The organism is Streptomyces sp. CNX435 (genome assembly GCF_059570575.1).
The window spans coordinates 1-56922 of the sequence record NZ_JCANTA010000030.1; the positions used below are offsets into that span (position 1 = coordinate 1).

The 56922-nt window shown below is 71.8% G+C and carries 53 protein-coding genes (1 of these 53 only partly in view); 23 read left to right on the top strand and 30 right to left on the bottom strand.

What is annotated here, in order from left to right; genetic code table 11:
• Positions 1–199: 199 nt before the first annotated feature.
• The gene (locus tag T328_RS32125; RefSeq protein ID WP_496499761.1) at positions 200–1522 is read right to left on the bottom strand and encodes a hypothetical protein; all 1323 of its coding nucleotides are present in this window, start codon (positions 1520–1522) and stop codon (positions 200–202) included.
• Between the two features lie 1136 nt (positions 1523–2658).
• Here T328_RS32125 and T328_RS32130 point away from each other — a divergent pair.
• Both T328_RS32130 and T328_RS32135 read left to right on the top strand, forming a co-directional pair.
• Positions 2659–2943, top strand: a complete 285-nt coding sequence (locus T328_RS32130; RefSeq protein ID WP_496499762.1) for a hypothetical protein — start codon at positions 2659–2661, stop codon at positions 2941–2943.
• A gap of 88 nt (positions 2944–3031) precedes the next feature.
• Complete coding sequence (locus tag T328_RS32135; RefSeq protein WP_496499763.1) at positions 3032–3613, top strand: hypothetical protein; 582 nt, start codon at positions 3032–3034, stop codon at positions 3611–3613.
• Here T328_RS32135 and T328_RS32140 read toward each other — a convergent pair.
• The gene (locus T328_RS32140) at positions 3576–4439 is read right to left on the bottom strand and encodes an IS5 family transposase (RefSeq protein ID WP_496499828.1); all 864 of its coding nucleotides are present in this window, start codon (positions 4437–4439) and stop codon (positions 3576–3578) included. The genes T328_RS32135 and T328_RS32140 overlap by 38 nt on opposite strands.
• Before the next feature lie 218 nt (positions 4440–4657).
• Here T328_RS32140 and pyk point away from each other — a divergent pair, with 218 nt between their 5' ends.
• On the top strand, positions 4658–6082 hold the full coding sequence (gene pyk / locus T328_RS32145) for a pyruvate kinase (protein WP_496499764.1): 1425 nt from the start codon (positions 4658–4660) through the stop codon (positions 6080–6082).
• A 15-nt stretch (positions 6083–6097) separates the two neighbouring features.
• Here pyk and T328_RS32150 read toward each other — a convergent pair whose 3' ends face one another.
• From T328_RS32150 to icmA, 5 genes are all read right to left on the bottom strand, one after another.
• Entirely contained in the window at positions 6098–7411 is a 1314-nt protein-coding gene (locus T328_RS32150; protein WP_496499765.1) for a hypothetical protein, read from the bottom strand.
• Positions 7398–7934, bottom strand: a complete 537-nt coding sequence (locus T328_RS32155) for a DUF6114 domain-containing protein (protein ID WP_496499766.1) — start codon at positions 7932–7934, stop codon at positions 7398–7400. Before T328_RS32155 ends, T328_RS32150 begins: the two co-directional genes overlap by 14 nt.
• An 89-nt stretch (positions 7935–8023) precedes the next feature.
• Entirely contained in the window at positions 8024–8653 is a 630-nt protein-coding gene (locus T328_RS32160) for a DUF6230 family protein (RefSeq protein WP_496499767.1), read from the bottom strand.
• 469 nt (positions 8654–9122) lie between these two features.
• On the bottom strand, positions 9123–10109 hold the full coding sequence (locus T328_RS32165; protein WP_496499768.1) for a tetratricopeptide repeat protein: 987 nt from the start codon (positions 10107–10109) through the stop codon (positions 9123–9125).
• Positions 10110–10290: 181 nt separating this feature from the next.
• The gene (gene icmA, locus T328_RS32170; RefSeq protein ID WP_496499769.1) at positions 10291–12000 is read right to left on the bottom strand and encodes a coenzyme B12-dependent isobutyryl-CoA mutase large subunit; all 1710 of its coding nucleotides are present in this window, start codon (positions 11998–12000) and stop codon (positions 10291–10293) included.
• Positions 12001–12149: 149 nt separating this feature from the next.
• Here icmA and T328_RS32175 point away from each other — a divergent pair, with 149 nt between their 5' ends.
• Entirely contained in the window at positions 12150–12497 is a 348-nt protein-coding gene (locus tag T328_RS32175; RefSeq protein ID WP_496499770.1) for a DUF3817 domain-containing protein, read from the top strand.
• A 30-nt stretch (positions 12498–12527) separates the two neighbouring features.
• Here T328_RS32175 and T328_RS32180 read toward each other — a convergent pair whose 3' ends face one another.
• Positions 12528–13034: a MarR family winged helix-turn-helix transcriptional regulator gene (locus T328_RS32180; RefSeq protein WP_496499771.1), complete on the bottom strand. Its 507-nt coding sequence runs from the start codon at positions 13032–13034 to the stop codon at positions 12528–12530.
• A 21-nt stretch (positions 13035–13055) separates the two neighbouring features.
• Complete coding sequence (locus T328_RS32185) at positions 13056–14387, bottom strand: MFS transporter (RefSeq protein WP_496499772.1); 1332 nt, start codon at positions 14385–14387, stop codon at positions 13056–13058.
• 90 nt (positions 14388–14477) lie between these two features.
• On the opposite strand from T328_RS32185, the gene T328_RS32190 reads away from it, so the two are divergent.
• Together T328_RS32190 and T328_RS32195 are read left to right on the top strand one after the other, a co-directional pair.
• Positions 14478–15476: an ArsR/SmtB family transcription factor gene (locus T328_RS32190; protein WP_496499773.1), complete on the top strand. Its 999-nt coding sequence runs from the start codon at positions 14478–14480 to the stop codon at positions 15474–15476.
• A gap of 121 nt (positions 15477–15597) precedes the next feature.
• Positions 15598–16602 carry a glycoside hydrolase family 6 protein gene (locus T328_RS32195; protein WP_496499774.1) on the top strand — a complete coding sequence of 335 codons (1005 nt, stop codon included), beginning with the start codon at positions 15598–15600 and terminating at the stop codon, positions 16600–16602.
• A gap of 99 nt (positions 16603–16701) precedes the next feature.
• On the opposite strand, the gene glxA is transcribed toward T328_RS32195, so the two are convergent.
• The 3 genes from glxA to T328_RS32210 form a co-directional block, all read right to left on the bottom strand.
• On the bottom strand, positions 16702–18642 hold the full coding sequence (gene glxA, locus T328_RS32200; protein WP_496499775.1) for a radical copper oxidase GlxA: 1941 nt from the start codon (positions 18640–18642) through the stop codon (positions 16702–16704).
• Positions 18643–18645: 3 nt separating this feature from the next.
• Positions 18646–20547: a glycosyltransferase family 2 protein gene (locus tag T328_RS32205; RefSeq protein WP_496499776.1), complete on the bottom strand. Its 1902-nt coding sequence runs from the start codon at positions 20545–20547 to the stop codon at positions 18646–18648.
• A gap of 129 nt (positions 20548–20676) precedes the next feature.
• Positions 20677–21021, bottom strand: coding sequence for a DUF3817 domain-containing protein (locus T328_RS32210; RefSeq protein WP_496499777.1), 345 nt, complete (start codon positions 21019–21021; stop codon positions 20677–20679).
• Positions 21022–21151: 130 nt separating this feature from the next.
• Between T328_RS32210 and T328_RS32215 the strand changes: the two genes are divergently transcribed.
• The 3 genes from T328_RS32215 to T328_RS32225 are packed head-to-tail and all read left to right on the top strand — an operon-like array spanning position 21152 to position 23165.
• The gene (locus T328_RS32215; RefSeq protein ID WP_496499778.1) at positions 21152–21790 is read left to right on the top strand and encodes an AIM24 family protein; all 639 of its coding nucleotides are present in this window, start codon (positions 21152–21154) and stop codon (positions 21788–21790) included.
• Positions 21790–22440, top strand: a complete 651-nt coding sequence (locus tag T328_RS32220; protein WP_496499779.1) for an AIM24 family protein — start codon at positions 21790–21792, stop codon at positions 22438–22440. The genes T328_RS32215 and T328_RS32220 overlap by 1 nt, the downstream gene beginning before the upstream one ends.
• On the top strand, positions 22437–23165 hold the full coding sequence (locus T328_RS32225) for an AIM24 family protein (protein WP_496499780.1): 729 nt from the start codon (positions 22437–22439) through the stop codon (positions 23163–23165). Before T328_RS32220 ends, T328_RS32225 begins: the two co-directional genes overlap by 4 nt.
• A gap of 59 nt (positions 23166–23224) precedes the next feature.
• Here the strand turns inward: T328_RS32225 and meaB are convergent, their stop codons facing one another.
• Together meaB and T328_RS32235 are read right to left on the bottom strand one after the other, a co-directional pair.
• On the bottom strand, positions 23225–24187 hold the full coding sequence (gene meaB, locus T328_RS32230) for a methylmalonyl Co-A mutase-associated GTPase MeaB (protein WP_496499781.1): 963 nt from the start codon (positions 24185–24187) through the stop codon (positions 23225–23227).
• Positions 24188–24484: 297 nt separating this feature from the next.
• Positions 24485–25693, bottom strand: coding sequence for an acetyl-CoA C-acetyltransferase (locus T328_RS32235; protein ID WP_496499782.1), 1209 nt, complete (start codon positions 25691–25693; stop codon positions 24485–24487).
• Positions 25694–25826: 133 nt separating this feature from the next.
• On the opposite strand from T328_RS32235, the gene mce reads away from it, so the two are divergent.
• The 7 genes from mce (at position 25827) to T328_RS32270 (ending at position 35098) form a co-directional block, all read left to right on the top strand.
• Positions 25827–26264, top strand: a complete 438-nt coding sequence (gene mce / locus T328_RS32240; RefSeq protein WP_496499783.1) for a methylmalonyl-CoA epimerase — start codon at positions 25827–25829, stop codon at positions 26262–26264.
• A gap of 162 nt (positions 26265–26426) precedes the next feature.
• On the top strand, positions 26427–29801 hold the full coding sequence (gene scy / locus T328_RS32245) for a polarized growth protein Scy (protein ID WP_496499784.1): 3375 nt from the start codon (positions 26427–26429) through the stop codon (positions 29799–29801).
• A gap of 102 nt (positions 29802–29903) precedes the next feature.
• Positions 29904–30842, top strand: coding sequence for a cellulose-binding protein (locus T328_RS32250; protein ID WP_496499785.1), 939 nt, complete (start codon positions 29904–29906; stop codon positions 30840–30842).
• Positions 30843–30999: 157 nt separating this feature from the next.
• Entirely contained in the window at positions 31000–32043 is a 1044-nt protein-coding gene (locus T328_RS32255) for an ABC transporter ATP-binding protein (protein WP_496499786.1), read from the top strand.
• A 5-nt stretch (positions 32044–32048) separates the two neighbouring features.
• Positions 32049–32828 (top strand): ABC transporter permease, encoded by a 780-nt coding sequence (locus tag T328_RS32260; protein WP_496499787.1) that lies wholly within the window; start codon positions 32049–32051, stop codon positions 32826–32828.
• A gap of 120 nt (positions 32829–32948) precedes the next feature.
• The gene (locus T328_RS32265) at positions 32949–34103 is read left to right on the top strand and encodes an ABC transporter ATP-binding protein (protein WP_496499788.1); all 1155 of its coding nucleotides are present in this window, start codon (positions 32949–32951) and stop codon (positions 34101–34103) included.
• Complete coding sequence (locus tag T328_RS32270; RefSeq protein WP_496499789.1) at positions 34100–35098, top strand: ABC transporter permease; 999 nt, start codon at positions 34100–34102, stop codon at positions 35096–35098. The genes T328_RS32265 and T328_RS32270 overlap by 4 nt, the downstream gene beginning before the upstream one ends.
• Before the next feature lie 5 nt (positions 35099–35103).
• On the opposite strand, the gene T328_RS32275 is transcribed toward T328_RS32270, so the two are convergent.
• From T328_RS32275 to T328_RS32285, 3 genes are all read right to left on the bottom strand, one after another.
• Positions 35104–36381, bottom strand: a complete 1278-nt coding sequence (locus tag T328_RS32275) for an RNA-guided endonuclease InsQ/TnpB family protein (protein ID WP_496499790.1) — start codon at positions 36379–36381, stop codon at positions 35104–35106.
• Between the two features lie 188 nt (positions 36382–36569).
• Positions 36570–37235 carry a response regulator gene (locus tag T328_RS32280; protein ID WP_496499791.1) on the bottom strand — a complete coding sequence of 222 codons (666 nt, stop codon included), beginning with the start codon at positions 37233–37235 and terminating at the stop codon, positions 36570–36572.
• Entirely contained in the window at positions 37228–38505 is a 1278-nt protein-coding gene (locus T328_RS32285) for a sensor histidine kinase (protein WP_496499792.1), read from the bottom strand. The genes T328_RS32280 and T328_RS32285 overlap by 8 nt, the downstream gene beginning before the upstream one ends.
• 166 nt (positions 38506–38671) lie before the next feature.
• Between T328_RS32285 and T328_RS32290 the strand changes: the two genes are divergently transcribed.
• The gene (locus T328_RS32290) at positions 38672–39304 is read left to right on the top strand and encodes a hypothetical protein (protein ID WP_496499793.1); all 633 of its coding nucleotides are present in this window, start codon (positions 38672–38674) and stop codon (positions 39302–39304) included.
• Here the strand turns inward: T328_RS32290 and T328_RS32295 are convergent.
• Positions 39221–39793: a cob(I)yrinic acid a,c-diamide adenosyltransferase gene (locus T328_RS32295; RefSeq protein WP_496499794.1), complete on the bottom strand. Its 573-nt coding sequence runs from the start codon at positions 39791–39793 to the stop codon at positions 39221–39223. The genes T328_RS32290 and T328_RS32295 overlap by 84 nt on opposite strands.
• A 227-nt stretch (positions 39794–40020) precedes the next feature.
• On the opposite strand from T328_RS32295, the gene T328_RS32300 reads away from it, so the two are divergent.
• The 3 genes from T328_RS32300 (at position 40021) to T328_RS32310 (ending at position 44310) form a co-directional block, all read left to right on the top strand.
• Entirely contained in the window at positions 40021–40875 is an 855-nt protein-coding gene (locus T328_RS32300) for a 3-hydroxyacyl-CoA dehydrogenase family protein (protein WP_496499795.1), read from the top strand.
• Positions 40876–41217: 342 nt separating this feature from the next.
• Complete coding sequence (locus tag T328_RS32305; RefSeq protein WP_496499829.1) at positions 41218–41502, top strand: STAS domain-containing protein; 285 nt, start codon at positions 41218–41220, stop codon at positions 41500–41502.
• Between the two features lie 111 nt (positions 41503–41613).
• Entirely contained in the window at positions 41614–44310 is a 2697-nt protein-coding gene (locus tag T328_RS32310) for an ATP-binding protein (RefSeq protein WP_496499796.1), read from the top strand.
• 153 nt (positions 44311–44463) lie between these two features.
• Here T328_RS32310 and nucS read toward each other — a convergent pair whose 3' ends face one another.
• Positions 44464–45135, bottom strand: a complete 672-nt coding sequence (gene nucS, locus T328_RS32315) for an endonuclease NucS (protein ID WP_407561233.1) — start codon at positions 45133–45135, stop codon at positions 44464–44466.
• 216 nt (positions 45136–45351) lie between these two features.
• Here nucS and T328_RS32320 point away from each other — a divergent pair, with 216 nt between their 5' ends.
• Complete coding sequence (locus T328_RS32320) at positions 45352–45744, top strand: SCO5389 family protein (RefSeq protein WP_496499797.1); 393 nt, start codon at positions 45352–45354, stop codon at positions 45742–45744.
• A 62-nt stretch (positions 45745–45806) separates the two neighbouring features.
• Here T328_RS32320 and T328_RS32325 read toward each other — a convergent pair whose 3' ends face one another.
• On the bottom strand, positions 45807–46838 hold the full coding sequence (locus T328_RS32325; protein WP_496499798.1) for an LLM class flavin-dependent oxidoreductase: 1032 nt from the start codon (positions 46836–46838) through the stop codon (positions 45807–45809).
• Between the two features lie 198 nt (positions 46839–47036).
• Here T328_RS32325 and T328_RS32330 point away from each other — a divergent pair, with 198 nt between their 5' ends.
• Together T328_RS32330 and T328_RS32335 are read left to right on the top strand one after the other, a co-directional pair.
• Positions 47037–47363 carry an Rv1322 family protein gene (locus T328_RS32330; protein ID WP_496499799.1) on the top strand — a complete coding sequence of 109 codons (327 nt, stop codon included), beginning with the start codon at positions 47037–47039 and terminating at the stop codon, positions 47361–47363.
• A 193-nt stretch (positions 47364–47556) separates the two neighbouring features.
• Positions 47557–48810, top strand: coding sequence for a glycoside hydrolase family 18 protein (locus T328_RS32335; protein WP_496499800.1), 1254 nt, complete (start codon positions 47557–47559; stop codon positions 48808–48810).
• Positions 48811–48906: 96 nt separating this feature from the next.
• Here T328_RS32335 and T328_RS32340 read toward each other — a convergent pair whose 3' ends face one another.
• From T328_RS32340 to T328_RS32385, 10 genes are all read right to left on the bottom strand, one after another.
• Positions 48907–49347 carry a DUF2550 domain-containing protein gene (locus T328_RS32340; protein WP_496499801.1) on the bottom strand — a complete coding sequence of 147 codons (441 nt, stop codon included), beginning with the start codon at positions 49345–49347 and terminating at the stop codon, positions 48907–48909.
• Positions 49348–49383: 36 nt separating this feature from the next.
• Positions 49384–49770: a F0F1 ATP synthase subunit epsilon gene (locus tag T328_RS32345; protein WP_496499830.1), complete on the bottom strand. Its 387-nt coding sequence runs from the start codon at positions 49768–49770 to the stop codon at positions 49384–49386.
• Between the two features lie 105 nt (positions 49771–49875).
• Entirely contained in the window at positions 49876–51327 is a 1452-nt protein-coding gene (atpD, locus tag T328_RS32350; protein WP_496499802.1) for a F0F1 ATP synthase subunit beta, read from the bottom strand.
• Between the two features lie 2 nt (positions 51328–51329).
• Complete coding sequence (locus T328_RS32355; protein WP_496499803.1) at positions 51330–52271, bottom strand: F0F1 ATP synthase subunit gamma; 942 nt, start codon at positions 52269–52271, stop codon at positions 51330–51332.
• 2 nt (positions 52272–52273) lie between these two features.
• The gene (atpA, locus tag T328_RS32360) at positions 52274–53845 is read right to left on the bottom strand and encodes a F0F1 ATP synthase subunit alpha (RefSeq protein ID WP_496499804.1); all 1572 of its coding nucleotides are present in this window, start codon (positions 53843–53845) and stop codon (positions 52274–52276) included.
• 104 nt (positions 53846–53949) lie between these two features.
• Positions 53950–54792 carry a F0F1 ATP synthase subunit delta gene (locus T328_RS32365; protein ID WP_496499805.1) on the bottom strand — a complete coding sequence of 281 codons (843 nt, stop codon included), beginning with the start codon at positions 54790–54792 and terminating at the stop codon, positions 53950–53952.
• Positions 54793–54850: 58 nt separating this feature from the next.
• Positions 54851–55417 (bottom strand): F0F1 ATP synthase subunit B, encoded by a 567-nt coding sequence (locus T328_RS32370; RefSeq protein ID WP_496499806.1) that lies wholly within the window; start codon positions 55415–55417, stop codon positions 54851–54853.
• 28 nt (positions 55418–55445) lie between these two features.
• Positions 55446–55676, bottom strand: coding sequence for an ATP synthase F0 subunit C (atpE, locus tag T328_RS32375; RefSeq protein WP_496499807.1), 231 nt, complete (start codon positions 55674–55676; stop codon positions 55446–55448).
• A gap of 80 nt (positions 55677–55756) precedes the next feature.
• Positions 55757–56575: a F0F1 ATP synthase subunit A gene (atpB, locus tag T328_RS32380; protein ID WP_496499808.1), complete on the bottom strand. Its 819-nt coding sequence runs from the start codon at positions 56573–56575 to the stop codon at positions 55757–55759.
• Positions 56576–56771: 196 nt separating this feature from the next.
• Positions 56772–56922: the end of a Cg1360 family ATP-synthase-associated protein gene (locus T328_RS32385; protein WP_496499809.1), read on the bottom strand. The gene runs 299 nt beyond the window's last position; only the last 151 of its 450 coding nucleotides appear in the window; its start codon lies off the right edge, out of view; its stop codon occupies positions 56772–56774.

Sequence of the window (56922 nt, forward strand, 5' to 3'; positions counted from 1 at the left end):
CCGCCAGCGGTAGGTTGGAATTTGCCCACGTGTGCAGAGCGCGCGCAATTTCGGCGTCGGACATTGATGCTTTTGGCATGTGTTCTCCTTGGAGTTGGGGTCGGGCTGTGAGGGGGTGTCCCGCTGCCCCTGTCGCCTTGTGGGGTGTCGTCTGTCACTGACGTTTTCTCGACGTTGTTTGCGTCCTTGTTCTGGTTGTTCACTTTGCTACGTTTCGCTGCCCCGCGGCGGAGGTGTGGCCCCCTGCGGGTCGAGTCGCGCTGGGTGCGCCTTGCTGCTGGTGGTGGCTGTGGTGGGGGTAGGGCCCGGGGAGGTGGGCGGTGGCTGCGCCGGTGGTGAGCAGGTTTCCCGTGCCCTGGGGCATGGTGGGGTATGCGGCCTGTGGCTGGGTGCTGGCGCCGGACCGGTCTGCGAAGGCTGAGGGATAGAGGGTGGGTGCCGTCGGCTGACCGCGGGGGTCAAGGCCGAATTTCGCGTGCCTGAAGTCGCGGTGCATGTACCAGGCTTCGGTGTACATGGCGTCGTTCACTCCTGCCCGGCTGAGGGCAGCGATGACGTGGGGGTCGTCGAGGTCGAGCCCCGGGTCGGCCAGGAACTCCGGCGGCTGCGATGTCCCGGGCCAGCCGTCCGTCTGGCCCGACGGGTTCAGGCGCACGACGATCGCACCGAGGTCGGGCGACTGGTCGGCGCCCTCCGGGCGGATGGCGATCCGCACCCCGCGAGGCAGCTCCGGCCAGTCCTGCCGGAGCTGCAAGTATTCCCCATAGATCTTCGCAGCGGCGATCTCCGGCAGATACGAACCCCCCTGCTGCGGCAGGTCCGACCCAGACCCACCAAGCGAAGCACGCACCTGAGCGGGCTGACCGAAGCGAGTATACGCTTTTTTCAGCCTTTCCAGGTCCACTCTGGGAAACAGGTTCGGGTTCTCCAGCACCTCCCTTACCCACTTACCCAGGCTCTCGGCGGTGTATGTCTTTTCCGGATTCCGGCCGACGAATTCCGCTTGATTAAATCCGGATGCAGCCCACGCATTTATTTCGTCCACCCTCTCTTGTGGAGTGCGTTTACGATCGCGTTCATGCGCTTCTTGCAGCTTCTCCCAGTCCGCTCGGGAAAACCAGCTCGGGTTCACCAGCGCCTTATTCACCCATGTACTCAGGCTCTTAGCTGTGTATGACCATTCCGGGTTTTCGCCGTTACGCTGCTTGACGAATTGCGCCTTATTTAAACCGGATGCAGCCCACGCATTTACTTCGCTCACCCATTCTTCCAAGCTGGGTTTACGAGAGCGAGCATGCGCCGCCCGAACCTCCTCCTCGTCCAGGCCGGGAAAACTATCCGGGTCCTTCAGTGCGGCCTCCATCCATTCGCGGAGGGAACTGCGGGGTATCTTGCCCTTTAGGTTCAGAGATTCGTGGAATTCTTCTTGGCGCGTCACGAACGCCGTCATCGGCAGTTTGGAATTTGCCCACGTGTTCAGAGCGCGCACAATTTCGTCTCTGAACCATTCCTCTCTTGGCATGTGTTCTCCTTGGAGTTGGGGTCGGGCTGTGAGGGGGTGCCCTGCCGCCCCTGTTGCCTTGTGGGGTGTCGTCTCTTCTGCTCTGGCGCCCCCTTGGTCAGCGTTGCGGCAGCGGCCACGCGCTCCACACCACGGATCCCGTCGTCGCCGGGTTCAACTCTGTACGTCGGCAGTGTGCGCGGCTTGACGTCCTCGATGTCGGTGACCGGGGAAGGGTGTGTCCATCGACCGGGTGGATCTCTTTCATCCTGAGTAGTTGCAGGTCAGCAGGGTGTGGACGGCTTGGGTGGTGCGGCTGATGCGTCGGGGGGCGGCGTGCTTGCCGCATGGTGTGCCGGGACGTGAGGCGGGTGAAGGCGCGTTCCCCGGGTGCCTGCAGGCAGGTGCGGTCGCGGTGGAGCTGCCGGCAGCGCCCGCCTTCATGGGGGGTGACCGACCGGCCTACGAACTTTCTGGCGCCGCGAAGCCTCAGGCCCGTACGGCACGAGCGGATACCGCACTGAACCGTCGAGCCCGGCCAGCACGGCAACCAGCGCACCGGCTGGGACATGGGGCTTCACCCCGGTTTCCCCAGCCCCGAGTACCGCTGACCGTGCCAGGCAGGCGGCCCGATCGCCAGCCGGCCCGATGAACCGAAGAGGCGGCGGACACGTGGTGCCTTAGCGCAGACTGCGCATCGGTCGGCAGTGCTGCCGTCCATGCCGGAGCACTCTCCCGTCGTGCGACCGGCTGCCCGCCGCGAAGAAAGGCTGATATGACCGTACCGCCGCCTCCTCGGCCAGTCCCGGCCCGTTCCGACACCGGGGAATCCTGGCACACCGCAAGATCCGGCACTTTTGTTTCGGTGAGGGTGGCGCACGGTCCTCAGGGCGTAACCATCGCGCCGTCGCACGCGCCGATCCCGGAGGACGTACCCGAGCCTCCTCCGGGCGCCGTCTCCAGCCTGCACGTCCCGCAAACCGGCCAGAGTTACTCGGCTGCTCGCGTCGACGACATGGGCGGGACCCTTGAAGAGCCCTCCCCGGACAGTAATTCGTGGCAGTTACGCATCCGAAGGTTCATGCTGGCGATTGCAGACCTTGGCCCCACCGCCCTGCAGGGCATCGCTCCCTTCACAGGGGGGGGCGAGCCAGCACGTGACCACTGCCGGCATCGCGGCACAATCCATCAAAGCTTGCTATGAGATCTACGAGCAGGTCATCAACCACAACACAGAAGAGGGCCTCGACAAGACGAAACTGGGGGCGAACGTCGTCAAGCTCGTTTCCGCCGCGCTCAATACGGCGGCTGCCGCGGTCGGGAATCAGAATCCAGCCCTCCAGAAAGCACTCAGCGGCGTCGCGACCGGGCTGGCGTTCGCCGCGTCAACCGCCGAGTTCGTGTACAACACGCTTAAGAGGCTGTTGTCTTTCCGTACTTGATCGCTGACTTTCTGCTGGTCAGGCATGGTGTCGTGGGTTCCGTGGCAGACAGGACACGTCGTGTCGTCGTGGTCGTGGAGGTTCGGGGATGCCGTCGGTGGTCGGGTTGCTGGAGGAGCGGGAACGGGGTGCCCGGCAGCGGGTTGAGGTGTTGCGTGAGGAAGCGGACCGGGTCCTTGCCGAGCTGCGCGACGCGGAGCTGCTCTGGGAACGGTGCGTGACTGCGCGGGAGGTTCTCGTCGAGGTTCTCGCTGGTCCGGGCGGTGATGCTGATGTCGGCAAGACGGCCGTGCCGGTTACGGTGAACACTGCCCCGACCCCGACCCCGACCCCGACCCCGGCGTCGGCGTCGGCGTCGGCGTCGGCGTCGGTGCCGGTGCCGGTGCCGAAGGGCGGGGCGATGCCGGGGTCGGTGGTGCCGGTCAGGGGTGAAGGCGTCGGGGTGTCGTCGTTGTCGCCGGACTACCAGCGGATCGTCCGGGTTCTGGCCGCCTCTCCGGCGGCGTTGGCCTGCGGGGAGATTGTTTCGGCGCTCGGCCTGGAGCGGGTACCGGCGAAGATCGAAGGTGTCCGGTCGAAGGCGGGCCGGATGGCGGAAAGGGGGTGGCTGGTCAAGGACCCGTCAGGGCGGTTCACCCTCGTGCCGGGGCTGCGAGGCGGCGGGTTATGAGCATGGTCATTGACCACAGGATCATCGCCTTGCTGGAGTCACACCGCCGCTCGTAGTCGCGGGCCAGCCGGCGCGAGCGGAGCAGCCGGCCAAAGGTGCGTTCCACTACCCATCGGCGCGGGAGTACGACGAAGCCGGAGGTGTCGTCGCTGCGTTTGATCACGGTGACGACCAGGTGCAGCACGGCCAGGGCCCAGGTGATCAGGGTTCCGGTGTAGCCGCCGTCGGCCCACAGTCTGGTGACCGTGGGGAAGCGCTCGCGCAGGGCGGGCAGCATGTCGGTGGCCGCCTGGCGGTCGGTGACGTCGCCCGCGGTCACGTTGATCATCAGCAGCAGGCCGATCGTGTCGCAGATCAGGTGCCGCCGCCTGCCGTTGATCTTCTTGCCTCCGTCGTAGCCCCGGCTGCCGGCGCCGACGACCGCGTCGGCCTTCACGGACTGCGAGTCGATGACCGCAGCCGTCGGCTCCCCCTCCCGCCCGGCCGCCTCGCGGACCTTCCCGCGCAGCCGGTCGTGGAACTCGGCGATCAGCCCGGTCTCCCGCCATCGGCGGAAGAAGGCGTAGACCCGGTCCCAGGCGGGGAAGTCCACCGGCATCGCCCGCCACTTGATCCCGTTGTCCAGGACGTAGAAGACGGCATCGAGCATCTGGCGGTGACAGTAGCCCTCTGGACGTCCGCCCCGGCCCTCCAGCCACGCCGGCACCGGTAGCAGAGGACGGATCTCCCGCCACTCGGCATCCGTCAGATCCGTGCTGTACGACGGCGCCCGGCCGGGCTGATCGGCTGCGTTCCCGAACCGGTGAGCGAGACAATCGCACGACACAACCGACGAGTTGATATCCCCGCCCTCGACCGCGTACAACATAGACAACAGGGCCTCCGGGTGCGATCGGCGTCTCAGCAACTCCGAACTGCACCAGAGGCCCTGTCCTCATGCACGGACACGACCAGACTCACCCGCCCCGGCAGCCACTTTCGATCACACCGCACTCAAGACCGATAGGACAACGACTTCTGAGAACAAACCGATAGGATGCCGCCATGCGCCGAGCAAAAATCGTCTGCACCCTGGGCCCCGCCGTCGACTCCTTCGAGCAGCTCAAAGCGCTGATCGAGGCCGGCATGTCCGTGGCCCGCTTCAACATGAGCCACGGCACCCAGGCCGAGCACCAGGAGCGCTACGACCGGCTGCGCAAGGCCGCCGAGGAGACCGGGCGGCCCATCGGCGTGCTGGCCGACCTGCAGGGCCCCAAGATCCGGCTGGGGACCTTCGCCGAGGGCCCCGTGGAGCTGCTGCGCGGCGACGAGTTCACCATCACCACCGAGGACGTGCCCGGCGACCGGTCCATCTGCGGCACCACGTACAAGGGCCTGCCCGCGGACGTCTCGCCGGGAGAGCGCATCCTCGTCAACGACGGCGCGGTGGCGCTGGAGGTCCTGGAGGTACGCGGCCCCGAGGTGCGCACGATGGTCATCGAGGGCGGCGTCGTCTCCGACCACAAGGGCATCAACCTGCCGGGGGTGGCGGTGAACGTGCCGGCGCTGTCCGAGAAGGACGTGGACGACCTGCGCTTCGCGCTGCGCATGGGCTGCGACATGGTCGCACTCTCCTTCGTCCGCGACGCCCGCGACGTCGGCGACGTGCACCGGGTGATGGACGAGGCCGGGCGGCGGGTGCCGGTGATCGCCAAGGTGGAGAAGCCGCAGGCGATCGACCACATGGAGGAGATCGTCCTCGCCTTCGACGGCGTGATGGTGGCCCGCGGCGACCTGGCGGTGGAGTACCCGCTGGAGAAGGTGCCGATGGTGCAGAAGCGGCTGATCGAGATGTGCCGCCGCAACGCCAAGCCGGTGATCGTGGCGACCCAGATGATGGAGTCGATGATCAGTTCGTCGCGGCCGACGCGCGCCGAGGCGTCCGACGTCGCGAACGCGATCCTGGACGGTACGGACGCGGTGATGCTGTCGGCGGAGTCGTCGGTCGGCAAGTACCCGATCGAGACGGTCAAGACGATGTCGCGGATCGTCACGGCGGCCGAGGACGAGTTGCTCTCGCGCGGGCTGCAGCCGCTGGTGCCGGGCAGGAAGCCGCGTACGCAGGGCGGTTCGGTGGCCCGGGCCGCGTGCGAGATCGCGGACTTCCTGGGCGCCGAGACGCTCGCGGCGTTCACCCAGTCCGGGGACACCGCGCGGCGGCTGTCGCGCTACCGCGCGTGCCAGCCGATCCTGGCCTTCACCACGCTGGAGAGCACGCGCAACCAGCTCTGTCTGAGCTGGGGCGTGGAGCCGGTGCTCGTGCCGCAGGTGGACAACACCGACGCGATGGTCGACCTGGTGGACGCCGAGCTGCTGAAGATGGGCCGCTTCCACGAGGGCGACACGATGGTCATGACCGCCGGGTCGCCGCCCGGGGTGGCGGGCACCACGAACATGGTGCGCGTGCACCACCTGGGCGGCGAGCGCTGAGCGGAGCCGCCGGCGTCATTCGATGGTGTTCCGCAGGCCCGGCACGGTGAGGGTGCCGCCGAACTGACCGGCCTGGACGACCTGGACGTCGGTGAAGAACGCGAACGGCAGGTCCAGCGGCGGCGGGCTCTCCGGGCTGAACGTCATCGGGATCAGCCCGAAGAGGTTGCCCTTCAGCTCCTCGGTGTACATGGTCACCGTGCCGTCGCGGATCGTGGAGGTGCTGCCCTTGTCGGACCGTACGTGCGAGGTGTTCCTGCCGGGTCCGACGACGGTCTGGTGCAGGTCGCGGATGTCCACCCCGTCGGCCGCGGTGTACTTCAGCACCTTCTTGACCGCACCGCTGTAGGTCCTCACCTCGACGATGCCGTGGTACTTCAGCCCCTTGAGCGTGAGCTTGGTGCTCTCCAGCCGCCAGGGGTCGTCGGGCAGCAGCGGCAGCCCGGGCTCCAGTTCGGCGTTCGCGAGGGCCTCGGGGTCGGCGGTCGGGCAGGGGAAGGGCTTCTTGCCGTCGGCGCCCGTGGCGTCGTCACCGGCACCGGTGTCCGGGGTCTCGTCGGCGGGGTCCTCGGCCGTGTCCCTGACCTTGTCGTCCAGCTCTTCTACGGTGGCGCCGGCCTCGTCGGCGGCGTCGCGGATGGCCTTCTCGGTCTCGTCCTGCGCGTCGCCCGGCGCGGCGCCGGAGCCGGCGTCGCCTTCGGAACCGGCCGCGCCGGAACCTGAGCCGGAGTCGGCGTCACCGGAGCCGTCGGACGGCTCGGGCTCCGGCGCGGGCTCGGCTTCGGGCTCGTCCGGGTCGACGAGGTCGCCCAGCTTGTCGCCGAGGCCCAGCGGGTCGTACCAGGGGTGGGACTCCGACGGCGAAGGACTCGGCTCCGCCTCCCCGGTATCCGCCGCCCCGCCCGCGTCGGACCCGCCGCCGCCGGACGCACCGCCCGACCCCGAACCGGAGCCCGAGCCGTCCGCGTCGCCGTCGTCCGGCCGCTCCGCCGCCGACCCGCCCGCCGTCGCCGACGGACTCGGTGACGGCTCGGCACCCGGCTCCGCCGACTCCCCGTCCCCGGCGGCGCCGGTGTCCGCGCCGTCCGCGGACTCCTCGTCCTTCGGCTCGTCCGACTGCTCCGCGCACGGCCCCGGCCGCCAGCGGTCGGCCGGGTCGTCCTCGGCGATCGCCGGCCGCGGGGTGAGCCCGAGGCCCAGAAAGACCGCGGTGGGCATGGCGGCCAGGGCCATCGCCTTGCCCGCCGGCACCCGGCCGAGCAGCGGCCTGCGCGGGGCCGCGTGCCGCGGCCCCCGGCGTATCGCGCCCGTGTGGTCATCCGGCCGCACGGTGCCTCCCGCCGCCCAGGTCCTCCAGTACGTCCACGCCGTCGTCACCGGCGTCCGCTCTCCTCCCGGACCCCGTCTCCTCCGACGCGTCGTCCGCGGCGTCGGACACGTCGGCGTCCTCCGCCGGCGGCTCTCCCGGAACCCACGAGACGGCCAGCGCGCCCCCGACCAGCGACAGCAGGAAACCCACCAGCAGGCCGCCGAAGTTGGACACCGGTATCGACACCAGCGCCAGCACGATGGAGGCGACGCCCGCGAACACCCGCACGACGCCGTGGAACCACATGGTCAGCCCGAGGGTCACCAACAGCACGCCGATGATCAGGCCGCCGGCCCCCGCCTGCGTGGCCATCTGCAGGCTGAGGTTGCCGAGCTTGATGTTGTAGTACGGCAGCGCGCCGATCGGCACGCCGCCCGCGATGGTCAGCAGGCCCGCCCAGAACGGACGGGAGCCGCGCCAGGCGCGGAATCGCAGCCGCCAGGTGTTCAGGCGGTGCAGCAGGTCCGGCAACTCGGCGCTCATGAATAAAGCTCCCCGGTACGGCGGTGCGGTTCAGTCAGAGGGGCGGCGGCGGGGAGCGGTGAACGCCTCCCCGCCGACCGAGTGCGTGGTCAGAAGCATTCCTTGACGCCCTTGTGCAGCTTCATGCTGAGCCCGCTCAGCTTGAAGGTGCCCGCGCTGGTGGCCCAGGCGGTCTGCTTCACATCGGTGAGGACGGCCTTGTCGGCCTCCTGCGCGAACCCGTTCGGGTTCGCCTTGTCGCCCTTGCCGATGCCCGGCCCCTTGGTGCTGGACCCGGCGGCCACACCGATGTTGATGTTCGTGAACGTCGCGTCGGCGTCGAGCTGCGCAATGTCGATGTAGAGGTTCTTGGCCTCCACCGGCTTGTCGTCGCCCGCCTTCAGCACCAGGCTGATCGAGCCGAGCAGCGGGACGTCGGGCGTGACGACGGACTGGCACATGCCGTTGATCTTCGCGTCCCTGAACGCGGATATCGCGACCGGCCGGGTGGCCTCGTCGCCGTTCAGGTCGTGACCGCTGTCGACGCCCCCGTACTGGACGAAGCCGGTGCCCTCCAGGCGGTCGGCCGTGACCTTGAACTCCTGGCCCGACACGCTGAACGACGCCGCCAGCGCGCCCTGGCTCAGCGCCACGCCGATCGCGGCGGTCGCCGCCAGGCTCGGCACCATGACCACGGCGAACCGCTTCCACCTGGTCCCGCCACGTGCCTGGGACTCCATGCCTTTCCTCCTTCTGGGACGTACGTCCTGAACCCGTGGGCCGGACCTCGGGAGCGAGGGGGATCCGCACGCGCACACGGGCGCGGCTCTGCGGTCCGGGAATGCGGGGCGGACGCGCTACGTCGGACGGGGCGATCACCCCCGGGCGACTGGTTGTCCGGACAGGCTCCGTTCCGCGCACACGCTCCGCGGGAACGGGGAACCCCCCTGTCCGGATGGCGATCGTGGTCCATCGGAAGGGGGGCGCACAAGGGGGTTCGCTACCAACGGGTAACGCGAGGGGGGCGCAGATCCGGCCGTGTTGGCCGGATCCGGCACCCTGGGTTGCCGCTTATCGCGGCCGTACTCCACGAGAAAGCACGACAAAAATGGTCATCGGCCGACGTCATAAGCTACTGCGAGTAACAGCCCTGCCCCCAGTCAATTCTTGGCAAAGCGGCAGGGGCTGTCACTCTGCGTCGAGCGCTGGTCAGAACAGCACGCGGGCCAGCGCCTGCCGCCCCGCCACCACCCGCGGGTCGTCGCCACCCACCACCTCGAACAGCTCCAACAGCCGCACCCGCGCGGCCTGCCGGTCCTCGCCCGCGGTCCGCGCCACCGTGTCGACCAGCCGGCCGAACGCGTCCTCGACGTGCCCGCCCACCAGGTCCAGGTCGGCGACCCGGATCTGCGCCTGCACGTCCGCGGGGTTGTCCGCCGCCTCCTTGCGTACGGCGGCGGGGTCGAGCCCCTCGACGCGCCGCAGCAACTCCGCCTGCGCCAGGCCCAGCTTGGCCTCCACGTTGCCCGGGTCGTCGGACAGCACGTTCTGGTACGCCTGGATCGCGCCGCCGAGGTCGCCCCGGTCCAGCGCGTCCCCGGCCGCGGCCAGCGCGCTGTCGTACGGGCCCGCCGGGTCCTCCGGCGCCTGCCGCTCACCCGCGCCCTCCTCGCCGCCCTCGGCGGCGTCACCGGCGACCGGCTGCCCGACGATGCCGAACTGCTGCTCGGCGACCTTGACCAGCTCGTCCAGCACCTGGCGGATCTGCGGCTCGGGGGCGGCGCCCTGGAACAGCGGGATGGCCTGCCCGCCGACGACGGCGAAGACCGCGGGGATGGACTGGACGCCGAACTGCTGGAAGAGCGCCTGGTTCGCGTCCACGTCGATCTTGGCCAGCACGAACCGGCCGGCGTACTCCTGCGCCAGCCGGTCCAGCAGCGGGCTGAGCTGCTTACACGGCTGGCACCACTCGGCCCAGAAGTCGATGACGACCGGGACCTCGGTGGAGCGCTGCAGGACGTCCTGCTGGAAGCCGGCCTCGTCGACGTCGATGACCAGCGCACCGGCGCCGGGCGCGGGCACCCCGTCACGGGCGGCCTGGGCGCGGGCCGCCTCCGCCTTCTCCTTGGCCTCCGCGGCCGCCTTCACCGCGGCCAGGTCGACCGCTCCGCTCATAGACATGTTGCGTGGCTGCATACGCCCTATCCTCCCCCCTTCGCGCGGTCCCATGAACGGGCGGGCCGCCGTTGGATCGCTGAACCCGCCCGGAAGGGGTCGTCCCGGGCGGATTCGGTGCCGTCACGGGGGCGAGGAGAAGGCGCGCACGTCCGTCCTCGCCGGATGCCCCCGCTCCCCCACGCCCGTACGTTCATGCAGGTCAGAAGGCCGCCGGCTCGGTGTAGACGCCCCACTCCGCGCGCAGCGCGTCGCAGATCTCGCCGAGCGTGGCCTCGGCCCGTACCGCCGCCAGCATCGGCTCGATCATGTTGCCGCCGTCCCGGGCCGCCGTCAGCATGCCGTCCAGCGCGGCGCGCACCCGGGCGTCGTCGCGGGCGTCCTTGCGGGCGCCGAGCGCGCGCACCTGCTCGCGCTCCACCTCGTGGCTGACCCGCAGGATCTCCAGGTCGCCGGTGACGGAGCCGGTGTGGGAGTTGACGCCGACGATCTTCTTGTCACCCTTCTCCAGCGCCCGCTGGTAGCGGAAGGCGGACTCCGCGATCTCGCCGGTGAACCAGCCGTCCTCGATGCCGCGCAGAATGCCGGACGTGATCGGCCCGACGGGGTGCTGCCCGTCGGGGTGGGCGCGCCGGCCGCGCTCGCGGATCTGCTCGAAGATCTTCTCCGCGTCGGCCTCGATCCGGTCGGTGAGCTGCTCGACGTACCAGGAGCCGCCGAGGGGGTCGGCGACGTTGGCCACGCCGGTCTCGTCCATCAGCACCTGCTGGGTGCGCAGCGCGATCTCCGCGGCCCGCTCGCTGGGCAGCGCCAGGGTCTCGTCGAGGGCGTTGGTGTGCAGCGAGTTGGTGCCGCCGAGGACCGCGGCCAGCGCCTCGACTGCGGTGCGCACCACGTTGTTGTACGGCTGCTGGGCGGTCAGCGACACGCCCGCGGTCTGGGTGTGGAAGCGCAGCCACTGCGCCTTCTCGCTGCGAGCGCCGTACACGTCGCGCAGCCAGCGGGCCCAGATGCGGCGGGCGGCGCGGAACTTGGCGATCTCCTCGAAGAAGTCGACGTGGGAGTCGAAGAAGAAGGACAGGCCGGGGGCGAAGGCGTCGACGTCGAGCCCGCGGGACAGGCCCAGCTCCACGTAGCCGAAGCCGTCGGCGAGGGTGTACGCCAGCTCCTGCGCGGCGGTCGAGCCGGCCTCGCGGATGTGGTAGCCGGAGACGGACAGCGGCTTGTACGCCGGGATGTGCGCGGCGCAGTACTCCATCAGGTCGCCGATGAGGCGCAGGTGCGGCTCGGGCTGGAAGAGCCACTCCTTCTGCGCGATGTACTCCTTGAAGATGTCCGTCTGCAGCGTGCCGTTGAGCACGCCGGGGTCCACGCCCTGCCGCTCGGCCGCGACGAGGTACATGCAGAAGACCGGGACGGCCGGGCCGCTGATCGTCATCGAGGTGGTGATGCCGCCCAGCGGGATGCCGCGGAACAGCAGCTCCATGTCGGTGGCGGAGTCGATGGCCACGCCGCAGTGCCCGACCTCGCCCAGCGCGTGCGGGTCGTCGGAGTCGCGGCCCATGAGGGTGGGCATGTCGAACGCGACGGACAGTCCGCCGCCGCCGTGGCCGAGGATGAGCTTGTAGCGCTCGTTGGTCTGCTCGGCGTTGCCGAAGCCGGCGAACTGGCGGATCGTCCACGTACGGCCGCGGTAGCCGGTGGCGTACAGGCCGCGGGTGTACGGGAACTCGCCGGGCCAGCCGATGCGTTCGAAGCCGTCGTAGACGTCCCCGGGGCGCGGGCCGTAGACCGGGTCGACGTCGTCGCCCGAGATCGTGGTGAAGTCCGCGTCGCGCTTGCGGGCCGCGTCGTAACGCGCCTGCCAGCGGCGCCGGCCGTCTTCGATGGCCCTGTTGGCACCAGCGTCCATGCCGTACCGCCTCCCTGTGCGCGCGGATCGCGCGGCGCACTTACTAGGACGTCCTACTAAGCATCGCATGCCCCCGGCGCGCCCGCGCAATCCGCGGCCGGGGCGGGGGTGGTCACGGAGTGTCCGGCGCTGGGTTTACGCTCGGTGTCATGAAGAAGAGCGTCCTCACCCGCTACCGCACGATGGCGTACGTGACCGGCGTGCTCCTGGTCCTGCTCTGTCTCGGCATGATCGGCAAGTACGCCCTGGACGTCTCCGGCGCGGACGGATTCACGCAGGCCGTGGGCATCGCCCACGGCTGGCTGTACATCCTCTACCTGGTGTTCGCCTTCCAGCTCGGCTCCCAGGCGAAGTTCCCCGTCGGCAAGCAGGTCTGGGTGCTGCTCGCCGGCACGGTGCCGACCGCGGCGTTCTTCGTCGAGCGGAAGGTCAGCCGGGAGGTCGAGCCGCTGGTCACCGCCGACGGCAAGCCGGCGGTGGCGGAGGCAGAGGCGTAGACAGAGGCGTGGGCACGGGGCCCGCGCGGGCTACTGCTCGAAGTCGCCGGCGGCTATCCGCAGCGGGCGCAGCATCGCGAAGATGTCCGCGCACTCCTGCTCGTCGTACGCGCTCAGCCCGAAGTCCATCGCCATCAGGTCGCGCGTGGCCCGCTCGACGATCTCGCGGCCCCGGTCCGTGATCGACGCGAGCGTGCCGCGGCCGTCGTCGGGGTTGGGGCGCTTGGCCACGTAGCCGGACTTCACCAGCCGGTCGATGGTGTTCGTCACCGATGTCGGGTGCACCATCAACCGCTCGCCGATCTTGGACATCGGCAGCTCGCCGGCCTTGGAGAAGGTGAGCAGCACCAGTGCCTCGTAGCGGGCGAAGGTCAGCCCGTACGGCTTGACGACGGCGTCGACCTGCCCCAGCAGGATCTGGTGGGCGCGCATCACCGAAGTGATCGCCCCCATGGCGGGAACGGCTCCCCAGCGCTGGCGCCACAGTTCGTCGGCGCGCGCGATGGGATCGAACGACAGGCTCAGCGGCTTCGGCACGTCGCCGACCCTACCCCCCGGTCAATTCGCGGTCAGCCCGGTCTCACGCTTCGGTCGGGTCCGGCGCACCTCCAGGCAGACGAGCAGCGAGCACAGCGTGCCCGTCGTCCCGACGGCGGCGACGGCCAGGTGCACGGGCACGAACTCGGCGACCGCGCCCGCCGCGCCCATGCCCACGCCCTGCAGCGTCATCAGCCCCGCGGTCTGCAGCGTCATCGCCCGGCCGCGCATCTCCTCGGGCACGGCGGCGACGAACCACTGGTCGAGGCCGAGCGAGTAGGAGATGCCGAAGCCGGTCAGCACCAGCAGCGGCAGCGCCCAGCCGAAGGAGGGGTGCGTCACGAAGCCGATCGCCGGGACCGTGCACAGCACCGCCACCGGGAAGACGATCCGCTCCCGGCCGCGCGGGCCGAGCAGCGAGCCGGCGAGGATCTCGCTGGTGACCGCGCCGATCGGCATGCCGGTCATGAGCAGGCCGAGCCCGAGGGCGCCGATGCCCAGTTCGTCGGCGTACGCCGCGGCCAGCGCCTCGGGGGCGACGACGAAGGTCGGCGGGATCCAGGTGAGCAGCATCAGCGCGCGGATGCGGCGGTCGCGCAGGAACGTGCCGGCGGCGGCGAGCGACGCGCCGACGGTGCCCGCACGGCCGGGCGCGCCCCCGGCGCCGGCGGCGGTACGCGCCGGGCGGGCACGGGTGCCGAAGCGCAGCACCAGCGCGGAGCCGAGCATGCCCAGGGCCGTCACCGTCAGCGTGGCGCGCGGGGAGAACGCCGCCAGCAGCCCGCCGAGGGCGAAGCCGACGAGCTGCGCCGCCTGCGCGGTGAGCCGGATGACGGAGCGGCCGAGGACGAACCGGTCGCCGGTGCCGAGGATGTCGGCCAGCGTGGCGATCCGGGTGCCGGTGAAGACCGGCGAGATGACGCCGGCCACGCACCGCAGCGCCAGCAGCGCGGCGACGGGCATCCCCGGGAGCACCATCAGCGCGAAGCAGACGGCGGCGAGCAGGTCGCAGGTCACCAGCACCCGGCGGGCGGGGAGGCGGTCGGCGATGGAGGAGAGCAGGGTGCCACCGACGAGGTACGGCAGCATGCCGACGCCGAGGGTCAGCGCGCTCAGCAGCGGGGAGCCGGTGCGGTCGTAGACGAGGACGGTCAGCGCGATGGCCGCGACGACCTCGCCGAGGATCGACATGACGTGGGCGGCGAAGACGAAGCGGAACTCGCGGACGCGGAAGACGTCGGCGTAGCGGGCGCGCGGGCCGGCGGCGGCGGGGGCGGGTGCGTCGCCCGGTCCGGACGGCAGGGCCGCGGGCACGGGTGCGGCCGTGCCGTCCGGGGCTGTGGTGTCGCTCATCACCGGAACGTGGCCCGCTGTCGGTGCCGGGCCGTAGTCTTTCGGCACCGGCCGAATCACCGGGCCGGCACTTCAGCAAGGGGGTCGCACATGCCGGTGTACATGCGCTTCGGCCCCGACGACCTGCTCCGCTGCCGCTTCGCCGTCTCCCCGGTCTTCGAGACGCACGAGGCGATACGGACACTGCGCCGCACCGCGCGCCACGGCTACCACCGGACGTGGCTCCGCCGGCTCGGCGACGCCGCCGCCGGGCTCGACCTCGAACCGCTGTGGATCTTCATGCCGCACGCCGGGCCCGGGTACACCCCCGACTTCCTCGGCGGCCCGCCGCAGGCGGCGTACACCCCGGTCGCCGACGGTCTGGCCCAGCTGCGCGCCACCGACCCGGCGCTGGCGCACGCCGAGATGTCGTTCTCCCTGGACACCATCCCCGGCGCCGCCGAGTCCCCCCTCGGCCGCAAGCTCCTCGACGACCCGGCCGCCGCGATAGCGCTGCTGGCCGACGTCACGGAGCGGGCCTGGCACACGCTGGTCGAGCCGTTCTGGCCGCGGCTGCACGACCTGCTCCAGGCGGACATCGACTACCGCGCCCGGCAGTTGGCGTCCGCGGGCCTGGAGGAGCTGTTCGCGCTGCTGCACCAGCGCCTGTCGTACGAGGACGGCATGCTGACCGTGACGACGAAGGACCGCTACCGCTACGAGCGCGACCTCGCCGGCGACGGACTGCTGCTGATGCCCAGCGTCTTCGCCTGGCCCGACGTGGTCACCGGCTTCCAGCCGCCCTGGCAGCCCACCGTCATCTACCCCGCCCGCGGCGTCGGCACGCTCTGGGCGGACGACGGCGGCCCGGACGCGGTGCGGCAGGCGCTCGCGCGGCTGCTCGGCGGCGGCCGGGCCGCCGTCCTCACCGCGCTCGACGAGCCGGCCTCCACCTCCGCGCTGGCCCGCCGCCTGGGCCTGGCCCCGTCCTCGGTCTCCGCGCACCTGTCCGTGCTGAAGGCGGCGGGCCTGCTGACCGCCCGGCGCGAGCGCCACCGGGTGCTGTACGAGCGCACGCCGCTCGGCGTCGCCCTGGCGGTGGGCGGCTGACGCCCATCCGGACGCCTCCGGCCCGTGGGCGCCCGCCGCGCGGGCGCGGCGTTCCTGGGGGAAAGTTCCGCTATGTCACGATCGACGGGTTCTGTTCGATCGCCTGCCGCGGGAGAAGTGGATGTCAGCGCGGATCCGTACGCTCGCCGGCGTCCTGCTCCTCGGCGTACTGCTCGGCTGCTCGTCCGGGGACGGGGACGGATCCGGCCCGCGCGGCGGCGGGCCCGCGCACCCGGCCTCGGTGGCGAAGTCGCCGTTCTGGGTGGACCCCGGCTCCCCGGCCGTCCGCCAGGTGCGCGAGTGGCGGCGGCAGGGGCGGGCGGAGGACGCCGAGCTGCTGGAGCGGATCGCGAGCCGCCCGGTCGCCGAGTGGCCCACCGGCGACCACGACCCCGGCGCCGACGTGCGCGCGGCTGTGCGCGGCGCCGTGGCCGCCGGCCGTACCGCCGTGCTCGTGGCGTACAACATCCCGCACCGCGACTGCGGCCAGCACTCCGCGGGCGGCGCCGCCGACGCCGCCGCGTACGAGCGGTGGATCGGCGCCTTCGCCGACAACATCGGCGACGCCGAGGCACTGGTGATCCTGGAGCCGGACGCCGTCCCGCACATCGTGGACGGCTGCACCCCGCCGGAGCTGCACGAGGAGCGCTACGGGCTGATCTCCGGGGCCATCGCCCGGCTCAAGCGGCACCCGGGCGTCAAGGTCTACCTCGACGCCGGGAACTCCGCCTGGATCGAGGACCCCGAGAAGCTGGCCCGCGCGATGTGGCGGGCCGGCGTCGCCGAGGCCGACGGCTTCGCGCTCAACGTCTCCAACTTCCGGCGCACCGACGAACAGCTCGCCTACGGCCGCCGCCTCTCCGGGCTGCTCGACGACGCCCACTTCGTCATCGACACCAGCCGCAACGGCAACGGACCGCTGAACGGCGCGCCCGACGACGTGTGGTGCAACCCGCCGGGGCGGGCGCTCGGCGAGCCGCCGACGACGCGGACGGGCGACGAGCTGGCCGACGCCTTCCTGTGGGTCAAGCGCCCCGGCGAGTCGGACGGGCCGTGCCGCGGCGGGCCCAAGGCCGGCGCGTGGTGGCCGGACTACGCCCTGGGCCTGGCCCGCCGCGCGAGCTGAGCCCCGTCGCGTACGGGCAGGCCCACATCCCGTACGCGCCGCGGCACCGCCCCGGTACGCCGGCGGGGCCGAGGGGCGGCGGCCCCGCCGGCGGGCTTGTCACGGCACGTGCACCCACTTCGCCTCGGACGGCACGCCCCTGCCGTCGGCGACGAAGAGCATGTACCAGCCCGGCGGCACCAGCGCCGGGTCCTCCGGCACGGTCACCGTCACCCTCCCGTCGCCCTTCCGCACGTCCAGCTGGATCGAGCGCTGCTCGACGTCCGTGACGTGGGTGACGGAACCCGGCCGCATCAGCCGCGCCTTCACCACCCGCTCGGCCCCCTCGACCTCGTACGTCGCCTCCTTGCCGCGCCCCGGCGCCTTCGGCCCCGCGCCGATCGTCAGCCGCTCCCCGTCGTCGCCCCGGTGCAGGTACGGCGGCGAGAAGACCTCGATGCGCTGCTCGAAGGTGCCCGGCCGGGTGTTGGCCTTGTCGCCGAAGAGCGAGTCGGAGCCGAAGGTGGCGACCCGGCCGTCGGGCAGCAGCACGGCCTCGGAGTGGTAGTTGCGGCCCACCGACGGATCGGCGGCGGGGGTGAACGAGTTGGTGCGAGGGTCGTAGAACTGGGCCTTCTTGATGTCGCTGGCGCCGCGCCCGCGGTAGTCCGCCGAACCGCCGGTGGTGAAGACCAAGTCGTCCGGCAAGATGACGCTGTTGAGGTAGCGGGTGCCCTGCGGCAGCGCGGGGCCGTCCTCGTACGCCGGCGCGTCCTTCGTCAGGTCGATGACGGCGGTGCGCGGCGTCGACTTCGCCGACTCCCCTACCCCGCCGCCGCCAAGCACCATGACCTTCTGGTCCTGGGCGGGCGGCAGCAGCAGCGAGCCGGCGGTCTCCAGCTGGTCGGGGTCGGTCAGGCCGGGCACGGTGGTGAAGGAGTTGTCGTCGAGGTCCCAGATACCGGGCCTGCGGCCGCGGTCGGCCGGGCCGTAGCCGGCGTTGGCACCGGAGTAGAAGAGCTTGCCGCCCTTGGTGAGGAAGAGCGCCGGGTACGTCGGGAAGTAGCGGTCCGGCGCCGTGGACCACTTCTTGGTCTCCGGGTCGTAGATCTCGTTGTCGCCGTAGAGGATCTCACCGGACTCGTCGAGGCCGGAGACCGAGAGGACCTTGCCGTCGGGCAGCGTCACGAGCGTCGGGTACCAGCGGGCGTTGTCCATCGGGTCGACGCGGACGTAGCGCTCCTTCACCGGGTCGAACTCGAAGGTGTCCTTGATCCCCTGGAAGTCCTGCTTCTCCATGGTGAGCTTCTGCGCCAGGCCGTAGACGTTGTCCGCGGCCCTGCCCGTCAGGCCCTCGACGGTGTACTGCGCCTGCCGGTCCTGGACGTAGCCGCGGCCGTCCGCCTCCGCCTCGACGAAGACGTTGGCCTCGGCGGCGGTGACGACCGCCTTGCCGCGCTTGGGCGTCTTCTTCCGCGCGGCCGGGACGGTGGCCTTGGCGGTGGTGCGGTAGACGAGGCCGGAGGGGGATATGAAGCCGGTGCCCTTCTTGAGGGTCACCGGCTTGTCCGGGTTCTCGTTCTTCACCAGCATCCGGCCGCCGGCGCGCTCGATGTCGCCGTCGAGCAGCTCGTAGCGCGCGGTGCCGCCGGCGACCAGCAGCCGGCCGTCGGCGAGTTGGGTGTGGCCGGCGCAGAACAGGTCGGCGGGGGTGGGGATCTCCTCGTAGCTGTTCTTCTCCGGGTCCCACAGGATGGTGCGGAACGTACCCGCGTCGAACTGCTTCTCGTCGTTGCCGGAGCCGGCGATGAGCAGCACCTTGCCGGTGTGCAGCAGCGTGGCGTGGATCGCGTTGAGGCGGTACGAGTCCGGGGTGTCCTGCAGCTGCCAGGAGCCGTACTTCGCCGTGTACTCGGGCCGGGATATTCGGTACTGGTGGTACTGCTTCTCGGCGAAGCCTATGGCCGCGGGGGCGTTGAGCCCCGCCAGCAGCACGACCACGCCCGTGCCCATCGCCGTCTTCTTGAACCGCTTGAACCGCTTGCCGGGCCGGTTCCCCATGGATCAGCTCCCGCTCGTCGTCGCCGGACTCGTCGCCGTGGTGGCCGGGGCGGCGGCGCCGGCCGGGGCCGCGGTGGCCCCGGTGGCCGCCGGCGCGGGCCGGGCCGCGCTCGCGCCCTCGGCCACCCCGGCCGGCTTCCACAGCCTCGCCAGCGCCCTGGCCCGGCCGCGTACGGCAGCGGCGGCGGCCACGGCCTCCCGGCGCCGCGCGTCCTCGCGGCGGTGCGTACGGCGCAGCCGCCACGCGGACCCGACCCAGATCGCGGCCGGCGCGAGCGCGAGGCACACCCCGAGCACCGTCCAGGTGCGCATCGCGACGTGCGTGTGGCCCAGGACGAGAGACGCCAGGAACGACGCCGCGAGCAGCCCCGCCCAGAACAGGTGGATGCGGAACGTCGCCGCCCGGTCGGGGCTCGCGTCGCCGCCCTTGGGCGTCACCACGAACCGGCACGGCCGGCGCAGCACCGCCGCCCTGAAGGAGGTGAAGTAGATCGGCGCCGACATCGCCGACATCAGCATCCCGGCCAGGCCGCCGGAGCCCTCGGGCTCGTGCGGCGACACGTTGTGCCGCCGGTTCCACAGGTACAGGCCGATCTGCAGGGCGGCGGCGTCGCTGTAGAGCATCAGCCAGATCGAGGCCGGTACCTGGGTGCCGGAGGAGCCGAGCCAGAGGAAGAGGGTGCAGCTGAGCGCGCCGAGGAACCAGGTGACCGCGGTCATCGGGTAGTAGACGAGCATCAGCGAGTAGTTGAGGAGCCGCCGGATCGGAAAGCGCCCCTTGCCGCGCCCGTACTGGCGGATGAGCGTCTCGTACGTGCCGCGCGACCAGCGCAGCTGCTGGGTGAAGAAGTCGGTCCAGGAGGTGGGCCCCTCGCCGACGGCCAGCACGTCCGGGGTGTAGACCGACGACCAGTGCCGGCCGGTGGCCGGATTGCGGGTGCGGTGCAGCTCGAAGCCGGTGGCCATGTCCTCGGTGATCGAGTCGTACAGCCCGCCGATCTGCTGGAGCGCGGCGATGCGCACGGCGTTGTTGGTGCCGACGAACATCGGCGAGCCGTAGGCGTTGCCGGCGCGCTGGATCAGCGCGTGGAAGAGGTACTGCTGGCTCTCCGCGAACTTGGTGACGGCCGTGTCGTAGTTGCCGTACACCTGCGGGCCGACGACGAAGGCGACGTCGGGGTCGCGGAAGTAGCCGAGCATCCGCTCCAGGTAGTTCGGCAGCGGCACGTGGTCGGTGTCGACGGAGGCGAAGAAGTCGTAGGAGTCGCCGTACGCCTCCAGCCAGGCGTTGTAGTTGCCGTGCTTGGTCTTCGCGCGGTTCGGGCCCTCCGCGGCGTTCCAGCGCGGCACGCCCTTGCGGCTGAAGTGCCGTACGCCCAGCTCCGCGCAGAGCGCCCGGGCCTCGGGGGCGTCGCCCTCGTCGAGCAGCCAGACGTCCAGCGGCCCGTCGTGCCGCAGCGCCACCGCGCCGGTGAGCGTGGCGCGCACCATGGCTATGGGCTCCTTGCCCGGCACGTACGTGGTGAGGAACGCGACCCGGGTCCCGGGCTCGGCGGTGACCGGGACCGGATCCCGGGCGACCAGCGTGGCGTGGGCGATGGAGACGACGTTGACCAACCGGAACGTCTCGATCAGCCCGATCGATATGAGCATGACCGCGTCGGCGGTGAGCAGCCAGGGCGGGGCGCCGGTGCGCTCGGTCCAGTGCGAGGGCCAGACCAGGTAGAGCAGCAGGGCGCCGGACAGCAGCGGCGCGAGCCCCATCAGCAGGACCGCCCGGACGCGGTGCGGCTCGCGGGAGAGCAGGCGCGTGTAGCGCACGCGGTAGGGCCGGGACGGACCGGGATCCGTCAGCGGCCCCGCGAGGCGGCTGAACTTCTCGTAGTCATAGCCTTCCGGCCGCACGATCCCTCCGCAGATACGACAACGCCGATATATCCCACCAAAGGCGGAAATTGACTGCGTGTCGAACCGGAGAGGGCCGTGCGGGGGGTTCCGGCCCGCGAAAGGACCGGCCGGGCCGGCGGGCGGCGGTCAGGCGCCGACGACGCCCTCCCGGCCGGCGCGCTCGGCGGTGATCCCGGCCGCCACCTCGCGGCGCAGCATGCGCTCGGCGACGAAGCCGCCGGCGGGCAGCACGGCGAGGACGAAGTAGAGCGCCGCACGCTTGACCGGCCAGCGGGTGCGGTTCCAGGAGTCGGCGAGGAAGAGCACGTACCCGATGAAGAGGAGCCCGTGGATCATGCCCATCACCGGCACCGCGTCGAAGTCCGTCGTCCGCTTGAGCACGGAGCACAGGAGCAGCAGCAGGAACGAGACCGCCTCGGGCACGGAGATCAGCCGGAGCCGGCGGAGGGCGGATGCGGTTTCGATGTCCACGGGGCGCATGGGAACAGCCTTCGGATCGTCCGGGAACCGGGGGGATCTCCCCGGGCAAACTGGACCCCATTGTGTCAGCCGCCCATACCCGGCCTTCCGGGAGGGGCGGCCGAGCGACTAGCGTCGGCCCGTGGCTCAGTTTCGACTACAAGGCAGCAAGGTGCTGGCCGTGGACATGGCCGGCGACGCGGTGAAGGCCAAGAACGGCTCGATGGTCGCCTACGACGGCCAGATGGCGTTCAAGAAGCTCACGGGGGGCGGCGAGGGTATACGGGGGATGGTGACACGCCGGCTGACCGGCGAGCAGATGGAGCTGATGGAGGTGAAGGGGCAGGGCACCTGCTACTTCGCCGACCGGGCCAGCGTGATCAACCTGGTCGGCCTACAGGCCGACAAGCTGTACGTGGAGTCCAGCAACCTGCTGGCGACCGACGGCGGGCTGAAGACGGGGACGAGCTTCACCGGGATGCGCGGCGCGAGCACCGGCACCGGGCTGTTCACCACGACCGTGGAGGGCACCGGCCAGGCGGCGATCATGTCCGACGGGCCCGCGGTGGTCCTGCGGGTCTCGCCGCACATGCCGCTGGTCGTCGACCCGGGCGCGTACGTCGCGCACACGGGCCGGGTCCAGCAGCACTTCCAGTCCGGCGCGACGTTCCGCACCCTGATAGGCGAGGGCGGCGGCGAGGCGTTCCAGATCCGCTTCGAGGGCGACGGGCTGGTCTACGTACAGCCCAGCGAGCGCAACACGGTGGGGGGTGCGGTGTGATGCCGTTTCGCATGCTCAATTCGAAGATCGCCGAGGCGCAGGTGACGCCCGGCCAGACGATGTACAGCCAGCGGGGGGCGATGCTCGCCTACACCGGGCAGGTCAGCTTCACGCCCAACATCCAGGGCGGCCAGGGCGGGCTGACGTCGATGATCGGCCGCCGGGTGGCGAACGAGGCGACGCCGCTGATGACCGTCGAGGGCTCGGGCACCGTGATGTTCGGGCACGGCGGCCACGAGGTGCACGTCGTCGAGATGACCGGCGACACCCTCTACGTGGAGGCGGACCGGCTGCTGGCCTTCGACGGCTCACTGCAGCAGGGCACGATGTTCATGGGCTCGCAGGGCGGCGTCATGGGCATGGTCCGCGGCCAGGTCACCGGCCAGGGCCTGTTCACCACCACCCTCGCCGGGCACGGCGCGGTGGCGGTGATGGCCCACGGCGGGGTGCTGGAGCTGCCGATCACCCCGCAGCGGCCGGTGCACGTCGACCCGCAGGCGTACGTGGCGCACCGCGGCCAGGTGCAGAACAAGCTCTCCACCGCGCTCGGCTGGCGCGACATGGTGGGGCGCGGCTCCGGCGAGGCGTTCCAGCTGGAGCTGTCGGGCAACGGCACGGTGTACGTGCAGGCATCGGAGGAGAAGCTTTGACCGCCGGACCCGTCGTCCACGACGCCCAGACGCTGCCGCAGAACGACAACGTCCACCCGTACGCCTTCAGCGTGGCGCTGAACGGCCAGTGGTTCGTGCAGAAGGGGAAGATGATCGCCTACTACGGGCAGATCTCCTTCAACGGCGTCGGCCACGGGGCGTTCGAGGGCCTCGTCGCCGGCAGTTTCCACTCGCCGCTGCACGCCGCGGACTGGGTGGTGGCGCAGGGCAGCGGCATGATGCTGCTCGCGGACCGGGCGTTCGACGTCAACTCCTACGACCTGGACGACGGCAATCTCACGATCCGCTCCGGGAACCTGCTGGCCTTCGAACCGGGGCTGGAGCTGAAGCAGTCGATCGTGCCGGGCTTCCTGACGCTGATCGGCACCGGCAAGTTCGTCGCCGTCTCCAACGGCGCCGTCGTCTTCGTCGAGCCGCCGATCCGGGTCGACCCGCAGGCGCTGGTGGGCTGGGCCGACTGCCCCTCGCCGTGCCACCACTACGACCACGGCTACATGCGGGGCCTCCTCGGCGGGATCCGTGCCATGACCGGCATCGGCGGCGCATCCGGCGAGGAGCACCAGTTCCAGTTCACCGGGGCCGGGCAGGTGCTGCTGCAGTCGACAGAGACGATGCAGGCCGGGCTGGCGACGGGTGCCGTGCCGCATCAGCAGGGCGTGCCGGGCGGGGTCGGCCAGGCGGGTCCCCCGGGGTTCGGCAGGTAGCGGTTCGCGTACGGGGTACGGGCCGGGCCCCCGGTCCGTACCCCGTATGCCGTACGTTCTCAGCCCCCGGTGAGCCCTTCCAGCAGTTCGTCCGCGGCGGCGTACGGGTCCAGCTCCCCCGCCGTGATCCGCTCCGCGAGCGCCGACAGCCGGCGGTCGCCGTGCAAGTCGGCCATGCGCTCGCGCAGCGCGGTCACCGCGATCGTCTCGACCTCCGCGGCTGCCCGCCGCAGCCGCCGCTCGCCGAGCACGCCGTGCTCCTCCATCCAGGCCCGGTGCTTCTCCAGCGCCTCGACGACGTCGTCGGTGCCCTCGTCGCGGGCGGCGACGGTCTTGACGATGGGCGGGCGCCAGTCGCCCGGGGCGCGGGCCTCGCCGAGGCCGAGCATGTGGTTGAGCTCGCGGGCGGTGGCGTCCGCGCCGTCGCGGTCGGCCTTGTTGACCACGTACACGTCGCCGATCTCCAGGATCCCGGCCTTGGCCGCCTGGATGCCGTCACCCATGCCGGGCGCCAGCAGCACCACGCAGGTGTCGGCCTGCCCGGCGACGTCCACCTCCGACTGCCCGACGCCGACGGTCTCCACCAGCACCACGTCGCAGCCGGCGGCGCCCAGCACGCGGATTGCCTGCGGCGCGGACCAGGCCAGCCCGCCGAGGTGGCCGCGGGTGGCCATGGAGCGGATGTAGACGCCGGGGTCGGTGGCGTGCTCGCCCATCCGCACCCGGTCGCCGAGCAGCGCCCCGCCGGAGAACGGCGAGGAGGGGTCGACGGCCAGCACCCCGACCCGCTTGCCGCGCTTGCGGTACGCGCTGACCAGGGCGGAGGTGGACGTGGACTTGCCGACGCCGGGCGAGCCGGTGAGCCCTACGACGTAGGCCCGGCCGGCCAGCGGGGCGAGGGCGGCCATCACCTCGCGCAGCTGCGGCGACGCGCCCTCGACCAGGGTGATGAGCCGGGCGACGGCCCGCGGGGCGCCCTCGCGGGCGGCGGCCACGAGCGCGGCTACGTCGACGGGTGGCATGTGTGCTCGCTCCTTGCGTCCGTACGGTTGTTCCCCTACCCCGCCCTTACCCCAACCCGGGGCTGCGCCCCGGCCCCCGCGCGCCTACGGCGCAAACCCCGGGGGGCTGCCGCCCCCGAACCCCGCAGGACTCCGCCCCGAACCCCACGCGCCCCCGGCACAAACCCCGCGGGCCGCCGCCCCCGAACCCCCCGCAGCACTCCGCCCCGAACCCCACGCGCCCCCGGCACAAACCCCGAAGGCCGCCACCCCGAACCCCCGCAGCACTCCGCGTTGCGGGGGTCGGGCCAGCCGGTCTCATCCCCGGGCCACGCGGAGCACCAGCGCGTCGCCCTGGCCGCCGCCCCCGCACAGGGCGGCCGCGCCGACGCCGCCGCCGCGGCGGCGCAGTTCGAGGGCGAGGTGCAGGACGAGCCGGGCGCCGGACATCCCGATCGGGTGACCGAGCGCGATGGCGCCGCCGTTGACGTTCACCTTTTCGGGGGTGACGCCGAGGTCCTTCATCGACTGCACGGCGACCGCGGCGAAGGCTTCGTTGATCTCGATGAGGTCGAGGTCGCCGACGTCGCTGCCCTCCTTCTTCAGCGCGTGCAGGATGGCGTTCGAGGGCTGCGACTGCAGCGAGTTGTCGGGCCCCGCCACGTTCCCGTGCGCGCCGATCTCGGCCAGCCAGGGCAGCCCCAGCTCCTCGGCCTTGGTCCGGCTCATGACGACCACGGCGGCGGCGCCGTCGGAGATCTGCGAGGCGGTGCCGGCGGTGATCGTGCCGTCGGGCGAGAACGCGGGGCGCAGCTTCGCCAGCCCTTCGGCGGTGGTGTCCGGGCGGATGCCCTCGTCGGTGTCGACGACCACGGGGTCGCCCTTGCGCCCGGGGATCTCGACCGGGGTGATCTCTTCGGCGAAGACGCCGCGCCGCTGCGCGGCGGCGGCCCGCTGGTGGGAGGCGGCGGCGAAGGCGTCCTGCGGCTCGCGGGCGATGCCGAGGCGGGTGTTGTGCTTCTCGGTGGACTCGCCCATGGCGATGCCCTCGAAGGAGTCGGTGAGCCCGTCGTGCGCCATGGAGTCCAGCATCTGCAGTGCGCCGTACTTCACGCCCTCGCGGGACTTCGGCAGCACGTGCGGGGCGTTGGTCATGGACTCCTGGCCGCCGGCGACGACGACGTCGAACTCGCCGGCGCGGATGAGCTGGTCGGCCAGCGCGATGGCGTCGAGGCCGGAGAGGCAGACCTTGTTGACGGTGAGCGCGGGCACGCTCATCGGGATGCCGGCCCGCACCGCGGCCTGCCGTGCCGGGATCTGGCCCGCGCCCGCCTGGAGCACCTGCCCCATGATCACGTACTCGACCTGGTCGGCGCCGACGCCCGCACGCGCCAGCGCCGCCTTGATGGCGAAGCCGCCCAGGTCCGCACCGGAGAACGGCTTGAGGGAGCCGAGGAGGCGCCCCATCGGGGTACGGGCACCCGCGACGATCACGGACGTGGTGCCTGAAGTGCCACTGCCAGTCATGCGGTCCCCTTCGGGGAGAAGTGAATGAGGGTTAACTTCAGCGTACTGAGCGGTACGCGTCCGGGTCACGGTTCGTTCGGTGTGACCGTGCGCACGTTGCGTAACCTCCCGGGCGGCGGTGGAGACTGTGCGCATGCTGACACGCATCGACCACATCGGAATCGCCTGCCATGACCTCGACGCAACAGTCGAGTTCTACCGCGCCACCTACGGCTTCGAGGTGTTCCACACCGAGGTCAACGAGGAGCAGGGTGTCCGCGAGGCCATGCTGAAGATCAACGAGACGTCCGACGGCGGCGCCTCGTACCTGCAACTGCTCGAACCCGTCCGCGAGGACTCGCCCGTCGGCAAGTGGCTGGCGAAGAACGGGGAGGGCGTCCACCACATCGCCTTCGGCACCGCGGATGTCGACGGCGACGCCGCCGACATCCGTGACAAGGGCGTACGCGTCCTCTACGACGAGCCGCGGCGCGGTTCGATGGGCTCGCGGATCACTTTCCTGCACCCCAAGGACTGCCACGGCGTACTGACAGAACTGGTCACTTCCGCATCGGCCTCGGGCGCGCACTGACCTTTGATTCCCATGGCCGGTAGAGTGCAGGGGGCCGCCCGCGTCCTGGGCGGCCCGATCATCTGACACCATCGATACCAGCACACGAACGCAGCACGTCATCGTCATCAATCGTCATCACCAGTACGCAGAACCGAACCCGGGGACGGATGGGACCGCGCAGTGCGGGGCTACGACCGCAACGAGCCTGACGCCGTGATGGACGGGCTCTCGCAGTTCGAGGCCGAGATCGAGCGGCTGAAGAAGGAGCGGGAGAAGGCCGTCCAGCACGCCGAGGATCTCGGCTACCAGGTCGAGGTGCTGCGTGCCAAGCTGCACGAGGCGCGCCGCGGAATCGGCGCCCGCGGCTCCTTCGACAACGCCGGCCACCAGGCCGAGCAGTTGCTGCGCAACGCCCAGGCCCAGGCCGACCAGCTGCGCGCCGACACCGAGCGCGAGCTGCGCGAGGCCCGCGCCCAGGCGCAGCGGCTGCTGCAGGAGCACGCGGAGCGCCAGGCCCGGATGGAGGCCGACCTGCACGCCGAGGCGATCGCCCGGCGGCAGCGGCTGGACGAGGAGCTGGCCGAGCGCCGCACCACCGTCGAGACCCACGTCAACGAGAACGTCTCCTGGGCCGAGCAGCTGCGCTCCCGTACCGAGGCGCAGGCCCGCCGGCTGATGGACGAGACCAGGACCGAGGCGGACCGGCTCATCGCCGCCGCCCGGGCCGAGGCGCAGCGCCAGGCCGAGCAGGCCCGCCAGCGGGTCGGCAGCGAGTCGGAGGCCGCCCGGGCCGAGGCCGAGGACATCCTGCGGCGGGCCCGCGCCGACGCCGAGCGGCTGCTGAACGCCGCGTCCACCCAGGCCCAGGAGGCCACCACCCACGCCGAGCAGCTGCGCAGCTCCTCGGCCGGGGAGGCGGAGGAGGCCCGCCGGGAGGCCACCGACGCGCAGCGCCGGGCCGAGGAGAAGCTGGCCGAGGCGGACACCGCGCTGCGCTCCGCGCGCACCGAGGCGGACCGGCTGGTGGCGCAGGCCGAGGAGGCGGCGACCAAGAAGATCGCCGAGACCGAGGCGGGCGCCGACCAGCGGATGCGGACGACGCGCAACGAGATCGCCCGGCTGGTCGGCGAGGCCACCACGGAGGCCGAGGCGATCAAAGCGGAGGCGGAGCAGCTGCGGGCCGACGCCCGTACGCAGTCCGAGGCCCTGATCGCGGAGGCCGAGGAGGCGGCCCGTACGCGCTCCGCGGAGGACAGCGCGAACGCCATCGCCAAGGCCGCCAAGACCGCCGAGGACGTGCTCAACAAGGCGTCGAAGCAGGCCGAGGACACCACCCGCAGCGCCGGCGAGGAGGCCGACCGGATCCGCCGGGAGGCGGAGGCCGAGGCCGAGCGGCTGCGGGACGAGGCCGCGGCGGCGGCCGAGCAGCTCAAGGGCGCGGCCAAGGACGACACCGAGGAGTTCCGGGCCAAGACGGTCGAGCTGCAGGGCGAGGCCCGGCGGCTACGGGACGAGGCCGAGCAGCTGCGCACGGAGGCCACGGCCGAGGGCGAGCGGATCCGCGCGGAGGCCCGCCGGGACGCGGTCGCGCAGATCGAGGAGGCGGCGAAGTCCGCCGAGGAGCTGCTGGCGAAGGCCGGCACCGACGCCGAGGAGCTGCGCGAGGCCGCGACGGCCGAGGGCGAGCGGGTACGCGGCGAGGCCGCCGAGCGGGCCGCGACGCTGCGCGAGCGGGCCGAGGAGGCGCTGACCAAGGCCCGGGCCGAGGCCGACGAGCTGCGCGCCGAGGGCGAGGCGCAGGCCGCGAAGATCGCCGAGGCCGCGGCGGAGGCCGCGCAGAAGACGCGTACCGAGGCCGACGAGGCGGTCACGGCGCGGCGGGCCGAGGTGCAGACGGAGCTGGACCGGCTGCAGCAGGAGGCGCAGAGCCGGATCACGGCCGCCGACGAGTCCCTGGCGGAGGCCCGCGGCGAGGCGGAGCGGATCCGCCGGGAGGCCGCGGAGGAGACCGAGCGGCTGCGTGCGGAGGCCGCGGAGCGGCTGCGTACGCTCCAGCAGCAGGCCCAGTCCGAGGCGACCCGGATGCGCGAGGAGGCCGCCGCCGAGACGACGGCGACCCGCGCCGAGGCCGAGGCCGCCGCCCAGCGGCTGCATGAGGACGCCACCGGCGAGTCCGAGCGGCTGCGCCGCGAGGCGCAGGAGGCGGCCGACCGGCTCCGCTCCGAGGCGTCCGCCGCCGCCGAGCGGCTGGGCGCGGAGGCGCAGGAGGCGCTGACCGCCGCGCAGGAGGAGGCCGCGCGCCGGCGGCGCGAGGCCGAGGAGATGCTGACCGCGGCCCGCGGCGAGGCGGAGCGCGAGCGCACGCAGGCCACCCGGCAGGCGGAGGAGCTGCTGGCCTCCGCGCGAAAGCGGGTCGAGGAGGCGCAGACCGAGGCGGCCAGGGTCACGGACGAGTCGGAGCGCCGGGCGCGCGAGCTGGTGGCCGCCGCCGAGCAGACGGCCCAGCAGGTACGGGACTCCGTCAGCGATCTGCGGGCGCAGGCCGACGAGGAGATCGCGGGCCTGCGCTCGGCCGCGGAGCACGCCGCGACGACGCTGCGCCGGGAGACCAAGGAGGAGACGGACGCCGCCAAGGAGTTGGCGGAGTCGACCGTCAACGAGGCGCTAGCAGAGGCCGATCGGCTGCGTACCGAGGCTGAGCGGGTCCGGGACGAGTCCCGCAGCGATGCCGCGAAGCGCCGTACGGAGGCCGCTGAGCAGGCCGACAAGCTGGTCGAGAAGGCGCACGACGAGGCGACCCGGGCCACCGCGGCGGCCGAGGAGCAGGCCGACGTGATGGTCGCCGCCGCCCGCAAGGAATCCGATCGGCTGGTGCGCGACGCCACCGCGGAGTCCGGCGGTCTGGTGGAGAAGGCCCGCGCGGACGCCGACCGGCTGCTGGAGGAGGCCCGCCGGGACTCCGCCGCGATCCGCGGGCGCGCCGAGGAGCTGCGTACGCGCACCGAGGCCGAGACCGACGCGCTGCACGACCGCGCCCGGCGCGAGTCCGCCGAGGCCACCAGGGCGGCCGGCGAGCGGGTCGACAAGCTGGTCGCCGCCGCCCACGAGCAGCTCAACTCGGCCGAGGCGCGCGCCGAGCAGATGGTCGCCGACGCCAAGGGCGAGGCGAGCAAGGTCCGTATCGCCGCGGTCAAGAAGGCGGAGGGGCTGCTCAAGGAGGCCGAGCAGAAGCAGGCCGAGGCGTTCGACGCGGCCGAGCGGACGAAGGCCGAGGCGCGTGCCGAGGCCAAGCGGATGGTCGACGAGGGCCGCCGCGAGCTGGAGTTGATCACCCGCAGGCGGGAGGACATCAACGCGGAGATCTCCCGCGTGCAGGACGTCCTCGAAGCCCTGGAGTCCTTCGAGAGCCCCGGAGCCGTCGGGGCCAACGGCAAGGACGCCAAGGACGGCAAGAACAGCCAGGTCAGCAAGGGGAAGGACGGTGGCGGGAAGGCCCCCGCGGCCGCCGCGGCGCGGTCAGGGGGGAAGCAGCCCGGTGGCAGACCACTCGATTGAGAGACATTCTCCAGATCAAACCTGCATTGACGCTGTGACACGCCGTCAGCACCCCTAGGATTCCCCTTATCACCTCACCCGGTCTCTTTCGACAGGAACCCCATGAGCGACACTGCCAACCCCTTCGGTTTCGAGTTCGCAAGGCGCGGATACGACCGCGAGCAGGTGGACGAGCGGATCACCAAGCTCGTAGCCGACCGCGACAGTGCCCTCTCGCGCATCACCTCCCTCGAGAAGCGCATCGAGGAGCTCCACCTCGAGACGCAGAACGCACAGGCGCAGATCGCCGACTCCGAGCCGTCGTACGCCGGCCTCGGCGCCCGGGTTGAGAAGATCCTGCGGCTCGCCGAGGAAGAGGCCAAGGACCTGCGCGAGGAGGCCCGCCGCGCCGCCGACCAGCACCGCGAGCTCGCCGAGTCGTCCGCACAGCAGGTACGCAACGACGCCGAGTCGTTCGCCGCCGAGCGCAAGGCCAAGGCCGAGGACGAGGGCGCCCGGATCGTCGAGAAGGCGAAGGGCGAGGCCGCCGGTCTGCGCGCCGAGGCGCAGAAGGACGCGCAGTCCAAGCGCGAGGAGGCGGACTCCCTCTTCGAGGAGACTCGCGCCAAGGCCGCCCAGGCCGCCGCGGACTTCGAGACCAACCTCGCCAAGCGCCGCGAGCAGTCCGAGCGCGACCTCGCCTCCCGTCAGGCCAAGGCCGAGAAGCGGCTGGCGGAGATCGAGCACCGCGCCGAGCAGCTGCGCCTGGAGGCCGAGAAGCTGCGTACCGACGCCGAGCGCCGCGCCCGCCAGACGGTGGAGACCGCGCAGCGCCAGTCCGAGGACATCGTGGCGGACGCGAGCGCGAAGGCCGAGCGGGTCCGCAGCGAGTCCGAGCGCGAGCTGGCGGCGCTCACCAACCGCCGCGACAGCATCAACGCCCAGCTGACCAACGTCCGCGAGATGCTGGCCACGCTGACCGGCGCGCAGGTCGCCGCGCAGGCGGGCGGGACCGACGAGGTCGAGGACAAGCCGGGCGTGCCCGCCCAGCAGTCCCGCTGACACCGGCGCGGCCGGGCGGGTGACGCCCACCCGGCCGCGTACCCGGTCGCACGGCTGATTTCCGGCGCCCTCCGCCCCGTCGCGGAGGGCGCCGATCCGCTTGTGTCGATTATCCACAAGGGATGCGCGCGAGACCGTCCCCGCCTAGGGTTGGCGCATGATCGAACTGGAGGGGCTCACCAAGCGGTACGGCGACAAGCTCGCCGTGGACCACCTGACCTTCCAGGTGCGGCCGGGCATGATCACCGGGTTCCTGGGGCCGAACGGCGCCGGCAAGTCGACGACGATGCGCATGATGCTCGACCTCGACAATCCCACGGCGGGCTCGGTGCGCATCGACGGCAAGCACTACCGCGATCTGCAGGAGCCGCTCAAGTACATCGGCGCCCTGCTGGACGCGAAGAACATGCACGGCGGCCGCAGTGCGTACAACAACCTGCTGTGCCTGGCGCAGAGCAACCGCATCCCGGACTCCCGGGTGAGCGAGGTGCTGGAGACCGTCGGTCTGACGGCGGTCGCGAAGAAGAAGTCCAAGGGCTTCTCGCTCGGCATGGGCCAGCGCCTCGGCATCGCGTACGCGCTGCTCGGCGACCCCGAGATCCTGATGTTCGACGAGCCGGTCAACGGGCTGGACCCCGAGGGCATCCACTGGATTCGCAACCTGATGAAGAGCCTCGCCGCACAGGGCCGCACGGTCTTCGTCTCCAGCCACCTGATGAGCGAGATGGCGCTGACCGCCGACCACCTCGTCGTCATCGGCCAGGGCCGGCTGCTCGCCGACACCTCCATGGCCGGTTTCATCCGGGAGAACTCACGGTCGTACGTGCGCGTGCGCACCCCGCAGCCCGAGCAGTTCAAGGACGCCGCCAGCGCCGCCGGCCTGCCCGTCAGCCTGCGCGAGGACGGCACGTTCGAGGTCGAGGGCGCCGACATGGCCGAGCCGGTCGGCGAGCTGGCCGCGCAGCACCGGGTGACGCTGCACGAGCTGAGTCCGCAACAGGCCTCCCTGGAGGAGGCGTTCATGCAGATGACCGCCCAGGCGGTCGAGTACCATGCGCACGATCTGAACGACCCGAACGCCGCCGCCGCGGTGGCGGCCGGGGCCGCGGCCCCGGCGCCGCCGGGTGCGCCGGGTGCGCCGCCCGTGCCGGGCGCACCGCCCGCGCCGGGTCAGGGTCCGCAGTGGGGCAAGGGAGACTGACGGCCATGGCAGCACCCTCGGCAGTGCTCAAGTCGGAGTGGACCAAGGTCCGTTCGGTCAGCTCCACGATGTGGACGCTGGCCGCCGCGCTGGTCCTCACCGCCGCGGTGGGCGCGCTCCTGTCCGGCGTCATGAACGCCACGTTCGACGACCTCTCGGCCGCCGAGCGGGCCACCTTCGACCCGACCCTGGTGAGCTTCTTCGGCATGATGCTCGGCCAGCTCGCGATGGTCGTCTTCGGCGTCCTCGTGGTCAGCACGGAGTACAGCTCCGGCATGATCAAGACCTCGCTGGCCGCGGTGCCGCAGCGCGCCACCTTCTACGTCTCGAAGATCGCCGTCGCCACGCTGCTCGCCCTGGTCATCGGGCTGCTGACCAGCTTCATCACGTTCTTCCTCGGGCAGGCCCTGCTCGGCGACCACAGCGCCTCGATCAGCGACGACAACGTCCTGCGGGCCGTCATCGGCGCCGGGCTCTACATGACCGTGATCGCGATGTTCTCCATGGGCATCGCCGCCATGCTGCGCAGCACCGTGCTCTCGCTCGGCCTGCTGATGGCGTTCTTCTTCCTCATCTCCTCGATCCTGGCCGGCGTCCCGGCCACGAGGGACGTCGCAAGGTACCTGCCGGACCAGGCGGGCTCGGCGGTCATGCAGGTGGTGCCGGGTGCGCTGGACACCGACAAGCTGCCGTACGGGCCGTGGGGCGGCTTCGGCATCATGTGCGCCTGGACGGCGGCGGCGCTGATCGGCGGGTACGTCGTGCTGAAGAGGCGCGACGCCTGACGGTCCGCGCGGCCGTATCGGCCGTCCGCCCGGCGGGAACCGGAAGCGTCCCGATAGCCTCTTAGCCTGAAGGGGGGCGGGACGGACCTTCGTGCCCCCGTGTCCGACGCAGGGGGCCACATGATCGAAGCACAGGGTCTGACGAAGACCTACGGCGCGAAGACCGCCGTGTACAACCTCTCCTTTACCGTGCAGCCCGGCCTCATCACCGGCTTCGTCGGCCCCAACGGGGCCGGCAAGTCGACGACGATGCGGATGATCCTCGGGCTGGACGAGCCGAGCGGCGGCAGCGTGACCGTCGGCGGCCATCCGTACCGCAAGCTGCCCAACGCCCCCCGCCAGGTCGGCGCCCTGCTGGACGCCAAGGCCGTGCACGGCGGCCGCAGCGCCCGCAACCACCTGCGCTGCGTCGCCCAGCTCTCCGGCATCCCGGAGCGCCGCGTGGACGAGGTCCTCGACGTCGTCGGCCTGCGCGAGGTCGCGGGCCGCCGTTCCAAGGGCTTCTCGCTCGGCATGGGCCAGCGCCTGGGCATCGCCGGCGCGCTCCTCGGCGACCCGCAGATCCTGCTCTTCGACGAGCCGGTCAACGGCCTCGACCCCGAGGGCATCCTGTGGATCCGCAACCTGATGAAGAAGCTGGCCAGCGAGGGCCGCACCATCTTCGTCTCCAGCCACCTGATGAGCGAGATGGCGCTGACCGCCGACCACCTCATCGTCATCGGCCGCGGGCAGCTCATGGCCGACATGAGCGTGCGGGACTTCATCAACACCCACTCGGCGAGCTTCGCCCGGGTCCGCGTCCCCGACGGGGAGCAGGGGCAGCGGGAGAAGCTGTCGGCCGCCCTCACCGAGCGGGGCGGGCACGTACAGCCGGAGGACGACGGGGCGCTGCGCGTGACCGGGATGCCGCTGCCGCGCATCAGCGACCTGGCGCACGACGCGGGGATCCGGCTGTGGGAGCTGTCGCCGCACGAGGCGTCGCTGGAGGAGGCGTACATGCGGATGACGCAGGGCGCGGTGGACTTCCGCTCCACGGTCGACCAGCGCACGGGCCTGCAGCAGCACGCCGGGCCGATCCCCCCGCAGGGGTACGCGGCCCCCGCCCCCGGCTACGCGCCGCCGCCGGGTGCGCCGGGCATGCCGCCGCCCGGCCCCGGCATGCCGCCGCCGGCGGTGCAGCCGGGCTACGCCCCGCCCCCGCCCCAGGGATACGCCCCGCCGCCCGCCCCGGCCGACGCCGCTCACGCCCAGCGCGAAGGTGAGACCCCCCGATGAGCTACCCGCCGCAGCCCTCCGCCCCCGCGCCCGGCGCACGCGTTCCCGGCGCACCCCCGCTCCCGGGCGCCGCGCCCGGCCACGCCCCCGCACCCGCCTCCTTCCCCGGCGCCGCGCCGCCCGCCGGCGCACCTGCGGGCGGCGGCTATGCCTCACCGATACCGGTCGTCAGAACGCACCTGGGCCACGCCTTCGCCTCCGAGTGGACCAAGATCCGCTCGGTGCGCTCCACCATGTGGACGCTGGGCATCATGGTCGTGCTCGTCGTCGGCGTCGGCTTCCTCATCGCGCTGGCGATGAGTACCGACGACTGGATCGGCGCCCCGCTGCTCTCCGGCGGCCTCTTCGGCCTGATGCTCGGCCAGATCTGCATCGTCACGCTCGGCGTGCTGGTGATCACCTCCGAGTACGGCACCGGCATGATCCGTACCACGCTGACCGCCTCGCCGCAGCGCTGGCGGGTGCTGGCGGCCAAGGCCGTGGTGTTCTTCGTGCTCGCCTTCGTCCTGACCACCGCGGCCTGCGCGATCACGGCGGTGGTCCACTCGGCGGTCCTCGGCGGCCAGACCGTGCCGGAGTACGAGCGCGGCGACGACATGTTCAAGGACTCGGTCTCCGACAGCGGCGAGCTGATCGCCACCGGCGGCCAGTGGTTCGACGCCACCGTGGGCGCGGCTCTCTACGTGTCGCTCCTCGGCCTGCTCGCGCTGGCGGTGGGCGCGATCCTGCGGCACTCCGCGGGCGCCATCACCACGATGGTCGGCTTCATCCTGCTTCCGCTGATCATCGCGCTGTTCATGCAGACCGAGAGCCTGGAGGACGTCCAGCGCAAGCTGATCGAGTACTCCCCGCTCAGCGGCCTCGCCTCGCTCTTCGGCATTCCGTTCTTCGAGGACGGGGCGGTCGGCGGCTGGGGACTGCTCAGCCTGCTGGCCGCGGTCACCGGCGGGATGCTGCTCCTGGCGTTCGCACTGCTGTCGAAGCGGGACGTTTGACGTGCTCATCGGGCTGGCGCCCCATGATTCTGGCCTTCCCTGCCGGTTGCTGTGCCGCTACACCGCACAGCAACCGGCGGCGGATCCGTGGCTTCCTGCTTCGCAGCGCTGCGCCGGAACCGAACGTCCGGACTTACCCGCGCTCCACAGGCTGTGACCGCCCGTCCGGCGGCCTTCTTGACGTTGATCGCTGAGTTGACGTCCCGGTCGTGCACGGTTGCGCAGCTGGGACATGTCCAAGTGCGGACGTGAAGTGGCTTGGGTCCGTCGATCCGGTCGCAGACGTGGCAGGTCTGGGAGGTGGGCAGGAACCGGCCGATCTTGACCAGTCGGCGCCCGTACCGGGCGGCTTTGTATTCCAGCATGTTCACGAACCGAGCCCAGCCCGCGTCGTGCACGCTCTCAGCCAGCCTGGTGCGCGCCAGTCCCTTGACCGCCAGGTTCTCCACGCCGATCGCTTGGTTCTCGCGGATCAGCCTTGTAGACAACTGGTGGTGGAACTCTTTGCGTGCGTCGGCGACGGCTGCGTGGGCGCGGGCGACCTTGATCCGGGCCTTCTCCCGGTTCTTCGATCCCTTCTCTTTGCGGGACAGAGCCCGCTGGGCCTTCTTGAGCTTCTTCTCTGCCCGGCGCAGGAACCGCGGATTATCGATCTTCTCGCCGGTGGACAGGATGGCGAAATGAGTGAGACCGAGATCGATGCCGATCCTCTGGTCGGTCTCGGGCATCACGGCGGCTTCGGCTTCGGGGTCGATGCAGACGACAAAGGAGGCGAAGTACCGCCCGGCCGCATCCTTGATCACGGTCACGCTGGAGGGCACGGCAGGCAGGGTGCGCGACCACCTTGCCTTCACCGCACCGATCTTGGGCAGCCGCAGCCGGCCTGCGTGGTCCAGAGACCAACATGCGTTGGCGGTGAACCGGATCGACTGGCGGGCGTCCTTGCGGGACTTGAGACGCGGCGAGCCCATCCTCGCGCCCCGGCGGGCGCCTTTGAGGGAGGTGAAGAAGTTCTTGTACGCGGTCTCGGCATCGCGCAGGGACTGCTGTAGCACGACCGCGGAGACCTCGCCCAACCAGGCCCGCTCCACAGTCTGCTTCGCGTCGGTGATCAGCCTCTTCGACAGCTCACCCGCTCTCGGGAAAGGCTTGCCCTCGGCCCGGACACTCTCACGGGCGCGCAGGGCGTCGTTGAACACCACGCGAGCGCACCCGAACGCCTTGGCCAGCGCCCTGCGCTGAGGGGGGTCCGGGTACAACCTGAAGGCGTACCGAAGGTGCATACGGTGATCGTATGAACACGCTCCACACCTCAGCTACGAGAACGCCTGTTCGCAATGTCACCGCCCCAGCCGAACCGGTCTGTCCCCGCCCGGAGTCGGCCTACTCGTTGACGTGAGGCGGCGGGGACCGGGGACGTACCAGGCGGCGCTCCCGGCGCCCCCGGTCCCGTTCCGGCCCTCGGCCCCGCTCAGACGCCCAACTCCTGGGCGAGCACCGCCGCCTGCACCCGGCTGCGCAGCCCCAGCTTCGCCAGCAGCCGGCTGACGTGCGTCTTCACCGTGGCCTCCGCCATGTCCAGCCGGTCCGCGACGTCCGCGTTGGACATCCCCTGCGCCAGGCAGGCCAGCACCTCCCGCTCGCGCCGCGTGAGCGAGTCCAGGACCGCCGGGTCGGGCCCGTCGGGCGACGGGGCCCGCCGGCCGCCTGCGAACTCGGCGATCAGCCGCCGGGTCACCGCCGGGGCGATCAGCCCCTCGCCGCGCGCGACCGTGCGGACGGCCTCCACCAGGGCGTCCGCCTCGGTGTTCTTCAGCAGGAAGCCGGCGGCGCCGGCGCGCAGCGCGCCGAAGACGTACTCGTCGAGGTCGAACGTCGTCAGCACCAGCACGTCCGCCAGCTTCTCCGCGCTGATCCGCCGGGTCGCCGCCACCCCGTCCAGCCGGGGCATCTGGACGTCCATCAGCACCACGTCCGGCCGCAGTTCGCGGGCCAGCCGCACGGCCTCCTCGCCGTCCGCGGCCTCGCCGACGACCTCCAGTCCTGCGGCGGAGCGCAGGATGAGGACGAGCCCGGCGCGTACGGCCTGCTGGTCCTCGGCGACGAGGATCCGGACGGGCGGGGCGGCGTCAGTCATGGGTCCTCCGTCGGGCCGCGGTGGTGGTCTCGCCGGTGGGCAGTCCGGCCCGTACGGCCCAGTGCTTGCCGCTGTGGCCTGCGATCCGCTCCCCGTCGTGCGCCTCCGGGCCCGCGGTGAACGAGCCGCCGAGCAGCGCCACCCGCTCCTCCATCCCGATCAGCCCCGCGCCCGAGCCCGGCGCGCGCGGCACGGCGTCCTCGCCCGGCCGCCCGTCGCGCAGCCGCCCGTCGCCGAGCGGGCTGGTCACCGTCACCGTCAGCGGCTCGGGCCCGGCGAGGCGCACCCGTACCTCGCCCGGCGCGGCGTGCTTGAGGGCGTTCGTCAGCGACTCCTGCACGATGCGGTACGCGGCCAGCTCCACCGGCGCCGGCAGCAGCGCGCCCGGCTCCCGCGCGTCGTCGAGGACGACGTCGAGGCCGCTCGCGGCGCCGTTGCCGCGCGCCTGCTCCACCAGCGCCGCCAGCCCCTGCAGCGTCGGCGCCACCGCCGGCCCGTCGGCCGTGCCGGCGGTCTCGGTATCGCGCAGGAGGGTGATGAGGCGGCGCATCTCCGCCAGCCCCTGCACGCTGTTCTCGCGGATGACGGACAGCGCCTCCCGCGACGCCTTCCGGTCGTCGATCGACTGGGCGGCGGTGGCGTGGATGGCGATCGCGGAGAGGTGGTTGGCCACCATGTCGTGCAGCTCGCGCGCCATCCGGGCGCGCTCGGCGCCGACGGCCTCGCGCCGGTCCAGCTCCGCGAGCAGCGCCGTCTGCTCCGCCCGCAGCCGGGCGGCGTCGGCGGCCTGGCGGTGGGTGCGTACGGCGACGCCGGTGATGGCGGGGGCGAGGGTGACGAGGCCGACGGCGACGCCGAGGAGGATCACGGCCCGGTCCTGGAAGGCGGCCAGCACGGCGAGGGGCGAGGCCACGGAGAGCGTCGCGGCGGCCCGCGGGATCCAGCGGGCGGCGGTGGCGGTGCCGTAGAGCACGGCCGCGTACACCAGGTCCGTGAACATCAGGATCGTGGCCAGCGTGCCCCAGGTGAACTGGTCGGCGACGAGGGCGGCGGTGGCGACGGCCAGCGCGGTCATCGGCCGGCTCCGGCGCAGCAGCTCCGCGCCGGCCATGACCGCGAGCGGGATCAGCGTCAGCCGCGAGTCGTCGAACGGCCGCCCGCCCTGGGTGTGCAGCCCCAGCGCCCACAGCGCCACCCCGCCGAGCAGGCCGATGACCGCGAGGAGTACGTCGTCGCGGTGCGGCCGGAGCGAGGCACGTGCGCTGGTCACCCCCCTATGAAACACGGCCGCGGGGCCCGCGGCCTCCGTATCCCGGGCCCCTTTTCGGGGGCGGGCGCTACATCGAACGATGCAGTCCGGGATCGTCGCGTACGACGACGTGGCCGCGCGCCCCGCACGGGAGCCTGGGAAGGGAGCACGGAGAAGGGAGCACATCATGATCGTCACCCTCATCATCGTCTGCGAGGTCGCCTTCTGGGTGCTGCTCGCCGCCGGGCTCTCGCTGCGGTATCTGGCGAGAAGGCCGCGGCTGGGCGCGGCGGTGCTGCTGTGCGAGCCGCTGCTGGAGGTCGTGATGCTGATCGTGACGGCGATCGACCTGAAGAACGGCGCGGAGCCGGACTGGAAGCACGGCCTGGCCGCCGTCTACATCGGCTTCTCGATCGGCCTCGGCCCCTCGACGATCCGCTGGGCCGACGCCCGCTTCGCGCACCGCTTCGCGGGCGGGCCGCCGCCGGTGAAGCCGCCGAAGTACGGGATGGCGCGGGCGCTGCACGAGTGGAAGACCGCCGCGCGCTGGATCCTGGCGAGCGGGATCGCGATCGCCCTGCTGCAGGGCGCGGTGTGGTACGTCGGCGACGACGGCAGCACGGAGTCGCTGCGGGAGTGGCAGACCCGGATGCTCTTCGTCATCGGCATCAACATCGTCATCGCCGGGAGCTACACGCTCTTCCCCAAGCAGCGGCCGGACGGGGACCGGGACGGCTCAGCGTTCTCCGCCCGGCACCCAAAGGACGTCGCCGACCGCCTTGTTGGCCGTACGCGCAAGGATGAAGAGCAGATCCGATAGCCGGTTGAGGTACGTGGCCGTCAGCGGGTTCATGGTCTCGCCGTGCACCTCCAGGGCGGCCCACGTCGACCGCTCGGCCCGGCGTACCACCGTGCAGGCCTGGTGCAGCAGGGCCGCGCCGGGCGTGCCGCCGGGGAGGATGAAGCTGCGCAGCTTGTCGAGGTCGGCGAGGAAGCGGTCGCAGTCGGCCTCCAGCCGGTCGACGTATTCCTGCTCGACGCGCAGCGGCGGGAACTCCGGGTCGGGCCGCACGGGGGTGGAGAGGTCGGCGCCGACGTCGAAGAGGTCGTTCTGGACCCGGGTGAGGACGCGGGCGACCTCCTCGGACAGTCCGCCGAGGGCGAGGGCGGTCCCGATCACGGCGTTCGCCTCGTTGGCGTCGGCGTAGGCGGAGATCCGCAGGTCGGTCTTCGCCACCCGGCTCATGTCGCCGAGGGCCGTGGTGCCCTTGTCTCCGGTGCGGGTGTAGATCCGCGTCAGGTTGACCATACGGACAGCGTATGCCGCGCCGCCACGCCCCGGCACCGCGGAACACGCGTGGACCTGTGGGGCCAAAAGGTGCTCAACTACGCGCGCCGGTCTGCCGAGTGAGCCCCGGACGTGTGATGTCCGTCATGTGAGACGTGACGCGCATCTCTTCGCGCTCCGCGAACACGCCAGGAGCGCTAGTGTCCGCTTCGGAGCATGTGAACGAGCCGCATAGCGAGGGAACCACCGTGGAATCCGCCGGAAAGCTCGCCGTCGTCGGAGCCGGACTCATGGGGTCCGGTATCGCCCAGGTCGCCGCCCAGGCCGGCTGGGATGTCGTGGTGCGCGACATCACCGACGAGGCGCTCACCCGCGGCACGGACGGGATCAGGGGCTCGTACGAGAAGTTCGTCGCCAAGGGCAAGCTGGACGCGGACGCCGCCGAGCGGGCGCTCGCCCGCATCACCACCACCACCGACCTCGACGCCGTCGCCGACGCGGACATCGTCGTCGAGGCGGTCTTCGAGCGGCTCGACGTCAAGCAGGACATCTTCCGCGCGCTCGACGGCCTGGTGCGCGACGACGCCGTGCTCGCCTCCAACACCTCCGCGATCCCCATCACCAAGATCGCGGCGGTGACCGGCCGCCCCGAGCGCGTCGTCGGCACGCACTTCTTCTCGCCGGTTCCCCTGATGCGGCTCTGCGAGCTGGTACGGGGCCTGAAGACCAGCGACGACACCCTCGCCCGGGCCCGGGCCTTCGCCGAATCCACCGGCAAGACCTGCATCGTCGTCAACCGCGACGTGGCCGGCTTCGTGACCACCCGGCTGATCGCCGCGCTCGTCGTCGAGGCCACCAAGCTGTACGAGTCGGGCGTCGCCACCGCCGAGGACATCGACGCCGCCTGCCGGCTCGGCTTCGGCCATGCCATGGGGCCGCTGGCCACCGCCGACCTGACCGGCGTCGACATCCTGCAGCACGCCGCCGAGAACATCTACACCGAGACCCAGGACGAGAAGTTCGCGCCGCCGGAGCTGATGCGCCGCATGGTCGACGCGGGCGACTTCGGCCGCAAGAGCGGCCGCGGCTTCTACGAGCACTGACCCCGGCCGCCCGCCGCACACCCCTCGAACCGTCCGGCCGCCCGGTCGGCCCGGGGCGGGTGCGGCGTCCCCCGCAGGGGTGAAATCGGTACGGATACCCGTACAGACGGCAACCCGGGACCGCCCGGAACAGTCACATCAATAGAGGAACCGGCACGGACTCGGCACGACGGACCACGAGAACCCGGGAGACGGGGAGCGCACATGTTTGAGGCGGAGGGCCGCGACAGCGCCCCGCCCTGCCACCCGGCCCGGCGCTCGACGGGCGGCCCCGCGCGCGGGGCGGCCCGTCGAGCGCCGGACAGCGCCGCGGACGGCAGGGGCCCCGGGGCGCCCGCGTACATCAAGGGCGACCACGCCGAGCTGACCGTCGAGGGCCGCCTCGACGTGCGCAGCGCGGCCGACGCCCGGGTCGCGCTGCACCGGGCCGTGGACGAGGGCCGCGGCGACCTGATCCTCGACCTCACCGACCTGGACTCCTGGGACGCCACCGGCCTGGGTGTCATCATGGGGGCACACCGCAGGGCGGGGCGGGCCGATCGCCGGCTCGTGCTGCGCGGGGTGCCGCCGCAGATGCAGCGACTGCTGGTGGCCACCAAACTCCACCGCATTCTCACGATTCAGTGAAGACACGGCGTCGTCGGGGAGTCCTTTCTCGACAGACCGCCCGGCGGAGGTCATAGGGTTTCCGGGCCGGGGAGCGGCACGGCGTAGGACAGCGGGCAGGAAGGCTTCGCGATGGACCCGAACACGGGCCACGGACAGGACGACATACCCGAGGGCATATCCCCGCCCCCGGATTCTCCGCCGGGTCCGTACCCCGACGAACCGGCGAGCACGCACCCGCGCTCGGACGCGCCGGGGGCCGCGTACCCGGAGCCCGGGCCGCCCGCGGGCGCGCCCCCGGAGGAGACCGGGGGCGCCTTCCCCGGCGAGGAGCCGGTACGCCCGTACGCGGACGAGCCCCTCCGCGGCGGCGGTAAGGGCGCCGGGCGCCACCGCCCGGCCGACTCCCTCTCCCCCACCGCCACCGGCGCGCCGCAGGGCCCGGCGCGTACGGCCCGGGTGGTCGCCGGCGCGTACCGGCTGACCGTCAACCCCGTCGACGGCACCCACGCCGAGCTGTGCCCACCCGCGGAACGCCCCGGTCCGCCGCGCCGGATGACGGCCGCCGCCCGCGCCGAGCACCGCCGGCCGCCGTCGCCGCCGCCCGGCCCCGCGGCCCCGCAGCTGCCGCTGCTGGAGCGCGACGAGATCCGCGAGCGGCTGGTGCGCCTGCTCTCCCGCGGCCGTTCCGTGCGCCTCACCGGCCCGCCGGGCTCCGGCCGGACCGTCCTGCTGGAGGCGGTCGCCGCCGACTGCGCCGAGCTGGCGCCGGACGGGGTCATCCGGCTGAGCGGCCGCAACCGCACCCCGGCCGACCTGCGGTACGAACTGTGCGCCGCCGTCTACGAGCTGACCGGGCGGCGGCCGGACCGCGAGCAGCTGCACGAGTTGCTGCCGCAGATCGGCGCCGTCGTGGTGCTCGACGACGTCGAGTTCGGCGGCACCGCGCTCGAAGAGCTGCTGGACGCCACCCCCGAGTGCGCGTACCTGCTCTCCGTCACCCCCGACGTGCCCGGGCCGACGGCCGCTTCGTACCTCGAAGAGATCTTCCTGCCGGGCCTCGGCCGCGCCGCCTGCATGCAGCTGCTGGAGCGCGCCGGGCGGCTGCCGCTCGGCGACGAGGAGCGTACCTGGGTCGCCGACCTGTGGTTCGAGTCGGAGGGGCTGCCGCTGCGGTTCGTCCAGGCCGGCGCGGTGCTGCGGCTCGCCGGGCCCGGCGGCGGGGAGCCGCTGCCGACGCTGGCCGAGAGCGCCGCGCCGGCCGCGCTGCTGGCGTCCCGGCTCAGCGACGCGGCCCGTACCGCGCTGCGCTTCGCCGTGGCGCTCGGCGGCGTCTTCCCGCACCACACGCAGCTCCCCGCGCTCGCCGGCGAGGCCCTCGCCGACACCGCGCTCGCCGAACTCGCCGACTGCGGGCTGGTCTCCGGCGGTCTCGGCCGCTACCGGCTGGCCGCCGGCGTCTCCGCCCAGCTCGTCGCCGCCGGCTACGACCAGCCGGCCGCGGGCGGCCAGGGCGCCGCGCTCACCGCCGCGCAGCACTACGCCTGGTGGTCCGCGCACCGCTCGGTGAACCCCGAGGCGGTCGCGGCCGACGCGGACGCCATCCTCGCCGCGCTCGGCCGCCTCGTGGCCGACCGGGAGGGCGCCACCGCCAGTACCGCGGTGCTGCTCGCCCGCGCCGCCGCGCCCGCGTTCGCCGCGGCGCTGCACTGGAGCACCTGGGAGCGGGCGCTGCGGTACGGACAGGAGGCCGCCCGGCGCGCGGGCGAGGTGGCGGCGGAGGCGTACTTCCACCACGAGCTGGGCGTGCTGGCGCTGTGCACCGGCAACACGGGCCGGGCCCGGGCGGAGTTGGAGGCGGCGCTGGCGCTGCGCGGCGCGATCTCCGACCGCGGCGGCGAGATCGCCAGCCGGCGCGCGCTCGCGCTGGTCACGCACGGCGGGGCCAGCGAGGCGGTGACGACGTCGCTGCCGGTGGTGCAGGCCGGCGCCCCGGGCGTTCGGGAGGCCGTCGCGACGTTCGACGAGCCGGGCGAGGGCGCCGAGCGGCCCACCGTGCTCATCTCCCCGTCGTCGTCCTCGAAGGGCGGCGGCGCGGAGACCGCCGTGACGCCCACGGTCCGCGGGCCCGGTGCCGAGGCGGCGTCGGCGTCGAAGCGCAACCTGATCGCGGCGGGCGTCGGCGCGCTGCTGGTCGCGGTGCTCGGCACGGCGGTCACCCTGGGCATGGCCGGCGGCGACGACCCGCCCGCCGACCGGGTCGAGGTCGAGCGCTCCGCCGCCACGGACGACGAGGACGCCCTGCCCACCGAGGAGCCGTCGTCCCGCAGCCCGTCGTCGGAGTCGGCCCCGCCGTCGCCGGAGTCGTCGGCTCCGGAGCCCTCGGCGCCGTGGACGGACGTCGCCGAGGAGACGAGCAGCGCGCCGCCGGCGAGCCCGCCGAGCAGTTCGCCGAGCACACCGACCGGCGGCGGTTCCTCCGACGGCGGCTCGTCCACGGACGGCGGCTCGTCGGACGGCGGGTCGGACGCCGGTGGCGGCGCCAACGGCGGTACGGACGACGGCGGGACGACCACCGACGGGGGCACGTCGGACGACGGCGGGACCACGGACGACGGCGGCACCACCACCGACAACGGCGGGACCACCGACAACGGCGGCACGACGGACGACGGCGGCACGACCGACGACGGCGGCACCACCGACAACGGGGGCACCACCGACAACGGCGGCACCGCCAACGGCGGCCAGGTGCAGGGCACGACCACCGGCACCGAGTCGGCGGCGTCCGGCGAGGCAGACGGCACCCCGTCCGGCGAGCAACTCTGACGGCCGTACGCCAACGGCCCGTACACCGGCGGCCCGTACACCGGCGGCCCGTACGCCAACGGCCCGTACGCGACAGCTGCCACGCAAAGCGGCCCCCGCACGGCACCCGAGCCGCACGGGGGCCGCTGGCGTACGCGAGCTACGCCACCCGCCTCAGAACAGCTTCAGCTTTCCGTCGTCCGTCCCCCGCAGCGCGTCGTAGTCCAGCACCGCGCACTCGATCCCCCGGTCCGCCGCCAGCACCCGCGCCTGCGGCTTGATCTCCTGCGCCGCGAACACCCCGCGCACCGGCGCCAGCAGCGGGTCGCGGTTCAGCAGCTCCAGATAGCGGGTCAGCTGCTCCACCCCGTCGATCTCGCCGCGCCGCTTGATCTCCACGGCGACCGTCGTCCCCTTCTCGTCCCGGCCGAGGATGTCCACCGGGCCGATCGCCGTGGGGTACTCGCGCCGGATCAGGGTCCACCCCTCGCCGAGCGCCTCCATGCGGTCGGCGAGCAGTTCCTGCAGGTGGGCCTCGACGCCGTCCTTGACCAGCCCGGGGTCGACGCCGAGTTCGTGCGACGAGTCGTGCAGGAGTTCCTCGATCGTGATGATCAGTTTTTCGCCTGCCTTGTTCTCGACCGTCCACACGGCGACACCGTCCTGTTCACCCTCTTTCAGAGTGCACGGCGGTGACATCCAGTTGAGGGGTTTGTACGCCCGGTCGTCGGCGTGCACGGAGACGCTGCCGTCGGCTTTGACCAGGATCAGCCGGGGCGCGGAGGCGAGGTGGGCGGTGAGCCGCCCGGCGTAGTCGACAGAGCAGCGGGCGATGACGAGGCGCATGGCGCACCACGCTACTCGACTCCCGCCGCACGCTGCGATCTGACCCCTGATGCACCTTTCCGCAATGGCCAGTTGTATATGCGTTCTTGTGGTGGAGCCGCATCCTCCGCCCTACGGTGGAAGCACGCGGTTGCCAAGGGGGCACCGAGAGTGGTGATCGCCGTCCTGTCCGGTCAGGCCCCGCCCGAACCCCGCGGGGCTGCGAGAGGAGAATCCATGTCGCTGGACGTCCCACCTGCTCTGCTCCATCAGGCCGAGCGGGGCGAGGTCGACGAAAAGGAGTTCGTCGACTGCGTCCGGACCTCACTTCCCTATGCCTGGGACATGATCAGTTCCCTGGTGGCACAACTGAAAGTCGACGGCGGAGACTTCGCCGACAACCAGACCCCGCCCCCGGATGAGCACGCCCGCGGCCAGCTTCTGCGCGCGCTGGCCAGCGATGCGATACGGGGGTCGCTGGAGCGCCACTTCGGCGTCCGGCTCGCGTTCCAGAACTGTCATCGCGTGGCGGTCTTCCCCCTGGATGCCTCGGCAGCCGAGCGGCTGGCCCGCTTCACTTCGGTGAGAGGCCAGTTGCTCAACCAGTCACCGGAGCTGCGTGACTGCTGACGGGCCCTAGGACCCTCCACGCTGCCGCTCCAGACGCCGTCCGCTCGCCCCGTCCCATCCGGTCAGCGAGCGAGGAGCGGCAGCACCTCCGAACCCAGTCGTTTGACGTTCCGCTCGGTGGTGCACAGGTCCCCCGAGCCCTCGACGAGCAGTGCGAAGCGCGTGATCCCGGTACGTTCCGCGGTCGCCGCCAGCCGGTCGGCGCACAGCCGCGGCGGGCCCACCGGGTGCAGCGCGCACAGCATGTCCGTGTACGCCTCCGGATCGCGCATCGAACGCGGCCTGCCGTCCACCGTCTCCATCGCCCCCAGGCCGCGGCGGAACGCCCCGGGCAGCGCCTGGCGCAGCACCTCCGCCGCGCTCGCGGGCGTGTCGTCGACCTGGGCCACGCCGGCCGAGACGTGCGCCGCGTCGTCGACCTCCGCCGGGCTCAGCCCCGCCGCCCGCGCGGTACGCCGCCACAGCCCGACCATCTCCGCCTTCTCCTCGTCGCCGCAGTGCATCCCGAGCAGCATCGGCAGCCCGCGCGCGGCGGCGAGCCGTACGGTGGCGGGCGAGGTGCAGGCGACCAGCACCGGCACGTCGGCGCCGCCGTACAGCGCCTCGGCCGGCCGCGGCACGACGTCGACCTCACGGAACGCGTAGCGCCCGCCTTCGGCTCCCACCCGCGGCTCGCGCAGCCAGCGCAGCAGCAGGTCCAGCGACTCGGGGAACTCCGTCTCGTACGCCGCGAGGCCGGTGCCGAAGACCTCCAGGTCCACCCACGGCCCGCCGCGGCCGACGCCGAGGACGAAGCGCCCCTGCGCGGCGTGGTGCAGCAGCGCGGCCTGCTCGCCGAGGGCGACGGGGTGCTGCGTCGGCAGCACGCTGACGGCGGTGCCGACGCGGATGCGGCTGGTGCGGCCGAGGAGCAGCGCGGCGAGCGTGACCGCCGAGGGGCAGGTGCCGTACGGGATGAAGTGGTGCTCGGCGAACCAGACGGAGTCGAGCCCCGCCTCCTCCGCCGCCACGCCCGTCCGCACGGCACGGTGCAGGGCCTCGCCCTGTCCCTGGCCGGGGAACTGGGCGGCGAGCACAAACGAGCCGACGTGCATCCTGCCCCCTGGGTACCGATGGTGCTGTCGCGCGAGGGGTACGAACCGACCGCCACCTACGGCACAGAGGCCCCACCCCGAGGTCACCCTCATTGTTGGCGATCGACGGGTGAATCGCCATTCTCGGCGCCCTGTGCTGGACTTCGGCCCCGTACCCTGGTAAGGACTCCGTCACGACGATCTTCCCGAGGTGCCGCCGTGTCCCCCCGCCGGAACAAGCCGCGCTCCCGCGGCTCCGCCCGTCCGCCCGCGGGCGACGACCTCGCCGGCCGCCTCGGCATGCCCGACGCGGCGGAGTACGGGGGCGAGGAGTTCCTCGTCCGCCGCGTCTCCGGGTCCGCGGCCGACAAGGGCTACCGCTGCCCGGGCTGCGACCAGGAGATCCGACCCGCGACGCCGCACGTGGTGGCGTGGCCGGAGCACGGCGGCGCTGACCTGCGCCGGCACTGGCACACGGCGTGCTGGAACGCCCGCGACCGCCGCGGCACCCGGCCGCAGCGCTCGCGGAACGCCCCGCGCCACTGACGCCGGCTCCACGGGCCCGTACGGCGTCGCTCGCGGCGGACCGCGTCAACACCCTGTGGTCCAGACCTATTGACGATTGGTACAGACCTTATCTACGCTCCCTCATCACTGCGCGGCGAGCACGACTCCCGACGCTCGCCGGGCGACGCAGGTCCCACCCCCAGTATCCGGACCTAGCCCGAGGAGCACGCCCTTGAGATCCCCCCACGTACGTACCCGCACCCGCGTCATCGGCATCCTGCTGACCCTGGCGCTCGCGATCCCCCTCACGGTGCTGGCCACGCTGTCGCCGTCGAGCACCGCGGGCGCCGCGACGACCACCGCCGGCCCCAAGGCCGCCGGGGTGAAGCTCGGCTACTTCACGGAGTGGGGTGTCTACGACCGCAACTACCACGTGAAGAACATGGTCGACTCCGGCACCGCGGAGAAGATCACGCACATCAACTACGCCTTCGGCAACGTCCAGGGCGGCCGCTGCACCATGGGCGACTCCTTCGCGGCCATCGAGAAGAGCTACACCGCCGACCAGAGCGTCGACGGCGTCGCCGACACCTGGGACCAGCCGCTGCGCGGGAACTTCAACCAGCTACGCAAGCTGAAGGAGAAGCACCCGGACATCAAGATCCTGTGGTCCTTCGGCGGCTGGACCTGGTCCGGCGGCTTCGGCCAGGCCATGCAGAACCCCGACGCCTTCGCGCAGTCCTGCTACGACCTGGTCAACGACCCGCGCTGGGAGGGCCTGTTCGACGGTATCGACCTCGACTGGGAGTACCCCAACGCCTGCGGCCTGTCCTGCGACACCAGCGGCCCGGCCGTGATGAAGGACATGATGCAGGCGTTCCGCGCCAAGTTCGGCGACCAGCTGGTGACAGCGGCCGTGACCGCCGACGCCTCCGGAGGCGGGAAGATCGAGGCCGCCGACTACGCCGCTGCCGCGGAGTACGCGGACTGGTACAACGTCATGACGTACGACTTCTTCGGCGCCTGGGACGCCCAGGGCCCCACCGCCCCCCATTCGCCGCTCACGGCGTACGACGGCATCCCCAAGGAGGGCTTCGACTCCGCCGCGGCGATCGAGAAGTTCAAGGCCGCCGGCGTCCCGGCCAACAAGCTGCTCCTGGGCATCGGCTTCTACGGCCGCGGCTGGACCGGCGTGACCCAGGCGGAGCCCGGCGGCACGGCGACCGGCCCCGCGGCCGGCACGTACGAGCAGGGCATCGAGGACTACGAGGAGCTGACGAGCAAGTGCCCCGCCACCGGCACGGTCGCGGGCACCGCGTACGCCCACTGCGGGGACCAGTGGTGGAGCTACGACACCCCGCAGACCATCGGCGGGAAGATGGACTACGCGAAGCAGCAGGGCCTCGGCGGCGCGTTCATCTGGGAGCTGAGCGGTGACACCGCGAACGGCGAGCTGATGTCCGCCGTCAGCAGCGGCCTCGGCTGAGGACGGGCCTGAGCCCGGGGTATCCGGCGTGCGCTCGCCTCCCCGCCCCGGGCCCAGGCCCTTTCCCGTCCCCCACGTGCGAGTGACCGTGCGCGGCTACGCCACGTTGACGCGCTGGCCGGGCGGTGCCGCCTCCAGCCAGGCGAGAAAGCCGGTGAGCGCGTCCTCGCTCATCGCCAGCTCGATCCGGTCCTCGTCGTGCCGGCAGGCCAGCACGACGGCGTCGGAGAGCAGCGCCAGCTCCTCCTCGCCCGCGGGGGCCCGGCGCTCCAGCACCTCGATGGCGTCCCGCCGCAGCACGCGGCGCGGCCTCGGTGCGTACGAGAAGACGCGGAACCACTCGACGGCGTCACCGCTGTAGCGGGCGACACCGTACGCCCAGCCCTTCCCGGGCCGGTCCGCGCGGGGGCTCCAGCGCAGGCTGCAGTCGAAGGTGCCGCCGGCCCGCTGGATCAGCCGGCGGCGCAGCCCGAAGAGGAAGAGGCCGAGCAGCAGCAGGGCGACGACCGCCCCGGCCAGCAGCAAAGCGAGGATCATCTCCACCGACCTCCTCGCCGCTCCGCTCGCGTGGCCTCAGCGAACGCCCGCCACGGCCAGGAGCCGCACTTCCGCTCGTCGCTCCGCCCCCGCGTCCGCGTCCGACTTGGCCCGCTCCAGGGCGCGCTCCGCGCGCTCCACGTCGATCTCGTGGGAGAGCTCGGCGATCTCGGCGAGCAGGGAGAGCTTGTTGTCCGCGAAGGAGATGAAGCCGCCGTGCACGGCGGCCAGGACCGTGCCGCCGTCGCCGGCGCCCGTCGTGCGGATCGTCACGGGGCCGGATTCGAGGACGGTGAGCAGCGGCTGGTGCCCGGGCATGATGCCGATGTCACCGGACGGGGTGCGCGCGATGACCCGGGTGGCCTCGCCGGACCAGACGCTACGGTCCGCGGCGACCAACTCGACGTGCAGCTCGGCCACGATGGCTCCTCAACTGGGGTTTAGCAGAGAATAACTGGTTTGCGGGCCGGGGGCGGGGCGAACCCCGCCCCCGATTGGCCGGAGCCAACGAACCCGTGGGCGCACCCGTCAGGAGACGCCCAGCTCCTTCGCCTTGGCCTTCAGGTCCTCCAGGCCACCGCACATGAAGAACGCCTGCTCGGGGAAGTGGTCGTACTCGCCGTCGGCGATCGCGTTGAACGCGGCGATCGACTCGTCCAGCGGCACGTCCGATCCGTCGAGACCGGTGAACTGCTTCGCCGCGTGGGTGTTCTGCGACAGGAAGCGCTCGATCCGGCGCGCCCGGGAGACGGTGAGCTTGTCCTCCTCGGACAGCTCGTCCATACCCAGAATGGCGATGATGTCCTGCAGGTCCTTGTACTTCTGCAGGATCGCCTTGACGCGCGTGGCGCACTCGTAGTGCTCCTGCGCGATGTAGCGCGGGTCCAGCACCCGGGAGGTGGAGGCCAGCGGGTCCACCGCGGGGTAGATGCCCTTCTCGGAGATCGGACGGGACAGCTCCGTCGTCGCGTCCAGGTGGGCGAAGGTGGTCGCCGGCGCCGGGTCGGTGTAGTCGTCCGCGGGCACGTAGATCGCCTGCATCGAGGTGATGGAGTGACCGCGGGTGGAGGTGATGCGCTCCTGCAGCAGACCCATCTCGTCGGCGAGGTTCGGCTGGTAGCCCACCGCGGAGGGCATGCGGCCCAGCAGCGTGGAGACCTCCGAGCCGGCCTGGGTGAAGCGGAAGATGTTGTCGATGAAGAACAGCACGTCCTGCTTCTGCACGTCGCGGAAGTACTCCGCCATCGTGAGGCCGGCCAGGGCCACGCGCAGCCGGGTGCCCGGCGGCTCGTCCATCTGGCCGAAGACCAGCGCGGTCTGCGGCAGCACGCCGGACTCGGCCATCTCCGCGATGAGGTCGTTGCCCTCACGGGTGCGCTCGCCGACGCCGGCGAACACGGAGACGCCCTCGTGCAGCTTGGCGACACGCATGATCATCTCTTGGATGAGCACGGTCTTGCCGACACCCGCGCCGCCGAACAGGCCGATCTTGCCGCCCTTGACGTACGGGGTGAGCAGGTCGACGACCTTCAGACCGGTCTCGAACATCTCGGTCTTGGCTTCGAGCTGGTCGAAGGCCGGGGCCTTGCGGTGGATCGGCCAGCGCTCGGTGATCTCCGACTCGCCGACCTCGTCGTTGAGGATCTCACCCAGGGTGTTGAACACCCGGCCCTTGGTGACGTCGCCGACGGGGACGGTCAGGCCCTCGCCGGTGTCGGTCACCGGGGCCTGGCGGACCAGGCCGTCGGTGGGCTGCATGGAGATGGCGCGGACCAGGCCCTCGCCGAGGTGCTGGGCGACCTCCAGGGTCAGCACCTTGATCTCGCCCGCGTTGGCGGGGTCGGCGACCTCGACGGTCAGCGCGTTGTAGATCTCCGGCATCGCGTCGACGGGGAACTCCACGTCGACGACCGGGCCGATGACCCGCGCGACGCGGCCGGTCGCCGTGGCAGTCGCTTCGGTGGTCGTAGCAGTGGTCATGGTTATCGGTCACTCCCCGCAGAGGCGTCGGCCAGGGCGTTCGCGCCACCGACGATCTCGCTGATTTCCTGGGTGATTTCGGCCTGGCGGGCCTGGTTGGCTAGCCGCGTGAGCGACTTGATGAGCTCCTCGGCGTTGTCGGTCGCGGACTTCATCGCACGGCGGGTGGCGGCGTGCTTGGAGGCGGCCGACTGCAGCAGCGCGTTGTAGATCTTGCTCTCGACGTACCGCGGTAGCAGCGCGTCGAGCACGCCGTCCGCGGACGGCTCGAAGTCGTACAGCGCGTGGATCTCGCGCTCCTTCTGCCGCGCCTCCTCGAAGACCTCCGCCGACTCCTCGGCGGTCTTGTCGAAGACGATCGGCAGGAGCCGCTTGTCCACCGCGGTCTGCGTCATCATCGAGTGGAACTCGGTGTAGACGATGTGGATCTCGTCCACGCCGCCCTCCGAGGTCTCCTTGCTCAGCGCGTCGATGAGCGGCGCGGCCACCTTCTTGGCGTCGGCGTACGTCGGGTTGTCCGTGAACCCGGTCCACGACTCGGCCACCGGCCGCTCGCGGAAGCCGAAGTACGACACGCCCTTGCGGCCGACGACGAAGTGGTCGACCTGCCTGCCCTCAGCGATCAGCCGGTTGGTCAGCGCCTCGGCCTGCTTGATGGCGTTGGAGTTGTAGCCGCCGGCCAGACCGCGGTCGCTGGTGATCAGCAGCACCGCGGCCCGCACCGGGCGCTCCACCTCCGTGGTCAGCGGGTGCTTGGTCTCGGAGCCCGCGGCCACCGCCGTGACCGCGCTGGTCAGCTCGGTCGCGTACGGGGTGGAGGCCGCCACCTGGCGCTGCGCCTTGACGACGCGCGAGGCGGCGATCATCTCCATCGCCCTGGTGATCTTCTTGGTCGCAGAGACGCTACGGATCCGCCTCTTGTAGACCCGCATCTGGGCGCCCATGCTCAGCCCTCGCCCAGCAGCTTGCCGTCCGAGGTCTCGAACTGCCGCTTGAAGGACTCGACCGCGTCACGCAGCGCCTGGACGGTCTCGTCGGGCATCTTGCCGCCCTCGCGGATGCCCGTGAGCAGGTCCTTCTGCTCGCGGTGCAGGTGGTCGAGCAGCTCGCGCTCGAAGCGCTTGACGTCCGAGACGGGCACGTCGTCCATGATGCCGTTGGTGCCGGACCACACGGACACGACCTGGTCCTCGGTGGGGAAGGGCGCGTACTGCGGCTGCTTCATCAGCTCCATCATCCGCTGGCCCCGCTCCAGGGCCGCCTTGGAGGCGGCATCCAGATCGGAGCCGAAGGCGGCGAACGCCTCCAGCTCGCGGAACTGCGCAAGGTCCAGCTTCAGCCGGCCGGAGACCTGGCGGATCGCCCGGTGCTGGGCGGCGCCGCCGACGCGGGAGACGGAGATACCGACGTTCAGCGCCGGGCGCTGGCCCGAGTTGAACAGGTCGGACTCCAGGAAGCACTGGCCGTCCGTGATGGAGATCACGTTGGTCGGAATGTAGGCCGAGACGTCGTTCGCCTTGGTCTCGATGACCGGCAGGCCCGTCATCGAGCCGGCACCCATCTCGTCCGAGAGCTTGGCGCAGCGCTCCAGCAGCCGGGAGTGCAGGTAGAACACGTCGCCGGGGTACGCCTCACGGCCCGGCGGGCGGCGCAGCAGCAGCGACACGGCGCGGTACGCCTCGGCCTGCTTGGACAGGTCGTCGAAGATGATCAGGACGTGCTTGCCCTGGTACATCCAGTGCTGGCCGATGGCCGAGCCGGTGTACGGGGCCAGGTACTTGAAGCCCGCCGGGTCGGACGCCGGGGCCGCCACGATCGTGGTGTACTCCAGGGCGCCGGCCTCCTCCAGCGCGCCGCGCACGCCGGCGATGGTGGAGCCCTTCTGGCCGATCGCCACGTAGATGCAGCGGACCTGCTTGCCCGGGTCGCCGGAGCGCCAGTTGTCGCGCTGGTTGATGATCGTGTCGATGCCGAGGGCGGTCTTGCCGGTCTGCCGGTCACCGATGATCAGCTGGCGCTGGCCGCGGCCGATGGGGGTCATCGAGTCGACGGCCTTGTAGCCGGTCTCCATCGGCTCGTGCACCGACTTGCGCTGCATGACCGAGGGAGCCTGCAGCTCCAGCGCACGGCGGCCCTCGGTCGCGATCTCGCCGAGGCCGTCCACCGCGTTGCCCAGGGGGTCGACGACCCGGCCCAGGTAACCGTCACCGACCGGCACGGACAGGACCTCGCCGGTACGGGTGACCGGCTGCCCCTCCTCGATGCCCCGGAACTCGCCGAGGACGACCGCACCGATCTCCCGCTCCTCCAGGTTGAGGGCGAGGCCGAGGGTGCCGTCCTCGAACTTCAGCAGCTCGTTCGCCATCGCCGAGGGCAGCCCCTCGATCTTGGCGATGCCGTCCATGGCCTGCGATACCGTGCCGACCTCTTCGCGCGAGGCCGCGTCCGGCTGGTACGACTGGACATAGCTCTCCAGCGCGTCCCGGATCTCCTCCGGCCGGATCGTGAGCTCCGCCATCTGGGTTCCCTGCTCTCCTTGTTGGGCCCGTAAGTTCTTGCGTCCACGGCCCAACTCGGGCCGCTGGTGATGCTCTGGAGTTGGTGTGCGACGGCCGGTGACCGTCAGCCCGCCATGCCGCGCTTCACCTCGTCGAGGCGGTCGGCGACGGAGCCGTTGATGACCTCGTCACCCACCCGCACCGAGATCCCGCCGAGGACCGCGGGGTCCACGTCCAGGTTCAGGTGCATGTCCCGGCCGTACAGCCGGGACAGCGCGGCGCCCAGGCGCTCCTTCTGCCCGTCGCTGAGCGGCACGGCGGTGGACACGACCGCGACCATGCGGTCCCGGCGCTCCGCGGCGAGCTTGGACAGGGCCTCCAGGCCCCCTTCCAGGCTACGGCCCCGCGGCCGCTCGACGAGCCGGACGACCAGCCGCTCGGTGACCGGGTTCGCCTGGCCGCCCAGCAGCGAGTGCAGCAGTTCGCCCTTGGCGGTCCGGGTACCGACCCGGTCGGTGAGCGCGCCGCGCAGCTGCTTGTCGGCGGCGACGATCCGGCCGAACCGGAACAGCTCGTCCTCGACATCGTCCAGCTGCCCCGCACGCTGCGCGGCGGTGAGGTCCGCGGTGTCGGCCAGCTCTTCGAGCACGTCGACCAGGTCACGCGCCCGCGACCAGCGGGCCCGTACCATCCCGGCGACCAGGTCGGCGGCCTCTTCCCCTACCTGGCGGCGGGGAGACCCCAAGCCGATCTGCCCGCCGAGGAGACGGGTGACCAGCTCGGCCTTGGCCCCGCCGGGCTGCGCCGGGTCGGTCAGCGCCCGCCGCAGCGTCACCTCGCGGTCCAGCAGCGCGGTCACGGCGGCCAGCTCCCCGGCCAGCTCCGCCGCGTCGACCGATGTGTTGTCGGTCAGCGCGTCGAGCTGCTCCCGGGCGGCGGCCAGCGCCTCGCGGCTCGCTCCGTTCATCGGTCACGCTCCTCGACTCGCTCGCCGGCGCTCGCTCGACTCGTCGCCGTTCCGGCGTTCATGCCCCGGCCTCGGCCTTCGTCCCGGACTGCGCGGCGGCCTTGGCCTCCAGCTCGTCCAGGAACCGGTCGACGACGCGGCTCTGCCGGGCCTGGTCCTCCAGGGACTCGCCGACCAGCCGGCCGGCCAGCTCGGTGGCGAGCCTGCCGACGTCCTGGCGCAGCTCCAGCGAAGCAGCCTTCTTGTCGGCCTCCACCTGGGCGTGGCCGGCAGCGATGATCTCCTCACGCTGCCGCTGGCCCTCGGCCCGCATCTCGGCGATGAGGGTCGCACCCTGCTCGCGAGCATCCTCGCGCAGCCGGTTGGCCTCGTGCCGGGCCTCGGCGAGCTGGGCCTTGTACTGGTCCAGCGTCTGCTCCGCCTCGATCTGGGCGGCCTCGGCCTTCTCCATGCCGCCCTCGATGGCCGCCTTGCGCTCCTCCAGCACCTCGTTGATACGCGGCAGGAGCTTCCTGGCCAGCAGCGCGAAGACGATGAGGAAGGCGATCAGGCCGATGACGAGTTCCGGCATCGGCGGGACGAGAGGATTCTGCTCCTCCTCCGCCGCGATCTGCAGGAGATTCACATCGGTGCCTTTCGTCGGAAGAGGCTGATCAGTACACGAACGGCATGACGATGCCGATGAGGGCGAGCGCCTCACAGAAGGCGAAGCCCAGGATCATGTTCTGCCGGATCAGGCCGACGGCCTCCGGCTGACGGGCCATGGCCTGCACGCCGTTGCCGAAGATGTAGCCGATGCCGATACCGGGGCCGATCGCGGCGAGGCCATAACCGATCGAGTCGACGGTGCCTTCGACTGCGGCCAGGGTCTCCATCGAAGCCATGTGCTTTCTTCCTTCTCTTCTGCCGAACCGGTGGGGGTTGGCCACCGGACGATTGGGGGTGTGCGGGTGGTACGGGATCCTCAGTGCGCCTCTTCGAGGGCACCGGAGATGTAGCTGGCCGACAGCACGACGAACACGTACGCCTGCACCGCCTGGATGAACAGCTCGAAGACGATCATCACCATGACCAGAACGAAGGCCACGGGCGCGAACGCGTAGCCAAAGCTGTTCATGAAGAACCAGGTGGCGATGGTGAACATCACCAGCAGCAGATGGCCGGCGAACATGTTGGCGAAGAGCCGGACCGCGTGCGTGAACGGCCGCACGAGCACGTTCGAGAAGAACTCGATCAGCATGACCAGCGGCAGCACGGAGCCGAGCGACTTGTCGTAGCCCGTCAGGTTCTTCAGCCCGCCGACGAAGCCGTGCCGCTTGAAGGTCAGCGTCATCCAGGTCACCCAGACCAGGATGGCGAGGCCCGCCGGGAAGGCGATGATCGAGGTCACCGGGAACTGCGCGAGCGGGATGATCGACCAGAGGTTCATCAGCCAGATGAAGAAGAAGAGGGAGACCAGCAGCGGCACCCACTTCTCGCCTTCCTTCTTGCCGATGGTCTCGTAGACGATGCCGCGGCGCACGAAGTCGTAGCCGGACTCGGCGACCATCTGCAGCTTGCCCGGCACCACCTTGGGGCTGGCGAACGCCCTCCAGAAGAAGAGACACAGCAGACCGGTCGTGAGCAGCGCCAGCAGTATCGGCTTGTTGAACTCGAAGCCGCCGATCTCGAACATCGGCTTGAAGACGAACGAGTGCAGGCCGGGGGACTGGAAGCCGCAACCGCCGTCAACGAAGATCTTGCAACTCGCGTCGAAAGCGAGCGTCGTATCAGCAGCACTCACCGGCGAGCTCCTTCGGTGTGACGCATGGCTACGGCAACCTCAATGTGTCGGCGTTGTGCACCGCTGGAGAGCGGCACGTGACAGGACGGGATACGGCCGGCGGGGTGCGGTGCGGCCCTGCGGCCCACGGCGCACGCGCGCACCGGCGCGGCAGGGGGACGATAGCAGTAGCGGATCACTGCCCGGGCGGCGCCCCTCATCGCCCGACCTCGCTGGTACTGCCGGAGCGCTGTTCACCCGCTCCGGTCGCTCGCTCCGGTTCCACGTACGGCAACTTCAGCCGGAAGTGGGTACGTGCCATGGCGGCGGTGAACACCAGCGCCGCGGCGAGCACCGTGAGGCCGAAC

Excerpts from the sequence above, each read along its gene's own strand:
- T328_RS32125 (WP_496499761.1), bottom strand. The coding sequence starts at position 1,522 with ATGCCAAGAGAGGAATGGTTCAGAGACGAAATTGTGCGCGCTCTGAAC.
- T328_RS32135 (WP_496499763.1), top strand. The coding sequence starts at position 3,032 with ATGCCGTCGGTGGTCGGGTTGCTGGAGGAGCGGGAACGGGGTGCCCGG.
- pyk (WP_496499764.1), top strand. The coding sequence starts at position 4,658 with ATGCGCCGAGCAAAAATCGTCTGCACCCTGGGCCCCGCCGTCGACTCC.
- T328_RS32155 (WP_496499766.1), bottom strand. The coding sequence starts at position 7,934 with ATGAGCGCCGAGTTGCCGGACCTGCTGCACCGCCTGAACACCTGGCGG.
- T328_RS32160 (WP_496499767.1), bottom strand. The coding sequence starts at position 8,653 with ATGGAGTCCCAGGCACGTGGCGGGACCAGGTGGAAGCGGTTCGCCGTG.
- T328_RS32165 (WP_496499768.1), bottom strand. The coding sequence starts at position 10,109 with ATGCAGCCACGCAACATGTCTATGAGCGGAGCGGTCGACCTGGCCGCG.
- icmA (WP_496499769.1), bottom strand. The coding sequence starts at position 12,000 with ATGGACGCTGGTGCCAACAGGGCCATCGAAGACGGCCGGCGCCGCTGG.
- T328_RS32175 (WP_496499770.1), top strand. The coding sequence starts at position 12,150 with ATGAAGAAGAGCGTCCTCACCCGCTACCGCACGATGGCGTACGTGACC.
- T328_RS32185 (WP_496499772.1), bottom strand. The coding sequence starts at position 14,387 with ATGAGCGACACCACAGCCCCGGACGGCACGGCCGCACCCGTGCCCGCG.
- T328_RS32190 (WP_496499773.1), top strand. The coding sequence starts at position 14,478 with ATGCCGGTGTACATGCGCTTCGGCCCCGACGACCTGCTCCGCTGCCGC.
- T328_RS32195 (WP_496499774.1), top strand. The coding sequence starts at position 15,598 with ATGTCAGCGCGGATCCGTACGCTCGCCGGCGTCCTGCTCCTCGGCGTA.
- glxA (WP_496499775.1), bottom strand. The coding sequence starts at position 18,642 with ATGGGGAACCGGCCCGGCAAGCGGTTCAAGCGGTTCAAGAAGACGGCG.
- T328_RS32220 (WP_496499779.1), top strand. The coding sequence starts at position 21,790 with ATGCCGTTTCGCATGCTCAATTCGAAGATCGCCGAGGCGCAGGTGACG.
- meaB (WP_496499781.1), bottom strand. The coding sequence starts at position 24,187 with ATGCCACCCGTCGACGTAGCCGCGCTCGTGGCCGCCGCCCGCGAGGGC.
- T328_RS32235 (WP_496499782.1), bottom strand. The coding sequence starts at position 25,693 with ATGACTGGCAGTGGCACTTCAGGCACCACGTCCGTGATCGTCGCGGGT.
- mce (WP_496499783.1), top strand. The coding sequence starts at position 25,827 with ATGCTGACACGCATCGACCACATCGGAATCGCCTGCCATGACCTCGAC.
- T328_RS32250 (WP_496499785.1), top strand. The coding sequence starts at position 29,904 with ATGAGCGACACTGCCAACCCCTTCGGTTTCGAGTTCGCAAGGCGCGGA.
- T328_RS32255 (WP_496499786.1), top strand. The coding sequence starts at position 31,000 with ATGATCGAACTGGAGGGGCTCACCAAGCGGTACGGCGACAAGCTCGCC.
- T328_RS32260 (WP_496499787.1), top strand. The coding sequence starts at position 32,049 with ATGGCAGCACCCTCGGCAGTGCTCAAGTCGGAGTGGACCAAGGTCCGT.
- T328_RS32265 (WP_496499788.1), top strand. The coding sequence starts at position 32,949 with ATGATCGAAGCACAGGGTCTGACGAAGACCTACGGCGCGAAGACCGCC.
- T328_RS32270 (WP_496499789.1), top strand. The coding sequence starts at position 34,100 with ATGAGCTACCCGCCGCAGCCCTCCGCCCCCGCGCCCGGCGCACGCGTT.
- T328_RS32275 (WP_496499790.1), bottom strand. The coding sequence starts at position 36,381 with ATGCACCTTCGGTACGCCTTCAGGTTGTACCCGGACCCCCCTCAGCGC.
- T328_RS32280 (WP_496499791.1), bottom strand. The coding sequence starts at position 37,235 with ATGACTGACGCCGCCCCGCCCGTCCGGATCCTCGTCGCCGAGGACCAG.
- T328_RS32290 (WP_496499793.1), top strand. The coding sequence starts at position 38,672 with ATGATCGTCACCCTCATCATCGTCTGCGAGGTCGCCTTCTGGGTGCTG.
- T328_RS32295 (WP_496499794.1), bottom strand. The coding sequence starts at position 39,793 with ATGGTCAACCTGACGCGGATCTACACCCGCACCGGAGACAAGGGCACC.
- T328_RS32310 (WP_496499796.1), top strand. The coding sequence starts at position 41,614 with ATGGACCCGAACACGGGCCACGGACAGGACGACATACCCGAGGGCATA.
- nucS (WP_407561233.1), bottom strand. The coding sequence starts at position 45,135 with ATGCGCCTCGTCATCGCCCGCTGCTCTGTCGACTACGCCGGGCGGCTC.
- T328_RS32320 (WP_496499797.1), top strand. The coding sequence starts at position 45,352 with ATGTCGCTGGACGTCCCACCTGCTCTGCTCCATCAGGCCGAGCGGGGC.
- T328_RS32325 (WP_496499798.1), bottom strand. The coding sequence starts at position 46,838 with ATGCACGTCGGCTCGTTTGTGCTCGCCGCCCAGTTCCCCGGCCAGGGA.
- T328_RS32340 (WP_496499801.1), bottom strand. The coding sequence starts at position 49,347 with ATGATCCTCGCTTTGCTGCTGGCCGGGGCGGTCGTCGCCCTGCTGCTG.
- atpD (WP_496499802.1), bottom strand. The coding sequence starts at position 51,327 with ATGACCACTGCTACGACCACCGAAGCGACTGCCACGGCGACCGGCCGC.
- T328_RS32355 (WP_496499803.1), bottom strand. The coding sequence starts at position 52,271 with ATGGGCGCCCAGATGCGGGTCTACAAGAGGCGGATCCGTAGCGTCTCT.
- atpA (WP_496499804.1), bottom strand. The coding sequence starts at position 53,845 with ATGGCGGAGCTCACGATCCGGCCGGAGGAGATCCGGGACGCGCTGGAG.
- T328_RS32365 (WP_496499805.1), bottom strand. The coding sequence starts at position 54,792 with ATGAACGGAGCGAGCCGCGAGGCGCTGGCCGCCGCCCGGGAGCAGCTC.
- atpE (WP_496499807.1), bottom strand. The coding sequence starts at position 55,676 with ATGGCTTCGATGGAGACCCTGGCCGCAGTCGAAGGCACCGTCGACTCG.